Genomic DNA, 57,671 nt, shown 5'->3' on the forward strand with positions numbered 1-57,671 from the left:
TATGGTTATGGACGCCAAGGTGGTCGTCTTGGTATAGAAGGCAAAAAGCAGCTTTCAACCAACGACTTAAAAACCCTGCAAGAAAACACCTTCTACGCCAAAGAGAAAAAATCTTTAGCTTACGTTATCGCCATTATGAACATGATTCTGCATGGCATTGAAGCGCCTAACGTTATTCACACCAATACGCTGGCTGAGAACCTACAAGACATTACCCCAAGTCAGCAACATGACATTGTATTGGCCAACCCACCCTTTGGCGGCAAAGAGCGCCCAGAGGTACAGCAAAACTTCCCAATCAAAACCGGTGAAACTGCCTTCTTGTTTTTGCAGCACTTTATCAAAATGCTCAAGCCAGGTGGCCGTGCGGCCATTGTGATTAAAAACACCTTCTTATCCAATACCGATAATGCCGCCATTGCCTTGCGTAAAGAGCTATTAGCAAACTGCAACTTACACACCGTACTCGATTGCCCAGCAAAAACCTTCTTAGGCGCTGGGGTAAAAACCGTAGTGTTGTTTTTCACTAAAGGCGAACCGACACAAAAAACATGGTTCTATCAGCTTGACCCTGGCCGCAGCTTGGGTAAAACCAATCCACTAAACGACAACGACTTAAATGAATTTATCGAGCTACAAAAAGGCTTTAAGGAAAGTGCTAAGTCTTGGTCATTGGCGACTACCGAATTAGATGAGGCAACATGGGATTTATCGGTTAAAAACCCCAACGCGCGCGAGGCAGCGCCACTGCGTGAACCGCAAGCCATTATCGAAGAGATTATTGCGCTGGATAAAGAGAGCGAAGCGATTCTGAGTAAGATTCAGGAGTTGTTGTGATGCATACTGAAATGAAGATGCTAGTTGAGGTAGCTAATATATTTAGCGGTAATAGTATTCCAGTTAAAAAGAAGCAACTGTTATTTACTGATCTATCGGCTGGCACTCCCTATGTTGCTACCAAGGACATCAGCACTGATCATTTGATTAATTATGACAATGGTATCCTTATACCTGACGCTCATAGCGATAATTTTAAGTTGGCCCCAGCAGGCTCGGTATTAATTTGCGCAGAAGGTGGGAGTGCAGGTAAAAAGATTGCTCACAACAATAGGGATATACACTTTGTTAATAAGCTCTTCTGTATATCACCGAAAGAAGATATTCTGAGCAAATACATTTTCTATTGCTTACTCTCAAATGACTTTAAATCTGCTTTCGAAAGTCAACTAACAGGCCTTATTGGAGGTGTTTCTTTAAATAAGTTTAAAAATCTTCGGATCCCATATACTAATATAAACAATCAAAAACGCATCGTCGCCATTCTCGACCAAGCTTTTGCCGATATCGAACAAGCCCGCGCCAACACCGAGCAAAACCTTAAAAATGCCCGCGAGCTGTTTGAATCGACATGTTCAACATCTATTTTTTCATTGGATTCTATTCCAAGCTGCACAGTCTTTGATGTTGCGAAGCAAGATAAAGGGGCTATGCGAACAGGTCCATTTGGTAGTCAATTATTAAAGCAGGAGATAGTAGATGAAGGTATTGCTGTATTAGGGATTGATAATGCTGTTCAGAATTCATTTCAATGGGGCGCAAGACGATTTATAACTCCAGAAAAATTTGAAGAGCTCTCGCGGTTTGAAGTTAAGCCTGGAGATGTACTGATTACAATTATGGGCACGTGTGGGCGATGCGCAATTGTCCCTGAGGGAATACCAAAAGCCATTAATACGAAGCATATTTGCTGCATTACTTTAGATTCTAATAAATGCTTGCCTGAATATCTCCATGCATATTTTTTGTACCACCCAATAGCAAGAGCATACCTTTTTAAAAAAGCAAAAGGGGCCATTATGGCTGGTTTGAATATGGGGATTATCAAAGAATTACCTCTTGTTCTTCCAAGTATTAAAGTTCAAAAAGAATTGGTCACTAAAATTAACATGCTAAAAGAGAATATAGATACACTGGAAGCTGTATACACTTCAAAATTACTATCACTCGATGAGCTCAAAAAATCCATCCTACAAAAAGCCTTTTCAGGTGAGTTAACGAAAACGCCTGAGAGTCAAGCAAACAAAGGAGCGCTGGCCTAATGGCAAAGGCCATACGCAACGAAGCGCCCTACATTGATGCTCACCGAGCCGATTTAATCGACCCATAAGGATATGAAATATGAATAACAGCATTGAAATTTACCAAGCCGATGATCAAACAATTGAAGTACGGCTTGATAGTGAGCAAGAAACTATTTGGCTCACTCAAGCGCAAATTGGCAGCTTGTTAGATACCAGTACTGATAACATTAGTTTGCACCTTAAAAATATCTATCAAGAGGCTGAACTAGCAGAGAGTGCAACTACCGAGGATTTCTCGGTAGTTCGCCAAGAAGGCAAGCGCCAAGTAAAACGACAGCTACGCCACTATAACTTAGATGCCATTATTTCAGTCGGTTATCGGGTAAATTCTAGTCGTGCTACTCAGTTTCGCCAATGGGCAACTAGAACGCTAAATAACCACTTAACCCAAGGCTACACCCTCAACCAACAGCGTTTTGAACAAAATGCTCAGGCGTTAAAGCAAGCGCTAGAATTGATACAAAAAACCGCGCAATCGCCCGAGCTGACTGCCGAGGCGGGTAGCGGTTTGGTTGATATTGTCAGCCGCTATACGCAAACCTTTTTATGGTTGCAGCAATACGATGAAGGCCTATTAGGTGAGCCTTCAGGGCAAAGCGGTGGCGACTTGCCAGCAGCCGATATTGCCATGCTTCGTTTAAATCAATTAAAAGCCACCTTGATTGAGCGTGGTGAAGCCACTGATTTATTTGCGCGCCCCCGTGGTGATGGTTTGGCGTCATTACTGGGTAATTTAGACCAAAGTGTTTTTGGCGAGCCTGCCTACCCCACAATAGAAAGTAAAGCTGCGCATTTGTTGTACTTTATGATTAAAAATCACCCCTTTAGTGATGGTAACAAACGCAGTGGTGCATTTTTGTTTGTCGATTTTTTATATCATAATGACCGTTTACTCAACGCTAATGGCGATGCCATTATTAACGATACTGGCTTGGCGGCGTTAACGTTGTTAATTGCTGAGTCTGATCCGAAACAAAAAGATGTCATTATAAAACTGGTAATGACGATGCTAGCGGCTCATCAATAGAATAAGGAATAACACACTATGCGCAATGAAGCCGACACGCGAGCCGATTTAATCGACCCTAAGCTGGTGGCAGCAGGTTGGGGTGAAGTTGATAACAGCTATATTCGCCGTGAGCTTATTTGCCCAGGCCAAATTATGGCTGGCGGTAAACGCGTCAATAAAGTGCCTTGTGATTATGTGCTGGTATATAAAGGCCGCAAGCTGGCCGCTGTAGAAGCCAAAAAAGAAAGCCTGACCTATAGCGAAGGTGTGCGCCAAGCCAAAGACTACGCAGAGCGCCTGCAATGCCGTATTGCTTATGCCACCAACGGCCATGACATTTACCAAATTGATATGCGCACTGGTGTTGAGAAGTTGGTAGATGAATACCTGTCTCCGCAAGCGCTTTGGGAGTTAACCTTCGAGCAAACAGGTGATACGCCAGAAGCGGATTTCACAACCGCTTGGCGTGATGCGTTTTCTACCATTCCCTTTGAAGCCAAAGGCGATTGGGCACAGCGTTATTATCAAGAAAATGCCATCCATAATGCTCTTGAAGCCATTGCTCAGGGTAAAAATCGCATACTGCTTACATTGGCTACCGGTACGGGTAAAACCTGTATTGGCTTTCAAACCGCATGGAAGTTATTTCAAACTCGTTGGAGCTTAGCTGCCCAGAAAGATATAAGCCTTGCTAAAAAACGCCCGCGCATTCTGTTTTTGGCCGACCGTAATATTTTAGCTAACCAAGCTTTTAATGATTTTGGCTCTTTTGGTGAAGATGCCCTTGTGCGCATTACCCCTGACGATATTCGAAAAAGAGGTGGCGCACCAAAAAATGCTAGCGTATTTTTTACTATTTTCCATACGCTAATGTGTGGGCCTAAAACAGAATTAAATAATGAAGCTGCACCAGAAGATGATGAGAATGCAACCCTCCGTAAAGCTGAAAATCCATATTACGAACAGTACCCTAGCGACTTTTTTGATCTCATTATTATCGACGAGTGTCACCGTGGTGGTGCGAACGATGAAAGTGCTTGGCGCGATATTCTTAATTACTTTGCACCAGCTGTTCAACTGGGTTTAACCGCAACACCCAAACGCACCGATAATGCCGATACTTATGGTTATTTTGGCGAGCCGGTTTATAGCTATACCTTAAAAGAAGGTATTAACGATGGCTTTTTAACGCCATTCAAAGTACTGCCTATTGTTGGCACTATGGATGAATATGTTTATATAAAAGGTGATGGCGTTGTTGTAAAAGGCGAGCCTGAACTTGGTAAGCTTTATAAAGAAGGTGACTTCAACCGCATTATCACCATTGTACAGCGAGAAGAGCGCCGCGTTCATTACTGGATGGATCGTTTTAAGCCCAATGAAAAAACTATCGTATTCTGTGCGACTCAGGTTCATGCTGGCATGGTGCGCGACTTTATTAATCAGTATGCGGTAAAAAAAGGCTGGACTACTAACACTAACTATTGCGTGCGTGTAACTGCAAACGACGGCGCCGCCGGTGAAAACGATTTAAAAACCTTCTGCGACAACGAAAAAACCATTCCGACTATTCTGACTACATCACGCAAGCTGTCTACCGGTGTAGATGCGCGAAATGTTCGCAATATTGTATTGATGCGCCCCTGTAACAACATGATTGAATTTAAACAGATCATTGGCCGTGGCACCCGCACCTACGACGGTAAAGATTATTTTACCATCTACGACTTTGTAAAAGCGCATCATAACTTTGCCGATCCTGCTTGGGACGGTGAGCCTATTCCAAATGAAGTCTGCGCCGAGTGTGGCAGAATCCCTTGTGAGTGTGAAGCTACTGGTGGCGATGGGCCGGGTGAAGCAAAGCCGTGTCAGGTGTGTGAACAGAAGCCTTGTGTTTGCGAAAAGCCAGAGCCAGAAGGCTGTGAAAAGTGTGGTGAACGCCCCTGTGTATGCGAAAAACTTGAAATAACGCTATCCGATGGCCGAGCTAGGCAAATAAAACACATCTCATCTGCTATGTACTGGAGCGCAGAAGGTAAACCGATTACCGCTAAAGAGTTTGTTGAGCGTATGTTTGATGACTTGCCGAAGTTCTTTGCCGACGAAGATCAGCTACGAGAAATTTGGAGTGACCCAACAACCCGCGAAAAGCTGTTACAAGACTTAGCGGAAGCCGGTTACGACAATGATAAACTCGATAGCATGAAAGCAGTCATTGATGCAGAAGACAGCGATGTTTACGATATATTGTCTTATGTAGCTTATGCAACCGAAGCACAAAGCCGAACCGAGCGAGTACAACAAGCTAAGGTTAGAATTAACAGTGTATTTACTGATTATAAGCAACAAGAATTTATTAACTTTATACTAAGTAAATACATTGAAGATGGTGTGCAAGAATTAGCAACAAGTAAAATGCGTAGCTTGGTTGAGTTAAAATACAACACTATTAACGACGCTGCTATTGAGTTTGGCTCGCCCAAAGTAATTCGTGAAACTTTTGTGGGCTTTCAGAAGTATTTGTACACAAGGGAATGAGTTAGTTAGCCTAGATTGTAAACCTAATTACCTTTTATTTTTTATGTGTTTTAATGCCTGCTGTTGTGCACTTTATCGTTATTTTTAATAAGGATGTTTTAATGACTAAACGCTTTGCTGATTTTATTGCTGGCTTTTTTGCTGTGTTGTTTTGTGTTGTGTGGCTGGTGGGCTGCCAAACGGTGGTTTCGCCTAGTGCGGATGCGGTTGCTGTGTTGCCGGAATATACATTTGTGCCTGATGATAATTATTTGCTTAGTGTAGAACAAGCACAAGCTAGGGCGATTGAGAATAATAAGTTATTGCTTGTGGTGCTGGGCGCGCAGTGGTGTCATGACAGTACAGGCTTAGCTAAAAACTTTTCTCACCCCGCTATGCAGGAAATATTAAAACAACGCTTTGAAACTGTGTTTGTAGATGTTGGCTATTTTGAAGATAAGCATGATGTAGCGCAGCGATATGGTTATCCAGCGTATTTTGCTACGCCAACGGTGTTGGTGGTAGAGCCTAATAGCAGCACTTTATTAAATAGAGCTAGCATTCCTAAATGGCAGGCGGCTGATAATGTGCCCTTTAATGAGTTTATTACTTACTTTCAAACCATTGGCCAAACGCCACCGTTAACCTCGGCTAATTGGCAGTTACACCCTAAGTTGGCTAAATTTAGTCAGCAGCAAGTGCAGCGTTTAAAAAGTGCTTTTGATCATCTACGGCCTATTTGGCGCGATGTTAGAACCGGTGTCACCGAAGATAGCGCTGAACTAGAGGCAGTAGCCTTAGAAGTTTGGCAGTTTAGGCTGCAGTTGCAGCAAGATCTTGAGCAGTTATATCAAAGCTTAGAGTCTACTAATGGCCAGTCTTTAGTTTTTCCAAGCTATGATAAATTTAGCTGGCAAGACTAAACTGTATTGAATTTATATTAGGGAATGACCTAATGCGTTTTATTACTTTTAGTGTGTTGTTGGGCTTGTCGTTTTCTAGTGTGGCCAATAGCGTTTACTTAGTGCGCCATGCTGAAAAACAAGCTAGCGGTGCTGATCCGGCGTTAACGCTGTGTGGTCAGGGCAGGGCGGATGCCTTAGCTGCCTATTTTTCTGAACATAATTTAGCGGTGGTGTTTAGTACCGATTATCAGCGTACTAAGCAAACCGCTGCACCTGTTGCGGCGAGTAAGCAATTAGCGGTAACTGATTATGATCCACGCCAACCGGCTACGCTAGTGCAGCAATTAAAATTAGTGCAGCAATTAAAAAATAATAACCAAAGTGTTTTGGTGGTCGGTCATAGTAATACCGTGCCCGAGCTAGTTACGCTCTTGTCGGGTATTCAGGTATCGCCTTTAACCGAGCAAGATTACGCTATGTTGTATCAGGTTAAGTTAGCCGCTAACCCAAGCGTGACTATTAGTCGGCAAGCTTATCGCTGCCAAAATAAAGAGTAAAACCAATTTATAATTAATCATTATTTAGATAAAAAAACCGGAGCTTAGACTCCGGTTTTTATGTTGCCTAGTTATTTTAATGGCTGGGTTAAATAGGTGAGCCTGGTGGTAAGGGTTTAGGCTCAAAGCTTGGCTGCCACTGATTAGTATCTAAGTAGCGCTGCCATTGATGATGTAGCTGCTGATGGCTGGCATCTTTTTGTTTCGCTAACCAGCGATCAAGCCTATGCAGCTTACTGTGTAATATTGCTTGTGCTTCTGGCGCAAGCTCGGTTGCCGTTAGGCTTTGCATTAGCTGATAAAAGCTAACATGGGCAACGCGTTGCTGAACCAATAACTGCTGACCTTTAGCGCCTTTTTGTTCAATGGTGCTGGCTATTACTTTGTCTAATACTTTATCTAATAATTGCTGACCACTTAGCCGGTTTAAGCGTTGTGGGTGCAGTATGAGTTTTAAGGTAAAGTTAGCCGAGGCTTCCGCTGCTGAAAGCGGATCAAAGGCTAAGCCATAACGGCCGTTAAAGCTTTCGCGGTTATTGCTGTCGCCAAATGCCTTAGGGGGAATGAGCGCTAGCAATGTATTAGGCAGGGTTAAGTAATCAGCTTGTACTGTATCTAGCATAGCGTCTAATGCTTGCAATTGCTGTTTGCTATCAACCCATTTAACACCTTTAGGTTGGCTGTAGTCGCCTTTTACTTCGTATTCATAAAAAGCGCCACCGACTAACTTAGTAACAGCTTCTACTTGATAACGATGCAGTAAATACACTGGCACTAGGGCTTCTTGTAGTGAAGCAAGCGGCTGGCCTGTGGCGATGTTATTTAAACCAAAGTTAGCTAGGGCAACTTGGCGCACTTGGTTTAAGCGCTTAAGCTCTGCTACCGGATCGCTGCCGTTATCCCATAAATGGCCCAGTGCACTTACGCCACCTTGTGGACGTGCGTCTTGGTCAGAAATATAAGCTAAGCCTTGCTGTTTTGCTTGCTTAGCTAACTTAGCTAATTCTGCTTCAGAATAATCACCGTAGCCATAGGCAATAGTGTAGTTATCCCATTCGCCTAAGCCTTCGCGGTAGGCGTTTTCTACGCTGATGTTACCGTCTTTAATGCTAAATTTAGGGTGTGGGTAATCCATAACAGTGGATAGGCCATTGGCGCTACCGGCAAAGTTATGGGCAAGGCCAATAGTGTGGCCAATTTCATGGGCAGACAGCTGGCGAATACGGGCTAAGGCCATGGCTTTTTGGCTTGATACATCGGCATTGTCACTGCTGTAAGGGGCGGTAACACCCGTGGCGATTAAGTAATCTTGGCGAACGCGTAACGAGCCTAAAGTTACATGGCCTTTAATAATTTCGCCGGTGCGCGGATCGGTAACGCTAGCACCATAAGACCAGCCACGCGTTGCGCGGTGAACCCACTGAATGACGTTATAACGCACATCCATAGGATCGGCATCTTTGGGTAAGTCTTTTACTTGAAAGGCATCTTTATAACCTATTTTTTCAAAGGCACTGTTCCACCACATAGCGCCATCAATTAAGGCTGTACGAACAGGCTCTGGCACACCGGGATCAAGGTAGTAAATAATGGGTTCTACCGCTTCGCTAACCACGGCGTTGGGATTTTTTTTCGCTAAGCGATGTTTAGGTAATAAACGTTTAATAATGGGGGCATCAAAGGCGGTGCCGTAATCCATATATTCCACATTCCAGTAACCAGAGTAAGGATGGAAAGGTTTTGCTTCATAGCCATCTTCAGGCAAAGCGACTAAAGAGTGGTGTAAGTGTACGCTTATGGCATTGCTTGCAGGTGTAACTTGGCGGACAAAATTACCGGCTTTACCGGTGGTGCTGTATGTTACTAGGGCCTCAAGTTCGGTATTGCGCTCGAAGGCTTTAGTGCGCGGCATATAAACACCACTGCGGTTTTTATCTAAGCTATAGCTACCTTGTTTTTGCGCTGCAAGTGAATAGCTAATTTGATGAATATCGCTTTTTAAAAAGGCGGTGTAATCCACTAATAAAGTTGACTTTGAACTGGCTACTACAGGCAGGCCAGCAATAACAGAGCTAGCAAAGGCTTCATCTATACTTAAGCGCTCGGCTGGGTTGTCTGTTTCGGCCCGGTAATAGGTGTTAAGCTGTTTTAATAAAACTTTATTGCCGTATTGTTCAAATTGCACTAAACGGGTGGCGCCAAGTTGGCCGCGATCTAAGCCAATATCGTTAGATCCCATACCTCTGGGTAGTGAGCTTTGAAAAATAAAAGGCTGCTTTAGTTTGTCTACTTGTAGGTAAATTTTGTCTTGGTTGGCATCATAATAAATATCGAAATAACCGCTTCTATGTTCCATGCCTTGAGTAAAGCTTTTAATAGATACGCTGCTACTGCTGGTTTTAACGCTGGTATCATGTAACTTGGCTGTGTCGGCATATGCGGTTGTGTATAGCGCAGGCGCAAGTACGAGTAGGCCAAGAAGGCTAACAGTCTTCATGCACTTTCCTTTTATAATTCATTGTTTTGGCGGTTTACTGAGCATAAATTCAGTAAGTAAAGTCTTACTATATAACGTCTATACCCATAAAAACAGTATTGATAAAAGGCAGGTTAGCGGTTACCTATATAAAGCCTAGGTAACCGCTAACACATTAATTCTCACTGGCCATTAATGCCAAGAGAAGTTGTGCGGCTATTGGTAGCTCCAAGTTTGTGTAAGGCCACTAAAACTTTGATAAGCGCGAATACCTACATGCCAAGTACCCGCTTGCGGATTACTAATAGTACAGGTTTCTTCATTACCATAACGGTATGGTCGGCAGTTATATTGTGAGGTGCTAGGGGCGTTACCATAGCGTAAATATAAGTCTGCATCGCCATTACCGCCGCTAATAACTACTTTTAAACTTGCCGTGCCTGCTGGAACTACAATTTCATTACGGGTCCAGTTGCCGCTATAAGCCGACAAGTTGGTTAGGGTGCCAGAATCGCCACCTGGCGGGGTGGTGCCTCCACAAGCGGCATTAACGCCAACAACATTAAACGCTGCTGCAACATGGGCTTGGTTATAGCCCTTATCTGCGGTTGCTTTATAAACACCACAAGCGGCGCTAACAAAGGTGCTATTCGCATTCCAATATATTTGGTTGGCAAGGGTGAATACTTCAAAGGCTTTACGTACTCCCCAACCGTTAGTTGTGGCTAGCTCGTAAAAGGCTTTATTAAATACACCAGAGCTATGGTGCACATTCATACCAGAGCGGTAATCGCTGGCATGATCAATAGACTTTCCATCTTGCGTTGGGTTTGCCATATAACGCAAAGCGCCATTGCCTTTAAAAATTGCCGAGCCGACCATCCAGTCATTGCTGCCATGCATATAGAATTTAGCTGCTTCACCGGCCATATCGGAGAACGCTTCGTTAATACCGCCAGATTGGTTTCTATACACTAGGTTAGAGTTAAACTCGGTAAAACCATGACTAACTTCATGGGCAGACACATCTAAGCTCACCAGTGGGTGAAAAGTAGAAGCACCATCGCCAAAGGTCATTTGTTGGCCATCCCAGAATGCATTTTCATAATTGTTGCCATAATGCACACGCATGCGAAGTTTAGAATTTAATGGGTTAACGCCTATCCAGTCTTGGTACATATCAAATACCACACCACCAAAATAATGGGCGTCGTTAAGTGGTGAATAAGCGCCATTGATGGATTTAACGGTATTGGTTGGGCAAGCAAATTGATGAATGCTGCCGCTATAGGTTGAGCCGTTCATGTTGATGGTTTCAACATTGCTGTTGGTCATACGGCAGTTATTATCAACATTTAGATATCCGTAATCACTGCCATAATAATATTGGCCGGTTTTTTGGTTACCGCCTGGGCCTTGGGCGTCTCTGTGGGCAATGCCTTCCCATTGCTCAAGTAATTCACCGCTGTTGGCGTCGACAATATAAAATGGGCGGCTTGGCTCGCCTTGCTTAGTGGTAACGAAATTACTGATATAAACCAGCTTTGCTTGTTGGTTTTGATCTAAGTAAATCCATAATTTCGCTTTTTTTATTAGCTCTTTTTGTGCTTTATAAATCACTTGAGGCTGGGCTAGCTGTTGTGCCGCATGGCTTCTGGCTAAACTAGCAAAAGCATGAGTTGCTGATAATTGTGGCGTTGTGCTTGCTAAGTCTTGGCTAATGGCATTAACAATATAGCCACTGACATCGTTATAACCTTGGGCTGTCTCTATTGCTGCTACGCTGTGCCCCCAAACCGGCACATCTTGATAAAACTGTTGTAACCTTACTTTCTTTTTGCCGTCGGCGCGAATAATGCTTTGGCTAACATTAAAGGTAGATACTGGGTTAGTGCTGGTTTGTTGTTGTACTTGGCTTGTTAAAACAGTTAAATTTGCTGTTGTAGCCTGTGAGACTTCAGCGGCTAAAGCAGGTTGGCTAACCGCTATAATAACTGCTATAGCGGTTGTGCTAAGGATATATTTATACATTTTAGGTGTTCCTTGGATTAGGTTTTATTGTCATGCTGTTTTAATGTTCTTCTAAAGAGCATTGCGAGCATGCAAAGTAATTTACGCTAATCTTCCGGTAAAAAATGGGCGCGAATAGAAAAGTCAGTAAGATATCAGGCTAATATCAAAACTCTGTTTTCATGTTGGGGAATAAAGTAAACAAGGTAAAAAAACTAAGCTCTAGCTGATGCTTGCAGTCTGCTTGCAGGGGATTTACACGCTTCTGCATAGCAAAACAGCTAGAGCAAAGAGGACTGGGGAATTAGTTATGAATACCAGCAATCATACAACGCAATGAACCACCAGCTGCTTCAATTGTAGACACATCTATAGGCAACAATTTGCTGTATTCGCTTATGCTTACTTTTTGCTTATCGGTTAAGGCATTAAAAGCTGTTTGCGATAAGGCCAGTACAGAGCCGCTATCAGACTGTAATTCTATTGCATTGCCGCAGAATTGATGTATTTGCTGCTCGCTAAGTTCAATAACGGTTAAACCGGCTTGTTTAAACAAGTTATATAAGCGTGATTGGTCTTCTTTAGCTACCATCTCCATGCTTATCATCACGTAGTTTGCCGCCATGCACATTAATACATTGGTATGATACACCGCTATATTTTTAGCATCGTAGGCATTAAACACCACAGCCTCATAGCCTAGGAGCTTACAAACTATATTTAACAGCTCAGGATCTGTGCGTTTTGATTGTACGGCATAGGCTAACTTTTGTTTATGATCAAAAACAATAGATCCGGTGCCTTCTAGAAACTTATCTTGTTCAACATAATGGCGTAAGTCTACTAATTGCTCAAACTGATAGTTTTGTTGTAAAAAGTCGATAATATCTTGGCGATATTCTAACTGCCTATTTTTTGCATACATAGGGTAGGTAAAAACAATGCCATTATCATGACAAGAAAACCAATTATTCGGAAAAACTGAATCAGGCGTTGTGGTGCCTTTATCTTCGAACACATGCACAGTAATGCCATTATTTTGTAAAGTGGTAATAGCTTGAGTAACTTCATCGTAGGCGGCTTTAGCCGACTGCTTTGCATCTAACGGCTTTTGAAACGCATTATCGGCCATTGTTTGCGGGTTAGACACAAACTGATGCGGACGAACCATTACTATTTTATTTGGCGCTTGTACATTAATTTCGCTAGACATACTTAAGACTCACTTAACACTGAGAATAAATTACGAGGATCAGCCTGCTGGGTAATTAAATCTAAAATTTGATACTCAGAATGCTGTAATAGTAAATCGCGTAAGAATACTAAGGCAGAAAAATCTTCGCTAGCAAAACCTACACCATCAAAAACAATTAATTGCTGATCATTATCACGCGCTTTAACCTGCTGTTTAATTACGTTGTTAAATTCAGTTACAGCAAAGTCGGCAGATAATTGCTGAATTTCACCTTCTACTCGGGTTTGTGGTTCAAATTCAACAAATACCTTGTCGGCACGTTGTAATATACGGCTATCTAGCTCTGTTTTACCTGGACAATCGCCACCGATAGCATTAATAAATACGCCTTTTTCTATCATATCGTCATGTAAAATAGTGGCGTTTTTCTTATCAGCAGTACAGGTAGTAATGATATGAGCACCTTTTACAGCTTCGGCTGCAGAAGAGCATATAACCACTTCAATATCGAACTGTTGTAAATTGTTATAGGTTTTTTCACTTGCGGCAGAGTCAATATCGTAAAGCCTAAATTTACCAATACCTAAAACGGCTTTCATTGCTAAAGCCTGAAACTCTGATTGGGCACCATTACCAATTAACGCCACAGTGTCGGCATGGCTAGGGGCACAATACTTAGCAAGCATCGCTGAGGTCGCGGCTGTTCTAAGTGCGGTAAGTATACACATTTCAGATAAAAGCACAGGGTAACCTGTTGCTACGTCAGATAAAATACCAAAAGCAGCAACAGTTTGTAATTGTTGTTTAGTATTAATAGGGTGGCCATTAACATATTTACAAGCAAACATATTACCGTCGCTAACGGGCATTAGCTCGATAACCCCATTGGTTGAATGGGTAGCGTAGCGTGCTGATTTTTCGAATAAATCCCAACGTTTATAATCGTTTTCAACTCGTTCAGCTAATGCTTTAATGCAATTTTCAACACCTAAGCGGTTAACTAATTTAGCCATCATAGCGACGCTTACAAAAGGTACGCCTTTTTTGGGTGCAATAATAAAGTTTTCTAAGGTTGCTTGGTTGCTCGCTGTGCTTGTCATTATATCGCCCTGTTTTTAGTTATTAATTTTCAAACCATTTTAAAAGCTAAGGTTGTAAGTTAAAATGTAATAAATTAGCTAATTTTGTATTGTTATTTTGCAATTTGTAATGTTGAGGTTGGCGCTTTGCTATGTTGCTAGGGTTTAAGGGGCGAAAATGAAACCATATATATATGACTCTTTAGATAGCGCACTTATTGCTGAACTGCGTAAAGATGGCCGAGCCTCTATCTCTTTTTTAGCGCAACAATTAAAAGTGTCTAGAGCAACAGTGCAAAACCGGCTAGATAGATTAATTTCTTCTGGCGCTATTTTAGGTTTTACGGTGCGGGTGCATTCTGAAGTGGAATCGCAAGTAGTACGCGCCATTATGATGATAGAGGTTACCGGTAAATCTACCTTGCAGGTAGTGAATAAAATTCGCGGTATTCCTGAATTAACCAAGTTGTACACCACTAACGGCGCTTGGGATTTAGTCGCAGAAATACAAACATCTAGTTTAGCCGAGTTTGATAGGGTGCTAAGGCGAGTAAGAGAAGTAGACGGTATTCTAAACAGCGAAACTAGCATATTATTGTCTAGTATGTAGTGGAGCTGCCTAAGGTATAAGGCTACCATTTAGGTTGTAGATTGCGGGGCTGTTTAATTAAATGTAAATTACTATTTACATTTATGTGCTTAACGATTATTGTTCTGGCAAAATTGGCCTTAGGGCCTACTTGCAATATTTAACAAGGAACAATAATGAAACATGTTATCGCTATAACCCTTTTAGTTACGCCCTTACTGGCCATTGCTGATGCAACTACTACTGAAGAATCTTGTAAAGTGATGGATGTTACAAGCATTTCTTATATTGATAATGTTCAGCAAGTTGATGATGCTGATGTTGGGGCAATATATAAAGCCAAAACCGACAAGGTATTAGCCTTTGCTAAAGAGCATAAATTAGAAGATTTTAGCATTATTAGCCAAGATGCTACGGTTAGCGGTAACTGTTGTGGTAGTTATGGTATACAGGTTAGCACTAACTATACTATTACTTATAAGCCAAGTTATGCTGCATTTACTGCGCTACAAAAACATAGCGGTTCTGGCATGGTGTCAACCTACCGAGTAGGGATGGACTCTTGCCAAGAGAAGTAATATTAACAATGATGCAATAAAGTGGCTGAGCTTTAGCTGCTTTATTGCTAATAAGTGATTTGGTTTTATAAGACAGCCAATTAGTTTATAGCAAGGTTGGTGCTACTTGCTCAGGTTAGCCGGGAGAGGGATCTAAACTAACAGTTAGCCGCTTTTACAACTAACTGTTAGTTTAGATTTTAAGCTAAATATCTAACTTATTTACGCTCACTGGCAGATGCATCACGAATTGCTCTAAATTCGTTGCCTTTGTACCAGTTTGGCCATTGACGACTATTTGCAAGTTCATTACCTACTTGGAAAAATAGCTGCATGTCTTGCTTAGCACCGCTTAGGTCCCAGTTATCATCGTATTCATCTTGTACTTTATGGTAGCAGCACTTATTAAACTCGGCGCGTTGTGCTTTACCCCATTCTACACCATGCTCAACATGGTCATTACCGCTTTTAGCATACAAAATAGGTACGCCTTTTTTCGATAAACTAAAGTGATCTGAACGATAAGCGATGCCGGCTTCAGGGTTTGGCTCACGGACTTCGTAGCGGCCTTGTTGTTTAGTATATTTAATTAAAATATCTTCAACTTCATTGTTACCCAAACCAACGATGACCATATCTTTCATAGGCCCATAGACGTTCATTACATCCATATTGATAGCTGCAACGGTTTTCTCTAATGGGAATACAGGGTTAGCTGCATACCAAGCTGAGCCTAATAAACCACGCTCTTCAGCGGTTACTGCTACAAAAACAACTGAGCGTTCAGGTTGAGCTTGAGTAGTGAAGTATTCCGCTAAAGCCATTAGGCCACCAGTACCTGATGCGTTATCTTGGGCACCGTTAAATACTTTATTGGTTGGATTTGAAAAATCCATACCTAGGTGATCCCAATGCGCCATATAAAGCACATATTCATCAGGATATTTACTGCCTTCAATATAGCCAACAACGTTACTTGAGACTAATTCACGTAAATTGTTTTTAACGCTAATAGAGGCTGTTGCCTTTAAATCTACGGCTTTAAAATCTTTTTGTAGCGCCTTTTCATGCATAGTTGCTAAATCAGTACCGATATTAGCAAAAAGCGTTTCTGCAGATTCGGTTGTGATCCAACCTTCAACTTTTGCTAAGTCTGCATTTTTGTTTTCATTAATTAAATCAAATTTAATAGGCGAGCCATGAGCAACAACACCCCAGCCATAACTTGCAGCGTCTGTTTCATGAATAATTAATACCATAGCAGCGCCTTGGCGGGCGGCTTCTTCATATTTATAGGTCCAACGGCCATAATAGGTCATGGCGTTACCGTTAAATAAGTTTTCATCTTGAGTGGCAAAGCCTGGATCATTGACGAACATGACGACAGTTTTACCTTTAACATCGACGCCTTCGTAATCATTCCAGTTATATTCTGGAGCTACAATACCGTAACCAACAAAAACCATCTCACTGTCTTTAACTTCTACTTGATCAGTAACTTGCTTAGTCCAAGCGGTCATATCATCACGATAATTAAATTGTGCTGGTAGTTTTTCACCGTTTAGGCTCAATGCAGATACATTGACAGGATCAATTTGTACTAACGAAACAGGTTGTTTATAGCTATCGCCATCTATTGGTTTTAACCCCATACGGCGAAAGTTATCTTCAAGATAAGCGACAGTCAGCTCTTCACCCTTAGTTGCAGGTGCCCGGCCTTGGAACTTATCCGATGATAAGGTTTTAATATATTCAGCTAATTTAGGGAAATCAGGCTGTTCGCTGGCGACTGTTTTAGTTTGCTTGGTCATCGCTGTGCTTGGTTCGTTATCACTACAAGCGCTTAGTGCCACACAGGCTGCTAAAGCTGCGGCAATTGTTGAGAACCGGGAAAGGGTAGTCATAGTTGCTCCGTTATCATTGTTATTATCAGATGTCGCTAAAAGCGACATCACATCTAGAATTCTACTATAGTAATCTAAGCTGCTTATTTGAGCTAGTGACTAAATAACTGCCTATTAGTCTTTATAGCCCCAAGGGGTTGCAGGTAAGTCGATAGGTTTAGTTAAATCAAAATCGACCCTAAACTCGCGGCCTTCTCTGATTAATCGGTAAGTAAAGGTTTCAGGGTAGATATACATTTGCCAAATATTGCTATTTGATTGCGGGTTACCCAGCTTGGCAAATAGCTCTTTGGAATACTGATCTGCAGGGAAGCTTTGCATGGACTCAAAGCCGCCATCTACCGTATGGCCACCATACATTGTTGACTGATCATAATTACCATCTTTTAAGCGATGATCGTGTTTTAAGCTTAAGCCTGAACCTGTTTTGGTAATAATCCAAGTGCGAGAGTGATCATCGCCAACATGAAATGGGATTTGTAATTGCTGATCGGTACATTTACGAACGTGCATGATTAGCTGGCCTTCAAAGCCACCACTAGCAGGATTATCTACGGTTACTTTACCTGCATAAGCTTTACCGCAATGCTGGCGTAAGTTATCAAAGTAGCTATCATGACTGCTAATAGAAACTAAGGGAGCTTCTTTTACTGTATTAGCCATAACCGACAAACTAGATACACTAAAGAGTAATGATGTACTTAAAACTAATAAATGCTTTTTCATGTTCGCTTCCTAGTGAAAAAGAAAGACTATACCCAGAACCACTAAAGGCTGCAAACTGAAGCCGGTTTTAGCCAATTTAAGATTGCTATTAGACAGGAGATAAAATGAAAAATGAAATTGATGGAAAATTTTTACTCAGTGTTTTCGCTAAAGTTGAAAAACATGGTGAGGCAATAACCAATGATTTAGGTCCAGGATTTTATCTCGATGGTGTAACAGTAAACTCCGGCTTTGATGGTTACGAAGTGTATTTTGATAATAATAAAGTTCAGCTAACATTAGGCTTTCATAACCAATGGCATGCAAATGCCGAAAATGAAAGTGACTTAGATGAATTCGTTAAAATGTTGAGCAAAATAAATACTAAATATTAGTGTTTTTTTGGCTCGCTAAGGTGTTGTTCAGTTAGAAACGATATTATACTGCGCACACTATGTATAAGTAGTACATGCAAATAAAGGCGTTTAGGCTTAATCCTAGCGACTGTCACCATATTTTGGTGAAGAGCTTCTGGCCTTTGTTAACTGGAGCAACGATTTTTATTTCGTTTTGCTTTTAGCAATTGCTAGGCTCTGCTTATTGTATTTTATAAGGAGAGAACCTTGCCTAATTTAATCGTAGCCAAATTTGGTGGCAGCAGTGTTGCTGACTATGCTGCTATGTCACGCTGCGCTAATATCGTTATAAATCAACCTGCTATTCGTGTTGTTGTTGTTAGTGCTTGCTCAGGGGTAACTAACCTATTAGTTGATATTACCCAGTTTTCTAGTGTAGAAGCACGCTTGTCTGCTTTTAGAGGGATAGAGGATATTACCTTTGCTATTATTGCTAAATTACAGCAAATAGAGCTTATTTCTCAGCAGGTAAATACGTTACTTGCGCAATTAAAAGCCATCATTACCCAACCTGAACATAAATTTACTGCCGCAGAAAAAGACGAAATTCTTTCGTTTGGTGAGCGTTTAAGCTCTTGTTTATTTAGCCAAGTATTACTTGAAAAAGCGATTTCAGCTTGTTGTTTTGATGTTAGACAAGTTATGCACACAGATAGCCATTTTGGTAAAGCTGAGCCTAATATTAGCCAAATAAAACTAGCCTGTTCTGAAAAATTAACCCCCTTATTAAGTCAATCTATAGTGGTAACCCAAGGCTTTGTTGGTGCTAATGCTTTAAATCAAACCACCACTTTAGGCCGAGGCGGATCTGACTATAGCGCTGCCTTATTAGCCGAAGCGTTAAATGCTGATATAGTACAAATTTGGACTGATGTTATTGGCATTTATACAACTGATCCTCGTTTAACCGAGCAAGCGCGCTGTATAAAAGAAATTAGTTTTGATGAAGCGGCTGAAATGGCGACGTTTGGCGCTAGAGTCATTCATCCGGCTACTTTATTGCCGGCAATTCGTCAGAATATTGCCGTTTTTGTTGGTTCTAGTCGCGAGCCTGAATCAGGTGGGACTTGGATAGCTAAAGATGTGGCTGATAGACCGGCTTACCGAGCGATTGCGCTTAGAAGATCACAAACATTAATTACCTTAAAAAGCCCTGAAATGTTACATGCTGCCGGCTTTTTAACGCGTATTTTTGATATTTTAAGTCGGCATGATATTTCTGTCGATTTAGTCACTACCTCTGAAATTAGCGTTGCTTTAACCTTAGATCAAGGTGGCATGACAACAGCTTTTAGCTCTGACATTGACGCTGCACTGACAGAGCTTAGCCGATTCTGCGATGTTAGCGTTGAGCGTGGTTTAAGCTTGATAGCAGTGATTGGTAATCATCTGCATAGTAGTCAAGGCGTTACTGGGGAGCTATTTAGTACCCTAGAGAAGATTAATATGCGTTTAATTTGTCATGGCGCTTCAAAACATAATTTATGTTTTTTAGTTCAAGATGCAGAAGCTGTTACGGTTATAAAACAATTACACCAAAGTTTATTTGCTGCTTAAATAACGAAGCCTAACTTAAATTGCTAGGCTTTATCGTTAAACTTCAATTTCAGGCGTACGTAAATCGAGCAGTTTATATTTATCAATTAGTGCGTATAAAGTAGGACGGGTTATTCCTAAGTGATCAGCAGTTTTAGATAAGTTGCCGTTGGCTAAGGAGTAAGCATGCCGAATTGCTTGGGTTTCAGCTTGTTCCCTAACCATGCGTAAAGTGATTGTTTTACTGCTTTGCACACTTAAACCAAGGTCATCAGCCGTTATCTGCTTACTGTCAGCCAAGATAACCGCTGACTTTAGTTTATTTTGTAATTCGCGAATGTTGCCAGGCCAACTATGTTGTAACATTGCCTGCATGGCGCAATCCGTAAAGCCTTGAATTTTTGTTTTAAATTCGTCATTAAAGCGGTGTAATAAGGCTTTAGCAATAATAATAACATCATGGCCACGATCCCTAAGAGGGGGAATAGCAAGGGTAATTTCACTAATACGATAATATAAATCTTCGCGAAAGCTTTGCTGGGCAACCATGTCTGATAAGTTGCGATGAGTAGCACAAATAACGCGAACATCAACTTCAATTTCTTGGCGGCCACCAACGCGTTCAATAACACGCTCTTGTAAAAAACGTAGCATTTTTGCTTGTAAGCTAAGTGGCATATCACCAATTTCATCTAGTAATAATGTGCCGCCATTAGCACATTCAATTTTACCAAGGGTTGTTTTATTTGCCCCAGTAAAAGCGCCTTTTTCATAGCCAAATAATTCACTTTCTAGTAAGTTTTCAGGAATGGATGCGCAGTTTATAGCGACAAAAGGTTTATTGATCCTTGGGCTTTGCTTATGGATAGCGCGGGCGAAAACCTCTTTACCTGTGCCACTTTCACCTAACAGTAAGGTGGTTATTTCAGTAGGCGCAATTTTTTCGACAGTACGGCAGGCTTTAAGCATAGCATCACTATTGCCAATAATATCTTGCGCTAACACACTGCTACTTCGTAAAGCACGGTTCTCTGCTTCTAACTGAGCTAATTTAACCGCACGATTTAAAATAATATTTAATACATCAGCATCGATGGGTTTTTGATAATAGTCATAAGCACCTAAAGCTATGGCTTTTAGCGCGTGGTTATTATCTGTGTTACCGGTAATTACAATGACTTTGCAGTCAGGGTTAAAACTTAATATATCGTTTAAGCAAGCTAAGCCTTCACTGGCATTCGCTTCATCTGGTGGTAAGCCTAGATCTAATGTAATTACATCAGGTTCATATCGCCTTAGCTGAGTTAGGGCCGAGGCTCTATCTTGAGCAAAGACTAGCTCAAATTCGGATAGGCTCCACTTTAATTGCTTTTGAATACCAATATCGTCTTCTATGACTAGTATTGTGTTCATCTAACGATCCTTGTAATTACGACTAAATACTCGCTAAGGTAGTGGCAGTTTTAAGGAAAAAATTGTGCCTTTTGCTAGGGAGCTATTAACAGTTAATTCGCCTTGATGCTGCGCAGCGAACTGTTGGGCATCATAAACACCAACCCCCATGCCTGAGTTTCCTTTTGTGGTGTCAAAAGGTTTAAACAAGCGCAAGCGGATAAATTCTTCTGACATGCCACAGCCAGTATCAATTATACTTATTATGGCATGATTTTTTTCAACTGCCAAAGTGACAGACACTTTCCCATCTGCTTCTGTTGCATGCTGAGCGTTATCTATTAAATGATAGATTACACTAGCAAAACGCTCTTTGTTTAAAGACAGTTGTATATCAACATCGGTTGCGAAAGTAGGCCTTGGCGATTTTGTGGCACAGCGGTGGGTTATTACTTCATCAATAACCTTTGCCACATTAAAGGTGCTATCTTCACTTGGTTGTGCGCTTTTAGCGCTTAATTGTTGCAGCATTTTGCTTAATCGAAGCTGCATAGCCGCTAAAGTATCAAAACAATCATCTATAAAGTCTGGATTATGACGATGTTTTTCACTGTTTTTAAGTAGTAAGTCTAGCTGTGATTTAACGTTTTTTAGATCATGAACAACAAAAGCTGACATTCGGCTAAAAGCAGCGAACTGAGCATTTTCACTTAACTTTTCACTGGCTTGCATCAATAATAAGTAACTGGCGACCTGCTCTGAAACTAACATTAAAAAATCCCGTAACTCCCAATTTAATTTCAGTTGATCAACATCAGGCGCATTAAGTATACACAGTCCCCATAACTCACCTTCAGCTTGAATTGGTACAAGAAGTTGAGCATCTATTTGGCTAGTTTCGCTTATCTGTTGGACAAAAGGATCGGTTTTATCATCTAAATCGACCAGCCAAAATTTATCAGAGTATGTGGCAGCATAATATTGGATTAATTGCTCTTCAGCGCTATTGAGTTTGGGTCTGTTTACTAAGGACAAGAGGCTAAAAAAAGTGCCTTGGGTATAGCGAATAATGCAACCTCGGCTATAACCAATTGTGTGTAACCATGCGGTTAAAATAGTTTCATATTGATCCGGTTTACTGATATCTATTTGACGTAGATCTTGTGTTAGCTCTAACCATTTTTGCCTGTAATCAAATTTATTAGCAAAAAAATGCTTTTCAATATAGACCCTAAGTTTGCGCCTTACTGCTCCAGAGAGAAGTAATACAGCCAGCATAGCAAAGCCCAGAACCAAAAAAGTAGCTTGGATTAAATGTGACCATTCACCGCCTATGTAACGAATGTAGAAACCGGCTATGGCAATTAAGAGTAAATAGACACCAGCTGCAAAGACTAAAGAGCTTTGAAGCACGATATCGCGTGAGATATAAACATTAATTCCCCAAGCTTGTATCCGCCGAATTGAGACAATGAGTAATGGCACCATAGCGGCATACACAAAGCCACGCGCAGACCAAAGCTGGTGATTCACTTGGGCAAAAAGTGCCGATTCGGCAAATAAAATAAAATCAAACAACACACAAATTGTAAGACTTAACACTAGGGGTTTATATTGCCACTTATTGCTTTGTGCCCGCCGGTAAATGGTTTCAAGTAAAGCTAATTGTATTACGCAAAGTACTAGGCTGCCGGTGAAAATAAGATAAGCAGAGACCCATTGTCCGCTACAAATAACTATCGAGCCAACCATTACTAGTGTTAATACTTGTACATGACGCTTTTGCCAAAACTGCTTAAGTTGCAGCTCATTTTGCGCCAAACTAGACAACAAAAATAGAATAAGAAAGTAGTTTCGAAATAATTCTAAACTTGCTGAAAATGGATTGGAATAAGGTGCGGCCCCGGTAAATAAATAATAACTGGCCCAAAGCGTACTAATAAATGACCAGAGTAAAATTAGACTGCGTGGAAGATTATTGCTTTTTGTTACCAGCGTAAGTAAAAAGAAAAATAGCGTTGCGATAGCGGCAAAAGCAAAGCCAATTCGATCTAGTGCCAGCTGGGTTATCAGTTCCATTTGTTACCTTAAATACAGCTTACTTTTTATTTATTGTAAAAGCGCATGGAGAAATTTTACCGGAATAGCATAGCTGATATTACTAGGATCAGCTAAGACAGATTCTTTACTTGATTTCACAAATACCTTATTCACAATCCCGATTACTTTGCCAGTTTTAATATCGAACAGCGGGCTGCCGCTATTGCCAGGGTAGGCTGTAGCATCAAGTTGATAAAGTAAAAAAGGCGTTTTTAATTGCCGTAATGCGCGACTGTTAAGTGCTTTAGAGTTATCGGCCGGTATAGCAATAGGGGTAATAGCTGCAATAATGCCGGCATGGGTTGCGGGGTATAGACCTAAGACGGCTGTTATTGGGTAACCAATTAACGCGACTGAGCTGCCCTCAGGACTATAAGAGTTGTCGGCAAGATTAACGGTTGGTAAGGTTTCGCTAATTGATAGTACAGCGAGGTCATGTTTAATATCTGTTTTAGTGTCTAAGATAGAATGAACTTTAATTTCATTGCCATGCCCTGAAAGAACGACATAGTTTTCATTACGTGTTGTGCTTAGGCTGGCAGAGATAACATGATAATTAGTGACTATCTTTTTGCCATCAGCAATGACGAAACCGGTGCCTATCAAGCGGATCCTAGGTGAAGCAAGAGGATTGTAGATACCAATTGCCACAATAGCTGCTTTGTTATTGTTAACGAGCTGCACTAGATCTGCTTTTATTGTGGCACTATAAAAGAAACTTATAAGCAATAAGCTATAGAAAAGTTTTAACATAAATTAGACACTCCTTATCTAGATTATGATGTTGTTGTTTTATATTAGCGTAACTTAAACCAAATAGCTGTAATAAATATAATTTCAGCAAGACGTGAACGAGTGGTTAGGAAATAACTTAGACAGTAGAAAAAGAGAAAAAAACACCAGCATAATAACTAGCTGGTGTTTTAGTTAGCTATTTTATAAATTAAAGGTTACGGCCGCGGCTAATAATTTCTTGAGCCATCAAGTCGGCAACGGTACTTGTAGGTAACTCTTGTTCATCAGCTCGTTGGAAAAGGCTTAACAAGGTATCGTAAATTTCATTTACTTTAGCCGTTGATTCTTCAGCATTATAGCCTTCTGCCCGCATTTCAAAAGCTACATTAATAATACCACCGGCATTAATAACGTAATCAGGGGTATATAAAATGCCATTTTTTCTTAATACTTCACCATGACGCGCTTCTTTTAATTGGTTGTTAGCACAACCAGCAATAACTTTCGCTTTTAATTGCGGAATAGTCTCATCGTTAAGCGTTGCGCCTAAAGCGCAAGGTGAATAAATATCTGCATCAACAGCATAAATTTCATCTAAACCTACAGCGGTAGCACCAAATTGATCAACGGCGCGTTGTACGGCTTCTTGATTGATATCTGTAACAATAAGCTTAGCGCCTTCTTTATGAAGATGTTCACATAAGAAGAAACCTACGCTGCCTAAGCCTTGTACGGCAATAGTTTTGCCATTTAAATCGTCACTACCAAAAGCATGCTTAGCGGCAGCTTTAACACCACGGTAAGTACCTAAAGCAGTAAAAGGCGCTGGGTTACCACTTTTGCCTTCTAAACCAGCTACATAAGGCGTTTCTTTATGCACTTGCATAATGTCGCTAGTGGTAATGTTCACGTCTTCTGCACTGTAATAAGTGCCAGATAAGCGGTGTACCATACGACCAAAAGCACGGAATAACTCTTCTGACTTTATTTTTTTAGCATCACCTAAAATAACAGATTTGCCACCACCTAAAGGTAAACCGGCCATGGCATTTTTATATGTCATGCCACGAGATAAGCGTAATACATCGTTTAATGCCGCTTCATCTGACGCATAGTCCCATAAACGACAACCACCTACTGCTGGTCCTAAAGCTGTGCTATGTACTGCAATAATAGCTTTAAGACCGGTTTTAGCATCACTACAAAAAACAACTTGTTCATGATTATCGAACTCAGAATGATTAAATAATGCCACGACTGATTTCTCCGTTAATAATATAAGCGCATCGTTTAAGTAAACGATAAATAAACTGTCTGCCATCTAGGCAGAGTATTTTCTGCGGCGCAATGTAGCATTTCGTGGTCAATTTCACCACATTAGTTAGCAAAAATCTGTTGGACATCCTAGTTAATGAGATACAGGGATGATCAGGGCTTGATTGTGATTAAACTCTGCCCTAAAGTAACTGCAATTTAAATTTAGGAAGTTTTAAAATGAGCGAGCAGTTAACCCAAGAACAACAAGCAGAGATGGAGCAAGCCCGTGTTGAATGGGTGCGTACACATTATCAAAAAGCAAATGAATATTTAGCATCTAAAGGGATAGTGCCTGAGAATGTTTTTGTAAACGATAGTCGCTATTTACCCCCGTATTTCGCTGTGTGGAAAATTAATAATAAACAAAAACAGGTATTTTGGGTAATTAGTGGTGACTTACCAACGGATCATATGCCTTTTTCTACGGCAGAAAATGCGAAAGAAGCTGTACGCGCATTTTCTTTAAATTGGCAATTAAAAGCACAGCAAATTATAAATGCAGGCATTAATGATAAAACAAAGCACGACTTTGCTCAGTTATTAATTAGTCGAGCTGAAAGCTTATATCAGATGTACCAAGATGAGAAGCTTTGGCAAGCTGAGCCTGTTTAACGTGTAATTTTGTAATAAAAAAGCCAGTATTTAGTGGCTCTAAATACTGGCTTTTTAACGTTAAGGTGTTTGATATATCTATTTTCGCTAAATTTAGCTATTCGCTAAAATACCAATAGCCTTGGTTAATAAGCTGAGTCAGTAATTGTAGCCGTGAATCAGATTGTGAAAATAGCAGATTATCTTCAACACTTAAATGATCTTGATCAGTTAACAGTTTAACGGTGCTTAATTCGTTGGCAGGAATTACCACTTTATCACCATTAATAAATAATAAAATATCACTATTAGGTGTGGCTTGATAATAGCAACAGCGTAAGCCGCCTACACGGGTTAATACAGAGCCTTCTTCAATATATTCAGCAATTTCTTCTGGCGAATAGTGAGGGTCGGGTTGGTTAATATCTAGCTCATGCTTAGCTTGGCTTATCATTTCACCAAACCAGTGTGGTAATAGGTTGTCATCGTTAGCCATGGCTGTAACCAATTGTTTTACTTGCTTTATATCCGCAACAGTAATTTCACCTATAGAGTTAGCTACAGCGCGGTTTTTATCAGTAAAACGTTCACCGCTTAAGTTTTGATCAAGCAAGTGATCAGCAAAACCATTAATTAAATCTTTTTGCGATGGAGCCCTAAAACCCACAGAGTAATTTAGGCTGTTTTCAACACTGATGCCTTCATGCGGACAACCTGGTGGAATATAGAGTATATCGCCAGGCTCGGTAATAACATTGATACAGTCTGTAAAGGGCGTCACTTGTAATAAGCGCGGGTGAGGGCAGTGCTGCTCTAGGCTAGAGTCTGGCATACCGACACGCCAGTGGCGCTTACCTTCCCCTTGGATAATAAAAACATCGTATTGATCTAAGTGAGGACCAACACCGCCACCTGGGGTGGAAAAGCTTACCATTAAATCATCAATTCGCCAGTTAGGAATAAAGCGAAACGGATCTAATAACTTAGCAGCTTCAGGATGCCAATGATCGACAGCTTGAACCAGTAAAGTCCAATTGTCTTCACCAAAGCTGTCATATTCCGTAAAAGGGCCGCTATGTAATTGCCAGTCATTGTTTTTATTGCTAACAATTCGTGACTCTATTTCTTCTTCTAATGCTAAGCCTGCTAATTCATCAGCGGTTAGTGGATCAGCAAATTGGTTAAAGCCGGCTTTAATTAAAACGGGCTTTTGTTGCCAGTAATGTTGCAAAAACTCGCTAATGCTAAGCTCGCCCCAGTTCAGTGTGTACATGGTTACTCCTGAAATATGCTCTGATAAAAAAGGCGCTAATATTTTAGCGCCTAGTCTATCTTATAAAGATAATGCGATTATAAACGACTTATAACGTTTCAGTTATACTAACCGCAGCGCCAATATAATTAGCTGGTGTTAGTTGTTTTAATTGCTGCTTTGCTGTGTCAGGTAAGTCTAAGTTATCAATAAACTTATGCAAGTCAGCTGAGGTAATACGTTTGCCTCGGGTTAACTCTTTTAATTTTTCGTAAGGTTTTTCTATCCCATATTTACGCATAACGGTTTGCACAGGCTCGGCAAGCAATTCCCAGTTTTGATCTAATTCAGCAAGTAAGTTCGCTGCATTCACTTCTAGTTTGCTAATGCCTTTTAAAGTAGCTTGATAGGCAATAAGTGTATAACCAAAACCCATGCCTAAATTACGCAATACCGTTGAGTCGGTTAAATCACGCTGCCAGCGTGAAACCGGTAACTTTGCCGATAAATGATTAAATAACGCATTTGCGATACCTAAGTTACCTTCTGAGTTTTCAAAATCAATTGGATTAACTTTATGCGGCATAGTCGATGAACCTATTTCGCCAGCAATAGTCCGTTGCTTAAAGTGACCTAATGCAATGTAACCCCAAATATCGCGATCAAAATCAATTAAAATGGTGTTAAAACGGGCAACGGCATCAAAAAGTTCAGCAATATAATCGTGCGGTTCAATTTGGGTAGTAAACGGATTCCAAGTTAAGCCTAAGCTAGTAACAAACTGCTCAGATAACTGATGCCAGTTTAGGTTAGGATAAGCTGAGATATGGGCATTATAGTTACCTACTGCACCATTAATTTTACCTAGAACCTCAACGGCAGCTATTTGATCACGCTGACGCTTTAAGCGCATATAAACGTTAGCCATCTCTTTACCCATAGTGGTAGGTGAGGCTGGTTGACCATGCGTTCTTGCCATCATGGGCACATTTTTATGCTCATTGGCTAGCTGTTTAATGGCCTCTAGTAAAGCATCACATTGGGGTAATAACACACTGCGACGGGCTTCGTTAAGCATTAAACCATGAGATAAATTATTAATATCTTCTGAAGTACAAGCAAAGTGGATAAATTCATTTAGAGCGGCTAACTCTGCATTATCGGCAACTTTTTCTTTTAATAAATATTCAACCGCTTTTACGTCATGATTGGTTGTCGCTTCAATATCTTTAACGCGCTGAGCATCTTCTAGGCTAAAGTTAGCAACAATGTTGTCTAATAACTCATTGGCACTTGCTGATAAACTAGGTACTTCATCGATACCGTTAGTGGCGGCTAAAAACTGTAACCAGCGAACCTCTACAGTGACACGGTATTTGATTAGACCAAATTCGCTAAAATACTGACGTAAATCAGCTGTTTTGCTGCCATAACGCCCATCTACTGGGGATATGGCGGTAAGTGCGTTAAGTTGCATGACGGCTCCTATATGCTCAAAGGGGACAGCTGGGCTAAAGCCTGTTTAGCTTCTGCAACCAGCTTGCGGCGTTTAAATATAAAGTGTAAGCGACTGCCTCCGGCTTGACGCCATAAAACAGCTGCACGAATAGCGGCTAACAACAAAGCGCGAACTTTATGTTGTACATTATTTTGCTTTAATAGTTCGGGTTGACCATAAATTTGGATCCTAGCACCCATACTGCTGATACAGTTACTATAAATATCCGCTAAGTTAGCGATGACATTATCATCGGTGACAGCGAAATGTTGTAACTGGCGCTCTAGATGTTGCAGCTTATTGGCTAATAAACTCATTTGCTTTGGCTTATTATGTAATTTGCGCTCTAGTGCTAACACACCGACTAAATATCGAGTTAGTTCAACATCTTTTTTCGGTTCATCACCTAATTGATCAATAACTAGCTTTAGGCCTATTTTTAAATTTTCTAAATCACCACCGTAAATATCTAGTGGGGTTGCGGCATCTAATTTGGCGATGCTACTAAGGCAGACCTCAAGCTCATGCTGCTTATTGGTATTGCTACGCGCGCTATGCTGCACCAACTTAGCGGCCTGACATAAAGCAGCAAGAGCTATAACTTGATTCTGAAGAGACTTTTCCATTAGTTTATTGCTACATCAATAATGCCGCCACCGAGACAAACTTCATCAAGATAAAATACTGCAGATTGTCCGGGAGTAACGGCTTTCTGTGGAGTGTCGAACATAACGGTGACATCACCATTTTCTTGCGGAATTAACGTGCAGCCAATATCTTGTTGTCTGTAACGTGTTTTAACACTGCACTTTAACTCTGTTTTTGGGCCTTGGCGATCGGTCCAATGTAATTGTTTGGCAGTTAAGCCGCGTGAAAACATACGAGGGTGGTCATGACCTTGGGCAACAATTAACTGATTTTTCACTAGATCTTTATTTATGACATACCAAGGATCTTCACCGCCGTCGCGTAAGCCGCCAATGCGTAAACCTTTACGTTGGCCTAGCGTGTGGTACATCAATCCATCATGTTGGCCAATGACAGCGCCATCAACGCTGACTATTTCACCCGGTTGTGCTGGTAAGTATTGTTGTAAAAAATCTTTAAATTTGCGCTCCCCAATAAAGCAGATACCGGTACTGTCTTTTTTATCATGTGTGATGAGCCCTTGCTGCTCGGCAATGGCTCTTACTTCTGGTTTATCTAATTCACCGACAGGAAATAGAGTTTGGCTTATATGTTGCTCGCCAAGGGTATATAAAAAATAACTCTGATCTTTATTGTTGTCTAAGCCGCGCAATAGCTGCCAGTGACCATCAACAAAACGACGACGTACATAGTGGCCTGTGGCAATAAAATCGGCTTGTAGAGCCTCAGCTGCAAACTCTAAAAAAGCTTTAAATTTAATTTCTTTGTTGCACATTATATCTGGGTTTGGCGTGCGGCCAGCTTTGTATTCGTCTAGGAAATACTCAAAAACATTGTCCCAGTATTCTGCAGCAAAGTTCACTTTATGCAGTACAATACCCAACTTATCGCAGACCTCTTGGGCATCCGCCATATCTTCAGCGGCAGCACAATACTCATCATTATCATCTTCTTCCCAGTTTTTCATAAACAGGCCTTCTACTTTATAGCCTTGCTGGATAAGTAAATAAGCTGATACTGATGAATCAACCCCGCCGGACATGCCGACAATGACTTTCTTACTGCTGTTTTCTGCCATTACACCGTACTTTTAGCTAGTTAAAATCTCGGCGCGCATTATAGCACTCTTTTTGCTTGCAAAACACGTTATCTCGTCGGCTGAATTAGATTTAACGGCAGACGTACGCCTTGTTGAAATAAATGGATAGCATCGAGGACTAATTGGCTGCGCACGGTTAAGCCTGAATCTAAGAGTTCTTGCTCTGTAAACCAGTGCAATGCAAGAATGTCTGGATCTTGGGGCTGGTAATGCATTGGTAAGCGTTTAGGTTCAAAAATAAAGTTAACTCTAACATAGCGGTGATTATTTTGGGCGTGCAGCTGTGAGATGCCTAACCAATAGCTTGGGCTAAGTGCTAGTCCTGTTTCTTCTAACAGTTCACGGCAAACTGCACTGATTAAATCTTCATTTTCTTCAACATGGCCAGCTGGTTGATTGGCTACCCTTAATTGACTTTGTTTATCAATTTCCTCTACGAAGAGAAATTGATTCTTATAATGAACAATGGCGGCAACGGTAAGATGTAACTGACTTCTACTCATAATAACATCATCTTAATTTATTAAATAAATACAACTATATAAGCGTAAATTAGCGAGGTAAGCTTAGCCCAGTCGCATTGCTTAAGCTACTGTAAACTATTTTATTAAATGCCATGCTGCTATACTACGGCCGCTTTGCAACAAATGCGTTTAAAACATCAACATCGCTCACGGATTAGCGCAAGCTACTAGACCCAGCACTTGTTGCCACTAGCACTTGTTACTAATAGTAGAGCAGATGATCGCGAACACATTACAGGAATAAACATGTCAAACAAAATTGCAAAAATTATTTATACTGAGACAGATGAAGCGCCAGCGTTGGCGACTTATTCTTTTTTACCTATAGTTCAAGCTTTTGCTTCTGCAGCAAGCATTGAAGTTGAAACCCGTGATATTTCACTTTCTGGACGTATTATTGCTGTTTTTCCAGATTATTTAACGCCTGAACAACAAATATCTGATGCCTTAGCCGAATTAGGTGAATTAGCTAAACAACCTGAAGCTAATATTATTAAGTTGCCTAATATCAGTGCGTCTACGCCACAGTTAAATGCTGCAATTAAAGAATTACAGCAAAAGGGCTATGCGTTACCGAATTACCCTGTTGAGCCGAAAAATGACGAAGAGCGTGATATTAAAGCGCGTTACGATAAAGTTAAAGGCAGTGCAGTAAACCCTGTTTTACGTGAAGGTAACTCTGATCGTCGTGCGCCAGCCTCTGTTAAGCAATATGCGCGTAAGAACCCACATAGTATGGGTGCATGGTCTAGCGACTCTCTTTCTCATGTAGCTCATATGACCGACGGTGACTTTTATAGTAGCGAGCAGTCAGCAACTTTAGATAAAGATGATACTTTAAAAATTCAGCTAGTTGCTAAAGATGGTAGCGTTACGGTATTAAAACCAGAATTAAAAGTATTAGCAGGTGAAATTGTCGATGCGGCTACAATGAGCAAAGCGGCATTATGTGCGTTCTACGACAAGCAAATTGCCGAAGCTAAACAACAAGACGTTTTATTATCATTGCACTTAAAAGCGACAATGATGAAAGTGTCAGATCCTATTATGTTTGGCCATGCGGTTATTACTTTCTTTAAACCTGTTTTTGATAAGCATGCGTCTTTATTCGCCGAGCTAGGTGTTGACGTTAAAAATGGTGCTGGTGATATTTACAGCAAAATTGCTACTTTACCGCAAGCTAAGCAAGATGAAATTATTGCTGATTTAAAAGCTTGTTATGCTAATCAACCTGAATTAGCGATGGTTAATTCAGATAAAGGTATTACTAATTTACATGTACCTAGTGATGTAATTATTGATGCCTCTATGCCAGCGATGATCCGTAGCTCAGGTAAAATGTGGGATACAACCGGTAATTTAAAAGATACTAAGGCAATGATCCCTGATCGTTGTTACGCCGGTGTGTACCAAGAAACCATTAACTTCTGTAAAAAGCACGGTGCTTTTGATCCTAAAACCATGGGCTCAGTGCCTAATGTGGGCTTAATGGCGCAAAAAGCAGAAGAATATGGTTCGCATGACAAAACCTTTGAAATTGCCACAGCCGGTGTTGTTCAAGTACTAAATAGCCAAGGCGAAACTGTTTTTGAACATCCAGTAGAGCAGGGCGATATTTGGCGTATGTGCCAAGCTAAAGATGCACCAATCCGTGATTGGGTAAAATTAGCGGTTAATCGTGCTCGTTTAAGCAATACTCCTGCGGTATTCTGGTTAGATGAAAATCGTGCACACGATCGTCAGTTAATGGCTAAAGTAAATACTTATTTAAAAGAGCATGATACTAGCGGCTTAGACATTCAAATTATGTCACCTGTTGAGGCGACACGTTTCTCGTTAGCACGTATTAAAGATGGCTTAGATACAATTTCTGTAACAGGTAACGTACTACGTGATTACTTAACCGATTTATTCCCAATTTTAGAGCTAGGCACTAGTGCTAAAATGTTATCGGTGGTACCACTGATGAATGGCGGTGGTTTATTTGAAACCGGTGCAGGCGGCTCTGCTCCTAAACACGTTGAACAGTTCTTAAAAGAAAACTATTTACGTTGGGATTCATTAGGTGAGTTTTTAGCTTTAGCGGCATCGTTAGAACACTTAAGCTTAGCCACAGATAATAGCAAAGCAAAAGTATTAGCCGATGCATTAGATCAAGCTACTGCGAAATTCTTAGATAATGACAAATCACCACGTCGTAAGTTAGGTGAATTAGATAACCGTGGCAGCCACTTCTATTTAGCCATGTACTGGGCTGAAGCCTTAGCGGCCCAAACAGCGGATGCGGAGTTACAAACTCGCTTTACTAAATTAGCACAAACTTTAAGTCAGCAAGAAGCAACAATTGTTGCTGAGTTAAATGGTGTTCAAGGTAAGCAAGTTGATATTAACGGTTACTACCGCCCAGAAAGTCGTTTAATCTCTACGGCTATGCGCCCAAGCGAAACCTTAAACACAGCTTTAGCAGCGTTATAAGTTAAGCTTAACCTTATAGAGTTAGATAAAAAGCAGGCCTTTAGCCTGCTTTTTTATTTTGTTGTTCGCTATTTACACTTAGCTATTATGCTTTACTCAACCAGATCGTCAGGAAGTTTAATATTTACAGCGTGCAACCCTTTGGGGCCATCTGATAAATCAAACTCAACGTCTTGGCCCGCCTTTAGTGTACGATAGCCATCCATACTTATGGTAGAATAATGGGCGAAAATATCTTCGTCACGTCCATCTTCACGAATAAACCCAAACCCTTTGGCATTATTGAACCATTTCACTTTTCCGGTAGCCATACAACTTACTTCCTTCTCTAAGTTAGCTAATTTCTGTATTCTATATAAATATTCTGTATTCTAGTTAACTGGTGGAGGGAAATGCGTCACCTCCACTAACTACTGTAGATAATTTACGCAAACAGTCAAGTTGTTTGCAAAAATAAACTTAAAATTAACCAAGTATTAACTTTAACTCTTTGCTGGATGACGCAGGTATGGCTATAGTTTATGAATAGTAATAAAGATTTTGATGAACAAGATGTTGGTTTAGAGGAATTAACTCGGCAACAACTTGAACCACCACCAATGTATCGGGTTGTATTGCATAATGATGATTACACCCCAATGGATTTTGTAATAGATGTATTAAGCCGTTTCTTTAACTTGCAATACGAGCAAGCGACTGAAATTATGCTTAAGGTGCATCATGAAGGGAAAGGCATTTGCGGCACTTTTACCGCAGAAATAGCTGAGACCAAAGTTCAGCAGGTGATGCAGTATGCTAAAGAGCATCAGCATCCTTTACTTTGTACGATGGAGCGCGCTTAAGTTCAGACTTAGCATGATCTAATATTGTTACTCAGGTAGTTGAGGAGTTGTCTATGTTGAATAAAGATCTTGAGTTGACGCTGAACCTGGCTTTTAGGTTTGCCCGTGAGCGTCGGCACGAGTATATGACAGTAGAGCATCTATTGTTAGCATTGCTGGATAACCCAGCAGCAGGAGAAGCGCTTAACTCTTGTGGTGTAAATATTGAAAAATTGCGCGCAGAATTAGCTAGTTTTATAGATTCAACCACACCCGTTCTACCCGAGGGCGAGTTAGAACGTGATACACAACCTACATTAGGTTTTCAGCGAGTATTACAACGGGCGGTATTTCATGTTCAGTCTTCAGGAAAAGTAGAAGTTACCGGAGCAAATGTTTTAGTAGCAATTTTTAGTGAGCAAGAATCACAAGCAGTCTATTTATTGAAAAAAATTGATATTAGTCGCTTAGATGTAGTTAATTTCATTTCACATGGTGTCGCTAAAATAGAGAAGTTAGATCAACATGATAACCTTGATCAAGACGATGCAACTGAAACCACAGCAGATGACAGCAAGCATTTAGAGAATTTCACAGCTAACTTAAATGTTTTGGCGACAAATGGAGAAATAGATCCATTAATTGGTCGCGATAAAGAAGTAGAGCGCGCAGTGCAAGTGCTGTGTCGTCGTAAGAAAAATAACCCGCTGTTAGTGGGTGAGGCCGGAGTGGGTAAGACAGCTATTGCTGAAGGCCTAGCTTATCGAATTGTAAAAAATGAGGTGCCAGAGGTTATTGCAAATGCCACTATTTATTCATTAGATATGGGCGCCTTATTAGCAGGGACTAAATATAGAGGTGATTTTGAGAAGCGGCTTAAAGCGTTATTAAAAGAAGTACAACGCGAAAAAGATGCCATTTTGTTTATAGATGAAATTCATACCATTATTGGGGCGGGAGCAGCCTCTGGCGGCGTAATGGATGCGTCTAATTTAATTAAACCACTGCTTTCTAGTGGTAAGTTACGTTGTATCGGCTCTACTACCTATCAAGAATTTAAATCTGTTTTTGAAAAAGACACTGCGTTAGTACGTCGTTTTCAAAAAATTGACATTCCTGAGCCTACAGTAGAAGAAACAACGCAAATATTGTTAGGTTTAAAAGATCGCTATGAGCAACATCATGGCATTAGCTATACAACAAAAGCCATACGCGCAGCTGCTGAGTTATCTGCTAAATATATTAATGACAGACATTTGCCTGATAAGGCTATTGATGTAATTGATGAGGCCGGTGCAAGTCAGCGCTTATTACCTGAAGAGCAACGAAGTAAGGTAATTGATGTTGCTGAAATAGAACATGTGATTGCCAAAATGGCCCGTATACCTGAGAAGTCAGTTTCGGCATCTGATACTGATGTTTTAGCTAATTTAGATCGTAATTTAAAAATGGTTGTGTTTGGTCAGGATGAGCCTATTGAAGTATTAACTTCGGCTATTCGCTTATCTCGCTCAGGCCTTGGCAATGAAGAAAAACCTATAGGTAACTTCTTATTTGCCGGCCCAACAGGCGTAGGTAAAACAGAGGTTACCAAGCAATTAGCCAAAGTGTTAGGTGTAGAGCTTTTACGCTTTGACATGTCTGAATACATGGAGCGTCATGCAATAAGCCGGTTAATTGGTGCGCCACCAGGCTATGTCGGTTTTGATCAAGGAGGCTTGTTAACTGATGCTGTTTCTAAACATCCTTATTCAGTCGTGTTATTGGATGAAATAGAAAAAGCCCATAGCGATATTTATAATATTCTATTGCAAGTGATGGACCACGGTACTTTAACCGATAATAATGGCCGAAAAATTGATTTTAGAAATGTAGTGTTAGTTATGACGACAAATGCGGGCGTACAAGAGACTGTACGTAAGTCTATTGGCTTTAAACAGCAAGATAATAGTCATGATGCGCTTAGTGAAATTAATCGCACTTTCAGCCCTGAGTTTAGAAACCGGTTAGATGGTATTATTTGGTTTCAGCATTTATCTGAAGATATTATATTGCAGATTGTTGATAAGTTTATCTGTGACTTACAAGTTCAGTTAGATAAGAAACAAGTAACACTTGAGATTGGCGCTAAAGCAAGAAAATGGTTAGCAGATAAAGGTTACGACAAAGCGATGGGGGCAAGACCGATGTCGCGCGTAATCCAAGAGCACTTGAAGAAACCGCTAGCGAATGAAATTTTATTTGGTCAATTAGTTCAAGGCGGTGAGGTTACGGTCGAGTTAGTTGATGATATTTTACATTTTGATTATCAAGTGACTAATGAGCCGGCATTAACCGACTAAATATTTACACTATACAAAACTAAAACCCGGTTTAGGCCGGGTTTATTTTATTATTCCATGTAGCTAAAACAGAACTAAAACAAATTAACGTTGGCGGAAAACAATTCGGCCTTTTGTTAAGTCGTATGGAGTAAGTTCTACTGTCACTTTATCGCCTGTTAAAATCCGAATATAGTTTTTACGCATTTTTCCAGAAATATGTGCGGTAACAACATGGCCGTTTTCCAGTTCAACTTTGAACATGGTATTTGGCAGGGTATCCAAAATGGTACCTTGCATTTCAATAACGTCTTCTTTCGCCATTCAGCGCATTTGCCTCTTTAAATTGGTTGGATCATAAAAAAATCTGCGCAGATTGTGCCGAAATTGACGGCATAAGTAAAGTCTGAAGCGCTTTTTTAGGCAAATGAATGCCATTGTCCCTGAATAAACCGCTGTTGTGGCTTAAAATTCGCTTTATAGTCCATTTTTTCGCAACCATCTACATTGTAGCCAAGGTACAGCCAAAGCTTATTTTCTAGCCTAGTTATTTCTGCTAAATTTATGATAGCTAATTTACCCGGCGAAAATAGACTAACTTGCGGATCATAAAAGGTGTAAACAGCAGAAAGCCCTTTGGGTAAAACATCCACTATAGTGACACTGGCTAATTTATTATTATAGTACTGTTCTAAAAAACAGACCGCTAGCCAGTTGCACTCTAACATGCTGTTTAAGTCGTCCATTGATGCTGGGTACATAGTACTTTGCTGGTGTTTAAAGCCGATATAAGCTTGATAAAGCGCAAAGTAGGGCGCACTTGGTGCGGTAACAAATTTATAGTGCCAGCCAGCTTTTTGAGCTTTGTTTCTAACTCTGCGTTGACTCGCGCTAAGCGCTAGCTGGCGCGGATCGATGCGAACTGATTGACACCCATCACAAGCTGCACACCAAGGACGATATAACTGTTGATGGCTGCGGCGAAAATTTGTATCAATTAGCTGTTGATAGACTTCTGGTGAGAGAGGGCTGTCAGCTAGAGTAAAAGCGAGCCTTTGTTGTTGCTCTGTTAAATAACTACAAGGGCTTTGCTGGGTTAAACCTAACTGTAACGGTTCCATTAAAGATCCAAAGTGAGCATTTGAGTCAGCCAACAGTTTGAGCTTATTCTTTGTTCAGTATGTTGCTTAAGTAGTTCTATATAATTAGGCCTAGCAATAGTGCTAGCACCCATTTGGGTTAGAAATGGATTTGGAATTTGACAGTCTATCCAGCCAGAGCTGTATTGTTGCAGGTGTTTCTGCAAAGCAATTAAAGCGAATTTTGCCATATTAGGTGCTAAATTAAACATAGACTCACCACAAAATAAGCCGCCAACCATAACGCCATATAAACCACCTGCTAGGTTATTCTCTTGCCATACCTCTAAGCTATGGGCATGGCCTAATTGATGTAAGCGGTAATAGGCTTGTTGAATATCAGACAAGATCCAAGTTTCAGCTTGCTTAGCTCTGGGTGCAGCACAATGTTGGATCACTTGTTTAAAGCATTGATTAACGCTGAACTGTAAAGGGTATTTGTTGAGTTGCTTTTTTAAACTACGATTTAAGGTTAAAGTATTAGGAGCAAAGATGGCACGTATCGATGGGCTCCACCAAAGGATGGGCTCGCCTTCACTAAACCAAGGGAATATGCCTTGAGAATAGGCGCTAATTAGCCGTTGTGCAGATAAGTCTCCGCCCATGGCTAATAGGCCATCAGGCGCCTCAAGCGCCTGCTCTAAAGGCGGAAACTGAATATCCGCTTCCGCCAAAACGGGTAAATAGAGGGTCAATCTAGATACTTACTTAGCAAGGCCATCTAAGTAGCGCTCTGCATCTAGTGCAGCCATACAACCTGTGCCTGCTGAAGTAATAGCCTGACGATAGATATGATCAGAAACATCACCAGCGGCAAAAACACCTGGTACACTGGTCTGCGTCGCATTACCATCAGAGCCACTTTGAACTTGTAAATAGCCGCCATTCATGTCTAACTGGCCTGCAAAGATATCGGTATTTGGTTTATGGCCAATTGCAATAAAGACACCTTGCAATGCAAGCTCTTCATCAGCTTCGCCTTGAGTAGATTTAAGACGGACACCGGTTACGCCACTGTCATCACCTAATACTTCGTCTAATTGACGGTGGGTATGTAAAATAATGTTGCCGTTTTTTACTTTTTCCATTAAACGGTCAACTAAGATTTTTTCAGCCTTAAAGCTATCACGGCGGTGAACAAGGTGAACTTCCGCTGCAATATTAGATAAATATAAAGCTTCTTCAACAGCAGTATTACCGCCACCTACGACAGCAACTTTTTGATTACGATAGAAAAAACCATCACAAGTTGCACAAGCTGAGACACCGCGGCCACTAAATTCTTCTTCGGAAGGTAAACCAAGATATTTGGCTGATGCACCAGTACAAATAATTAAAGCATCACAGCTATAAACGCTATTATCACCAGTCAGTATAAAAGGGCGCTGTTTTAAATCTACAGTGTGAATATGATCAAAAACAATTTCAGTATCAAAGGCTTCAGCATGTTTTAACATTCTGTCCATTAAGGCTGGGCCCGTTAAACCATGAGCATCACCTGGCCAATTTTCAACATCAGTGGTTGTTGTTAACTGGCCACCTTGCTGCATACCCGTAATAAGTACAGGTTTAAGGTTAGCACGTGCCGCATAGACAGCTGCGGTATAACCGGCTGGGCCTGAGCCTAAAATAAGTAGCCGATTGTGTTTGATATCTGACATTTATTACTCCAAAAACTGCATTAACAATATTAATGGAGCCGATTCTAAAAGAATGCAAGCAAGAGTGAAAGACTTAGGCTAGATTTAACCTAATACAGGCTGTAAAGAGTATTATTAATGGTTTTTAGGTTGAATATTAACTAGCGTATCGTTAGTGCAGCAATAATGTTTGTTAAGGAGGGAGCTTGCACATAGCACAGAATATATTCTCAGCAAGTAAGACCGGATGTTTAGTATGACTGTTTCTTGGTGGCAACAAATTAACTTTTTCTATTTTATAACGACCAGCTTGCTGGTTGTAATTATCTTGTTGAGTGTGTTGTTATACTTTAAATATAAACAAGTTCAATGGGTTAAATCTCAGCTGACAGAGGCTATTGATGCTAAGGCTAAATCTCAATTAGTGCTAGAAACCCGTGTTGCAGAGCGAACGCATTCTTTACAAGAAAGTTCAATGACCTTGTCTTTACGCAGTAAACAACTTGAAAAAAGCTTAACAGCACTAGCGATAAAGAATGAAGAGTTAAAGCGTTTAGATAAATTAAAGGATGAGTTTATTGCAACGGTTAGTCATGAATTAAGAACACCATTAACCGCTATTAGAGGCTCTATTGGCTTAATAGCGCAAGAGGTGATTAAGCCAAACTCTGTAGCTTATAAAAATTTAGTTAATACCGCGCAAGATAGTAGTGAGCGCCTAGCTAAATTAATTAACGACTTACTAGATTTACAAAAATTTGCCGCAGGTACCTTTAGCCTAGATTGTACTAAATTTGATTTATATGAATTGGCTAAACAATCTATCTATACACTGCAACCTTATGCTGCTCGATATGCAGTTAAATTAATTTTTAATACGCTAAACGATAAACCAATATTTGTTTATGCTGATAATTTCCGGATCCAACAGGTGATGGATAACTTAGTCTCTAATGCTATAAAGTTTTCACCAGAGCAAAGTGAGGTGAGAGTCGATTTACTAATTACCGCGGATAAAGTTACTTTTAAAGTAACAGACTTTGGCATCGGCATTCCTAATAAATTTAAAGCAAATTTATTCCAAAATTTCTATCAAGTAGATAGTTCTAATAGTCGAGCTAAAGAGGGAACAGGGTTAGGTTTAGCAATTTGTAAAAAAATAATTGAAAACCATCAAGGTGAAATCGGTTTTGAATCTGAATCTGATCAAGGTAGTCAGTTCTGGTTTAAATTGCCATTAGCAACATAAATACCTGATTTAGAAAATATCCGTTCCTATTATCACTATTAATTTTCTTATATCGGGAAAGTCATATGTTTGTAATGAATTTATAAGGTAAATGTAATTGAATGTTACCCAAGATAGCGGCTATGTTGATTCGGCGCAGGATGCTTAGAATTACAAATGGACGATAATAACAAATCAAGGGTACTATAATGAAAAAATCAACAGCCTTTATTGCTGCAGCTTCTTCTGTATTTGCATTAAGCTTAACCGCAAGTGCAGTCGCAGATAGTTTAACTGTATTAACACCAACGCCAATAGCATCAGATGACTTAATTGTTGCAAAAGGTGAGCAACGTTACATTGTTAAGTTTAAAACTAATGAGCAAGTTGCAAGCCTCAATGTAAATGAAGCTGCTTCTGATGAGGTTTCAGCCGCTGCATTTACTCAACGCGCGCAGCAAGTTTTAGGGCAGCATAATATCCAAGCATTAAAGCAACTGCCATCAGTACAAGCGAGCGTTGTAAAATTATCGCCACGTCAATATAAAAAGTTAGCTTTAGATGCGAACGTTGAATATGTTGAGCTAGATCAAAAGCGTTATTTGATGGATGTACCATCACCGATGGCACAAAGCACGCCTTACGGTATTTCTATGGTGCAAGCTAATTTAGTTAGCGATAGCAGCGCGGGTAACACGGGTGTTTGTATTATCGACACTGGTTATCAGTCAAACCATACTGATTTACAAAGCTCAGGCACTAGCGGTTACGCGTTTTCTGGCCATGGCAATTGGTATTCAGATGGCAATGGTCATGGTACGCATGTTGCCGGAACTATGGTTGCCTTAGATAATAATACTGGTGTTGTTGGTGTTATTGGCTCAGGTCAAGCAAATGTCCATATAGTTAAAATATTCAATGATCAAGGTAACTGGACTTATGCTTCAGACTTAGTAGACGCTATTCAGTCGTGTAAGAATGCTGATTCTAAAGTTGTTAATATGAGTTTAGGTGGCGGTTCGGCTACTCAAACTGAAAGAAACGCGATGGACAGTTTCTATAATAGCGGTATGTTATTAGTTGCTGCTGCAGGTAATGGCGGTAATACTTCGTTATCTTACCCAGCTTCATATGATGCCGTTATTTCAGTTGCTGCGGTTAACTCTAGTGGTAATTTAGCAAGTTTCTCACAACGTAACTCACAAGTTGAAATTTCAGGACCTGGTGTCAGTGTTAGTTCAACATGGAACAATGGTGGCTATAACAGCATCAGTGGCACTTCTATGGCCTCACCTCATGTAGCGGGTGTTGCTGCGTTAGTGTGGAGTAACCACCCTCAATGTACAGCTCCACAAATACGTAGCGCACTTAATGCAACTGCGCAAGACCGTGGTACTAGCGGTCGTGATAACTCCTATGGTTGGGGTATTGTAAAAGCGAAAGACGCACATGATTATTTAACTAATAATGGTTGTAGTGGTGATGACGGTGGCAGTAATCCGCCTCCAACAAATGGCGCCACTTTCCCTAACTTATCAGCAAGTACTGGTCAGTGGCTGCGTGGCAGTTATCAAATACCATCAGGTGTCTCTTCTATTACTTTCAAAACAACAGGTGGTACAGGTGATGCTGATTTATATGTTCGTTATGGCTCAGCGCCAACAACCACCTCTTACACATGTCGCCCGTATCGTTACGGTAATGAAGAAGTTTGTACTATTTCAAACCCACAAGCGGGAACATGGCACGTTGGTGTTCGTGCATACCAAAGCTTTAGCGGTGTAACCTTTAGCTACCAGTATTAATTGATTAGTAAATACTAAAGTAATAAAGCAGGCTGAATTTCAGCCTGCTTTAGTTTAAAACGTAAAAATAAACTGCCGCAAAATGAAAAGCACTGCCAGCTAGTACAAAAAGATGCCAAATAAAATGATGCATATACATTTTCTTTGCCGCATAAAAAATAACCCCGAAGGTGTAACTTAAGCCACCTGCAAGTAAAAGCCATAAGCCAGCAACCGGGATACTTTCAAGCATAGGTTTAACGGCAAAGATAACTAACCATCCCATACCTAGGTATAAAGCCAGTGATAATTTCTTATATTTCAATCCAGATGCTAGTTCAATAATGACGCCAACTAGAGCAATTGCCCAAATCACAATAAACAATAATAGGCCAACATCGTCGTGCAGGCTAATAAGGGTAAAAGGGGTATAAGTACCGGCAATAAGAATAAAAATTGCAGCATGGTCAAGTTGGCGCAGCCGAGTTTTACGCTGGATGTTTTTACTGCCATGGTATAATGCTGAACTACTATACATTAACACTAGGCTTGAGCCATAAATAACACTGCTAATTATATAAAGGCTATCTGGGTTAACACTGGTTACCTTTAGCATTAAAAACAAAGCTGCAAGGCTTAAAATTGCCCCTATTGCATGGCTTAGGGTATGAAACAGCTCTTCAGTGCTGCTATAAGGTGTTGGCATCGACATAATTTACATTTTTGTGTTGAGATACTGTAGCTTATCATGCCATGACTACACTTGGCTGTCATGTTTAGCTTAGTTATCTTAGCTATTATTTAGCTCTAAGAATCGTTAACATAGATCCATTTTGTTAGGAATGATGTTGTGCCTCTATTAGTTATCATCGGTTATGTCTGGCCTGAGCCTAAATCATCTGCGGCAGGCTATCGCATGCTTAGTATTATTGAGTTATTTCTAGGCCAAGGCTGGCAGGTTGTTTTTGCCAGCGCTGCAGAAAAGTCTTTGCATCGAGCAGACTTACCAGCGTTAGGTGTAGCAGAAAAACAGATTTTATTAAATGATGATAGTTTTGATAACTGGCTAAGTTCACTTAATGTTAATGCCGTCATGTTTGACCGCTTTATGCTTGAAGAGCAATTTGGTTGGCGAGTTGAACAAGCATGTCCAGAAGCATTGCGTATTTTAGATATGGAGGATATGCACTCTCTTAGAGATGCCCGGCATAAGGCTTATAAAGCTGAACGTAAGTTAACGAAAACCGATTTAAATTCAGATATTGCTGTACGAGAAATCGCCGCTATTTATCGCTGTGATATCACATTGGTTATTTCAGAGTATGAAATGCAGCTATTGCAACATCATTTCTTAGTGCCTAAAGCGTTGTTATGTTATTGCCCCTTCTTTGTAGACACCGAACAAATACAAGCGTTTAGTCGCTTTGAGCAAAGACAACACTTTGTGGCAATAGGCAACTTCCGCCATGCACCTAATTGGCAAGCTGTTCTATGGCTAAAACAGAGCATTTGGCCATTGATCCGCAAACAGTTACCTCTTAGTCATTTATATATATATGGCGCTTATCCTCCGCCTAAAGCAACAGCCTTGCATAATCCCCAACAAGGCTTTTATGTTAAAGGCTGGGCCGATGACGTAGGCCAAGTAATGCAGCAAGCCAAAGTGTGTTTAGCACCATTAGCTTTTGGTGCCGGTTTAAAGGGCAAGCTACTCGATGCCATGCAGTATGGTACGCCTAGTGTTACTACAGATATTGGTGCTGAGGGGATGACTATCGCACAGGAGACATGGGCTGGCTTAATTGCAAATACCAGTGAGCAAATAGCTAATGGGGCTGTTAAATTATATCAAGATGAAAAACTATGGCAGCAAGCTCAGCAGCAGGGAATGCGGATATTACAGCAGAAGTTTTCAGCCATTAAGCATCATAGTGATATATGGCAGCAACTCGATAGTATTAGAAATAACTTAGCTGGGCATAGAGCAAAAAACTTTACCGGGATCATGCTGCAACATCATGCCTATCGCAGCACAAAGTTTATGGGCCAGTGGATTGAGGCTAAAAATAAGCTTAATACTTAGCTATTTAAGCTATTTTAAATAGGTTTATTAGATCCGCAACTATAAAGAAGCCTACAACAGCTTTATAGTTAAAACTACATGCTGTTGTAGGCTAGTATTTAAATTTGAGTTTGAAAGTTAACACTAAAGGTTACAGGAACCATTTTGCTAATAGAATTTAATTTCGCTAATTCTTGAAGCTTATCAACACCCGCGGTTAACTTAGCGGCATCAACATTAAGCATTACTGGCGATTCAGTTGTTGCTTGAATAGAGGTCGCATTTATTTTAAGTACGCGAATATTAGCCATTACAGTTAAGGTTTCACCAGCAATATTTAGTGCTAAAGGAACCGTTATTTTTGTTGATTTACCGATGGTCAATGAGTCAATTATTGCTGGCTTAATATCAGCGGTTGCCGTAACTTGACTATATTCTTTAGCTTTTAAAACAAAGTCTAAAACGCGTTGGTTACGAATAGGGATATGAGTTTCTAAACTGGTTACTGGAATAGTAACATTTACTGTGCCTTGTTCAGACCAAGTACCCGAGAGGTTGTTAAATTGATGCGCTTCAGCAACCGTTGAATTTTTAACTGAAATAAAATTGAGGCTAGATTGCTCAGGGTTTAGTTGCCAGCTAGTTGCAGATGCAAAAAAGCTCGTTGCGGCCAAAAAGATAAGTAGGCTTTTCATTCGGTTCTCCAAGAAAATTGATCATTAAGCTTATAAAGAATAAGCCATAAATACTAGTGTAAACTTTGCTACAACAAATAGAAAATAAACTCAATAATTAAGTTATGATACGATTATATCGTATTAAGCTAGTAATGAGTTTTATAGTTAAAAGTCAGTTGTAGGAGCATTTAAGTGACTATCCCAACCAAGATGCAAGCCATTATAGTGAAAGAGCCAGGTAAAAATAGCCAGCTTACAGTTGATATTTTAGCTATGCCAATAGCGAATAGGGAGCAATTACTTATTAAGGTGGCAGCAGCTGGGATAAATAGAGCTGATTTAGTGCAACGACAAGGGTTTTATCCGCCGCCAAAAGGTGAGAGTGACATTCTAGGTTTAGAGGTAGCAGGTGTTGTTGTAGCGGCGCCAGATAACTTGCAGCATTGGCTAGGTAAAAAGGTTTTTGGTATTGTGCCAGGTGGCGGCTATGCAGAGTATGCACTGTTGCATCATCAACACGCGATGTTAGTACCTGAAGGCTTTTCTATGAGCCAAGCTGCGGCTGTGGCTGAGGTGTTTTTAACGGCTTACCAATTATTATTTTTACATGGCCAACTTCAAGCCGAGCAAAAAGTACTTATTCATGCAGGCGCCAGTGGTGTTGGCACTGCTGCTATTCAGCTGGCTAAATATGTTGGAGCTAAGGTTGCGGTTACGGCAAGTAATGAAGAGAAACTAACTTTATGTAAGCAGTTAGGTGCAGATGTTACGATTAATTATAAGCAAGAGCCGTTTGAGCTGGCGCTAACTAAACACTGGCCGGATGGTGCGGATTTAATTTTAGATCCAGTAGCCGGAGATTATATCCAACGAGATGTTTCTGTTTTAGCTTTAGATGGAAAAATTGTTATTTATGCCATGATGGGAGGTCGAAAACTACCTGAGCTAGACTTAGCTCCCTTACTTAAACAGCGAGGCCATATTATTTGCTCAACATTACGTAACCGCTCTGATGAATATAAAGCAGACTTAACAGCAAGGTTCATTTCGCAGTGTGGTGATGCTTTAAAAGAAGGGATCTTAAAACCAATTGTTTTTGAGCAATTTCATTGGCATGACGCAGCTAAAGCGCATCAATTAATGGTTTCAAATCAAACACAAGGCAAATTGATTTTAAACTTTGATTAATGTAGACATCTTAAAATAATTCTGTAGTTTTATTAAAAGTTATTGCATAGGAATAAAGACTAATATGGCATTAGAGGTTATTGGAAAATCTAACTACAGTAAGCAAGTTTCAATATTAATTGCTAAAATTTACGATAATACTGTTGTAGCTGACTCAGTTTATGAAAATGCAGTATTGGCTTTTAGCCAAGCTGAGCTTAAACAAAAACAGCTTGTCGAGCTTGAGCAGCAAGTTACTTTATTTGAAAGCAGGTTAGGCCAAGTTTCTGCTAGAGATAAGGTCTCTTTTGAACGAAAATTAGAACATGCTAGGGTTGAGTTGTTACAATTTAAGCAGCAGCTTTCTGATGAAGCTTTTCAACGGTTTTGTCAATTACAGCACATCTGTCAGTCTATCTTACAGTTAGTGCAGGGGGGCTCTAAAGAAGAGACCCTGCAATTAACAGCAAAGCTATTAGGCACTATCCAGCTATCATCGCCAACCCAAGGTAATCAAGTAGCTATTTCTAATCAGAAAAGTAAACATTTATATAAAGCAGTATTAAGTTTACGCTTACTTGACGAATTATTAGCCGGTAAAAATATAACCAATAAGTATATTTTGCAGCGAAGCAAAGTAACAGACGGTGATTATAACGATTTTAACACTTATCATCCTTTTCGAGATGACATTCAAATGCCTTTATTAATGGCAGCCTTATTACAAGATATTGGTAGTTGTCACCCTACAGCACAACAGATTATTTATGGTGAAGATGGTAAGGCCGATCCATTTAGAGTGATGGAAACTCAAGAGCGTGTAAGCATGCTAAAGGTGAGTTACAGCCAAACGATTAAGTATGTAACCGATTTAATAGAAGAGCGTTATCAGGGGAATAGTAAAGCCGAGCGAGAGCAGTTTAAAGAAAATAGCCAACAAAGAAAATTATTTATGCAGCAACTGCTTATAGGTGCAACTAAGGCTGAGCATGGTATTGGTAATTTACTGAAAATCCCACAAGTCTATACTTCTGTTGTGCTATCGACTAAGCCAAACTTTGTTTATGAAACCTTACCTAGAGTTGCTTTAGTATTAGAAAAAGGCGTTGAAAAAGGTGTATACAGCAGTACAGCAGTGAATAGTTTATTAGCAATAACAGGCATTTTTCCACAAGGTTTTGGCGTTACTTATATTCCGAAAGACTCTGATGATCAAGACTTAGACCGTTATGAGTACGCTATTGTTACAGGCTTATATCCAAAAGATCTCAAAGAGCCTATTTGCCGTATGGCTACCAGAAACTTAACGTATAATGTATCAGCTCAAGGCTGTGTTGTTAGCGTAAATAACAACTTATATTTCCCCGTTGCACGAAAAAAACTGGCAGTTGTAAGCCAAGAGCGGCTAATCGAAATTCTTACACTCTTAGTGTCTAATGTTGAAGAACGCAAGAAACAGTCTTTATTGCCTAAATGTTGGCATCCAGATGAATATTTTTCCTTTGTTAAAAACCAAAACTTATGGAATAAAGTGGTAATGCACAGCAATTAAGGCTGTGCTTTATACTCTGTATCCTCAATGGTTGTATTAGGCTCTGGATAGACCATATTCTCTGGAGTGTAGTCCCATAAATGATCATCGGCTTCAAGCTCAACTTCTATATCTTCATCATAATGACTGCTAACATAGCCTTGAGCTTTAGCGGCATCTTCATCATGCATTTGGGCTAATACCGTTTCTTCGTCAACCCTAGGATCTAACGCTGCCGCAAGCGGTGAAGACACTAAATCACCTGAGCCCATTTTAAATTGTGCTAGCTGTTGCTCTTCAATTAATCGCTTGCTAACTTTTTGCGTGTAGTTAACATGAATTAAGCGTAAAAACAGCACTAAAGCACAGGCACTAATAAAGGCATATAGCATATCTGGCCCTAAAATATGCATTAATCCAGACGCTACCAAGGGGCCAAAACAAGCTCCCATACCAAAGGTTAATAATATAGTAGCCGATAAGGCGACACGTTCCTCTTGCTCTATATGCTGATTAGCAAATGCGCTAGCAATAGGATAAAGGGTAAAAGATAAAAAACCATAGCAAAAGGTCGTCAGCATAAAGAAGGTAGAATTTAACGGTAAAATTGCCATTAGTAAGGTCAAAATTGCCAGTAAAGCAGCATTAAAGCGTAATATTCTGCCCCTAGGGATCCGGTCTGATAACTTACCCATAGGCCATTGCGCAAGTAAGCCAGCTAGAATGGTGGCAGACATAAAGGTTGTTATTTGTTCGGTAGGGAAGTCTTTGCTTGCCATATAGGCAGGCGCTAAACCATAGAAAGCGCCAGCCATTAATCCGGCAATTGTTATTGCAGTTAATGACTGTGGCACTTTACGCCAAAAGGTCATTATTTTTAACGGCGCAGGAAGAAGTGGTGCAGGATGAATTCGGCTTGTAAGTGCAATGGGCACAATACAAAGCGAAGAGAACATACTGATAATAAGTAAAGGTGCTATGCCTAAATCAGGGAATTGCATCAGCATTAATTGGCCGCCAATCATACCCAAATAGGAAATCAGCATATAAAAAGCAAATACTGCACCGCGTTGAGAGTTTTCGGCCTGTTCATTAAGCCAGCTTTCGAGCACCATGTATTGGCACATCATAGCCATACCTACAAGTACACGTAGAAGTAACCAGACTTCTAAAGTAGAAATCAGTACATGCGACATAACGCAAGCACTAACAATAGCAGCACAGGCGACAAACGCGCGAATGTGGCCAACACGAGATATTAATTTATGGCCCAGTTTGGAGCCTAAAACTAAGCCTAAATAATAACAAGACATCATGGCGCCAATCCAAATTGAATCAACTTGGTTTTGGGCTAAAGATAAGCCTAGGTAGGTAGACAAGGAACCTTGAGCAATTAACATGATCAAGGTAGTTAAAAACAAAGCACTAAAACTGCGATATGGACTAGACATTCGGCTCCATCTAACCAGTAAAATAGTAGCAGCCGAAGCTGCTACAGTTTAAGTTCTATTTTACACGCATACCCGCTTGAGCACCGGCATCGGGTGATAAAATAAATAAATCACTGCCACCAGGCCCAGCAGCAAGCACCATACCTTCTGATAAACCAAAGCGCATCTTACGCGAAGCAAGGTTGGCAACCATTACAGTATAGCGACCTTCGAGTAGCTCGGGTTGGTAAGCGGCTTTAATGCCAGCAAACACTTGACGCGTTTCACCTTCGCCAATATCTAATTGCAAGCGAATCAGTTTATCGGCACCTTCAACGGCTTCGGCTTTAACTATTTTAGCTACCCGTAAATCCACTTTGGCAAAGTCTTCAATGCTAATTGTTTCTGCAATTGGCTCACGCCCTGAGCTTTGTGGTTTGGCCTTAACTTTAGCCTTGTTGGCTGGCTCAGATTGTAAGTTTTCTTTTGAGCTTTCCAACATTGCCGCTACTTTAGCTGGATCAACACGTTGCATTAAAGCTTTAAATGGCTCAATGGCGTGATCTAATAATGGCTGTTGGTAATTGTCCCAACGTAATTCTGTTTGTAGAAAACGTTCAACCTCTGCTGCCATTAACGGTAGCACAGGTTTTAAATAATGCATTAAAACGCGGAACAAATTAATCCCCATTGAGCAAACCTCATGAGCTAACTGTTGTTTGCTTTCATCTTTAACTAACACCCATGGTGCCTTAGCATCGATATATTGGTTAGCTTTATCTGCTAAGGTCATGATGTCGCGAATAGCCCGAGCAAACTCACGCTTCTCAAAGCTATCGGCAATACTGGTTCCAGCATCGGTAAATTCTTTAAATAATTCAGGCTCAGCTAATGTTGTTGATAATTTACCTTGATAACGCTTAGTGATAAACCCAGCACAGCGACTGGCTATATTCACTACCTTACCTACAAGATCAGAATTCACTTTTTGGGTAAAGTCGTCTAAGTTTAAGTCTAGATCAGTAATGCTAGAGCTAAGCTTAGAGGCAAAGTAATAACGTAAATATTCAGGATTTAAATGTTCTAAATAGGTGCGAGCTTTAATAAAGGTGCCTCGTGACTTAGACATTTTAGCGCCATTAACAGTAACAAAACCATGAGCCCAAACAGCGTTAGGTTTACGTAAGTTAGCCCCTTCTAAAATGGCAGGCCAGAATAAGCTATGGAAATAAATAATATCTTTGCCTATAAAGTGGTACACCTCAGCGGTAGAGTCTGGCTGCCAAAAGCTATCAAAGTCGATGCCTTGTTTTTGACAAAGGTGCTTAAAACTTGCTAAATAACCAATAGGTGCATCTAGCCAAACATAAAAGAACTTGCCTGGCGCTCTTGGAATTTCAAAACCAAAATAAGGCGCGTCACGGCTGATGTCCCACATTTGTAAGCCATCTTTAAACCATTCTTGCAGTTTATTTGCCATTTCGTCTTGTAGGCTACCGCTGCGGATCCAGTCTTGTAGCATCTGGCTAAAAGCCGGCAGATCAAAAAAGTAATGTTCGCTGTCTTTTAACACTGGGGTTGCACCAGAGACAACTGAACGAGCATTTTTAACTTCGGTTGGGCTATAGGTAGCACCACAAACATCACAGCTATCGCCGTTTTGATCTAAGGCGCCGCATTTTGGGCAGTCACCTTTAACAAAGCGGTCGGGTAAAAACATTTGCTTTTCAGGATCGTATAATTGGCTAATCGTTTTACGCTTAATGTAACCCTTTTCATCTAAGCGGTTATAGATCATGCTAGCTAACTCACGGTTTTCTTCGCTGTGAGTGGAATGATAATGATCAAAACCAATAGCAAAATCTGCAAAATCAGTTTGATGTTTAATTTTGGTTTGCTCAATCATTTGCTCAGGGCTGATGCCTTGCTGTTGAGCTTTAAGCATAATGGGTGTGCCATGAGCATCATCTGCACAAACGTAATAACATTCATGGCCACGCGCTTTTTGAAAACGAGCCCAAATATCAGTTTGAATATACTCAAGTAAATGGCCTAAATGGATAGGGCCGTTAGCATAAGGTAGTGCGCTGGTAACCAAAATTTTGCGTGTTGACATTAAAAGCTGCTCTTTACATAAATAACTGAAAAAATTTGGTTAAATGATACACTAAGCCGGCTTGCTTCGCATCTGCCATCGGGTAGAACGAGCAAAAAATTCTGATTAAAATTACTTACAGGAAATCGCTGATGTTTAACTGGTTTAAATCGAGTAAATCCACACCGATTCCCGCTGCTTTGCAGCAGTTCTTGCAAGCATGGTTAATACCTAATTCAACTAGTACTTTATCGAGTGTTATTGTTGAGATAGTAGTTAATAAAAAACAACTCACTGTTACCTTATCACTGCCGTTAGCGACCCTAGAGCCACTATTACAGCAAGCCTTAACTGAGGCAGGCTTTGATTACACTTTAACTTTAAATGCAAACTATCAAGCGCAGCCTGTCTATAAACAGATTAAACAAATTATTTTAGTTGCATCCGGTAAGGGTGGGGTAGGTAAATCAACTACGGCGGTAAATCTTGCCTGCGCTTTGGTCAATGATGGCGCTAAAGTAGGTTTATTGGATGCGGATATTTATGGGCCTTCTATTCCGACTATGTTGGGATTAGCAGGAGAAAAAGTTACCTCGCCTGATAACAAGCTAATGCAGCCGATGTTTGCCCATGGTGTTTATTTACAGTCAATCGGCTTTTTAGTGGATGCCGAACAAGCGTCAGTGTGGCGCGGGCCTATGGCGAGTAAAGCCCTAGAGCAACTGGTTAATGAAACACTCTGGCCTGAGCTTGATTATTTAATTGTGGATATGCCACCAGGCACGGGGGATATTCAACTTACCATGGCCCAAAAACTGACTGTTACCGGCGCTGTAGTGGTAACAACACCACAAGATATTGCTTTAGCCGATGCGAAAAAAGCAATTAGTATGTTTCGTCAGGTGAAAATTCCCTTGTTGGGTTTAATTGAAAATATGAGTTTTTATCAGTGTAGTCACTGTGGTGAAAAAGATGATATTTTTGGTACTGAGGGAGGGGTTGCCCTTGCACAGCGTTATAACGTTAATGTCCTGGGTCAATTACCATTACAGCGAGATATTCGTCAGCAAGCAGATTTAGGTGAGCCTATTGCATTAAAACAACAGCCGGTAGCTGAAATTTATCGTACAATCAGTCAGCAACTGCAATTTACACTGCATCAACAACTTGAGCAGCTTCAAACTAGCCAAATAGAAATAATGATAACGGACGACTAAAATGAGACTGTGTGATACCGATATTGAACAACATTTAGCACAAGGCAAAATTATTATTGAGCCAGCACCGGATGCCGATATGATAAGTGGTGTTAGTGTTGATATTCGTTTAGGCAATAAGTTTCGTGTTTTCCAAGCCCATACTGCGCCCTATATCGACTTAAGTGGCCCAAGAGCTGAGGTAGATAAAGCATTAAACAGTGTAATGAGTGATGAAATTTATATTGCCGATGGCGAAAAGTTTATTCTTCACCCAGGTGAGTTAGCGTTAGCAATGACATTAGAAGCGGTCACCCTGCCAGATAATATTGTCGGTTGGTTAGATGGTCGCTCATCATTAGCGCGTTTAGGTTTAATGGTGCATGTGACCGCACACCGGATAGATCCTGGCTGGTCGGGGAATATTGTTTTAGAGTTTATCAATAGTGGCAAGTTGCCATTAGCACTACGACCAAAAATGAAAATAGGCGCACTTAACTTTGAATTAATGACAGGTTCAGCTGCGCGGCCTTATAACAAAAGACCTGATGCTAAATATCAAAAACAAACAGGCGCTGTAGCAAGCCGCATTGGCCACGATGATAAAACGCAAGGTTAAAGCGCAGAGAAACTAGTGCTAGGAATTTAGCATAATAAACCTAGCATTAGTTTAACTAAACTATGACTGCTTTAAGGATGCAATATGAAACTTTTTGGTTCTCAAACATCACCTTATGTTAGACGGATCCGCTTAGCGTTAGCCGATATACCCTTTGAACTTATTAAGTTAAATATATTTGATGGCCCAGATCGCGCTACCTTAATTAAATATAATCCTGCGCGTAAAGTGCCAATGCTATTAGATGGCGAACAACTTGTTTATGATTCAGGTGTTATTTATCGCTACCTAGCTGAAAAATATCACTGGGCCAAATTAAGTTGGCAGCAAGAAAATCAATTAACGATTATTAATGCTGCTAATGATTCTATGATAGAGCTACTGCTATGTAAGCGTTCAGGCTTTACTATTGATCCAAATAAGCTTTTTTATAGTTTACAGCATGAGCGGATCGAAGGGGCTTTAAGGTTTTTGAACAACAAGTCGCAGCAGGGCAGTATAAGCAATGGCATTATCCAGCTATGGCATTATTTTGCTTACTCGATTGGGCTTTATACCGTGAGTTAATCTCTTTAGATGCATTTGAACATTTAAAACAGTTTCATCAGCAACATAGACAACGGCCAGGTGTTGCCGAGAGTGATCCAAGAATTAACTAGTTAGAAAAGCCATATTCAAGCTGTGCCTTCTTGTACTTAGAGTGCTTACACCGCGAACACTGTTTAGTGGTGTGGCGCACCTTGTAATATTACAGGCTCTATTAGTACACTTTTTTCGTCATTCGAAAGCCAAATTTGTCCTTCACTAATATTACACTGTAATGCCATATTGCGGCTAACTAGCTGAGCCATTTCTACAACTGCGGTTTCAGGAATATTAAATACAGTTAAGTTTTGGTAGCGAGACAAAGCCTGCTCATTATTTTTCCACCAAATTGGTACGCTTTTGCCGCCATAACAAAATAGTTGCACCTGCTTGGCTCTACCACTGGCTTTTCTTAGCCATTTTTCTTCACTTTGACCAAACTCAACCCAGAGCTTAATTTCACCATTTAAATCTTTATGCCATAGTTCAGGCTCGTCGTCTTCGGCACTTAACCCTTTGGTAAAACTAAGCTGCTCATTGGCATTTATCGCAAAGGCTAGCAGTCGAACCATCATGCGTTGGTCATTTTCAGACGGGTGCTGCGCTAACGTTAGTTGATGATCTTGATAATAATGCCGATCCATATCAGCAATTTGCAGCTGAATTTTGAAAATGGTTGCTTTTAAAGCCATAGCGTAAACCTTAGAAATCTAACGGGTGGCAGAGTGTAACGCGAAGCCTATTACCGCTCAAACAGTAGTTAGTATTTGTTTACTAAGATAGGTAGGCTTTTTAGTGAATAAAGATAACAAAACTGTCTGGTTTTAGCTCCCATGCTAGAATAGTGTCATTATTTGAAGTGACCTTGAAATTAACGTTTGTTTAAATTCAAGCTAGCGCTATTAACGTAAATAAAGGAATGCAATGAAAAGGTTATTTATACCTGTTGTAATAGGACTCGTATTTCAAGCGCCTACTATGGCAGACACGGTGATTACAGAGGCTAACTTAGCTAGAATTAAAACGGTCTTGCCTAAATTGTCGGCATTAAAGTCAGCTTATGCAGATGTAGATGAGCAAGAGATGCTGCTAGAGCAACACTGCAACTGGCAAAAGCAGTATGAGTCTCTTAAGGCTCAACAAGACAATACTCGCTATACTACAGAAGTAGAGCAGCTGTTGGCCGAAAATGGTTTAAGTCCAGCAGATTTTTTAGAGTTAACTTTAAAAATGTCATGGCCAATGCTTAAAATGACCCAGCAATCATTGGCGATGTTGGCACAAAAGCATCCGCAAGGCATGGAAGATGCGTTACAAAAAAGTTCGGATTTACTTAATGTCATAACTAATTGTATTACTAATGAAGATAAGCAGGCTTTAGACAAGCTGCAGCAACGCATAAATCAGCCTATATCAGGTATGTCTGATGCTGTTGACTAATGAGTCATCTTTTAACAAAGGATTGATTAATAGCATAGTATTAACCTTGTAGCTGGCTTTTGATGTAATAAAGCTTTAGTGCTATTTAAAGATAACTTTACATAGCTAGGATAAGGTCTTATAACTGAGGTTACAGCAAGCCTTGCTCATGGAGAAAGTATGTTAACTAAGAATGATAATCGCAGTTATTTTCGGATGATGGTCAATGCCAATGTGCAATTAATGATAAGTCATCCAGAAGTAGGTCGAGTTTTAGAAGGAATTTGTCGTGACTTAAGTGCTTCGGGGATGTCTGTTGATGTTGAAGAGCCTTTAGAAATGGGCACTTTAATTAACATTAAACTTGAATCTGCTAATGCCAGTGTTCCACCTTTAGATGCTACAGCAAAAGTAGTGCGTTGTAGTCAGGAGCAAGAAGATACTTACCAACTTGGTTTGGCTTTTATTGAAGTTAACTAATACGCTATTAAAAAAAATAAAAAACCATCTATTACAAGTGCAAGGCTAGATGGTTTTCATTAAATACTTAATGATTAGCGAGTGCTTAACGAAAGCCTCTTGGCATACGCTGTTTTTTACCCACGACATGCTGTTGCCAAACATTATCTGGTGTTTCACCATTACCTGATGCGGTAGTTTTTGGCTTTTGCGCTTTGCTTTTAGTCGTTTTAGCGGCCGGTGATTTTTTAGCCGATTGACTAGCCGCTTTCTTCGGCGCCTTGGCTTGCGATTTAGTAGTCGAGGAACCCGCTTTACTATAGCTTTGCCCAAGTTCTTGTAAGTCAGCTAAGCGCATATTTTTACTGCCATCAACGCTATACCACCCCGGCTTTTGCTCGATATTAGGCTCTTTACCAAATGCCGCTTTATAAGCAGTTGTAAACTCAGCCAGTACTTTCGTTTTATCTAATGTTGTCATAAAAATCCTTAGATGGTGACGATTCAAACAGGTTGTAAGTTATTTATACAACATTTAACCTAATTAGTACAAATCCGCCTGTTTTTTTCTACCATTACAGTACAATATCAATATTGAATTGTTGAGAAGAAATACCGATATGCTTGATCGAAATCAATTAGTTAACTTTTTACAGTCAGAATTACAAACAGAAACTATAAACGATTATTGTCCTAATGGCCTACAAGTTGAAGGTAAAGAACAGATACAGCGAATAGTCACTGGTGTAACAGCAAGCCAAGCGTTAATAGATGCAGCTATAAAAGCCAAAGTTGACGCTATTTTGGTTCACCATGGCTACTTTTGGAAGGGTGAACCTGCAGTGGTAACCGGGATGAAAAAGCGTCGTTTACAAAGCTTACTACAACATGACATTAATTTACTGGCGTATCATCTGCCTTTAGATGTCCATGCTAGCTTAGGTAATAATGCGCAGTTAGGCCAACTATTAACGCTGAATAATATCAGGCCAGTTAGCGGCTTAAAGCCTACGGGCATTGTGATGCAAGGTGAATTCGAGACTGAGCATTCGGCTATACAGATACAGCAAAAGCTAGAGCAGCTGCTAGATCGCTCAGTATTGTTGCATGAAGGTTCGGACGCTAAAGTAACTAAGGTTGCTTGGTGTACTGGTGGCGGACAAGGCTATATTGAACAAGCGGCTGCCGCAGGGGCGCAATTATTTATTACCGGTGAAGTGTCAGAGCAAACTATTCATGTGTCACGCGAACTAGGCATACACTTTATTGCTGCAGGGCATCATGCAACTGAGCGTTATGGTATTAAAGCGCTAGGTGAGTATGTGGCAAAACATTTTGCCGTTGAGGTTGACTTTATTGATATAGATAACCCAGCTTAATGACTCAGACGAATAACAAGCAGGATCGTAATTTTGATAATATTGCGGCTAAATTTGGCCGTAATATTTATGACACGACTAAAGGTAAGATCCGCCAGCATGTTTTAATGCGCGATCTTCAGCAATTAGAGTTATTACAACAGCCTTGCCATATTCTCGATGTTGGTGCAGGACAAGGCCAAATTGCTTTGCAACTCGCGGCTTTGGGCCATTCGGTTTTATTAACTGATATTTCCAGTGAAATGTTGGCTATTGCTAAACAACATGCCCAAAGTTTACAGATTAGCAATGTTCAGTTTGAGCAGGTATCGTTAGCACACTTAGTGCAAAAGGAGCAGTCAGGTTATAAACTGGTTTTGTGTCACGCTATGCTCGAATGGTTATCTGAACCTCAGGCAGCGATTGCTCAGTTAAGTCAGCTTTTAAGCCCTGGTGGTATTTTATCGCTGATGTTTTATAACAAAGATGCCAAGCGGTTAAGTAATATTATCTATGGTAACTTTGATTATGTTGTAGCCGATATGCAAGTGAAGAAAAAAGTGCCATTAAGCCCACAGCATCCGTTACAACCAGAAGAGGTGTTATCTTGGTGTAAACAAGCCGGCTTAAATTTAATTGCAAAAACCGGAGTGCGCTGTTTTCATGATTACTTGCGCAATTTATCGCAGCAACAAAGCCATTTCGAGCAGTTGTTGGCATTAGAGCTGCAATACAATAGACAAGAGCCTTATGCATCATTAGGGCGATATCAGCATTTAATCTTACAAAAAACAACTTAGTCACAGGCTATAAGCTATTTATAGCCTAAAACTATAGTGCTCTGTGATTAATCAAACTCAAATTTATAGAGTAAATCGACAGTATTGTCTAAACCTGAAACCGACTCTAAGTA

Annotated in this window: 53 protein-coding genes (2 of these 53 cut by a window edge); 26 read left to right on the top strand and 27 right to left on the bottom strand. The window is 40.4% G+C overall.

Annotated features, from left to right (window positions below; genetic code table 11):
• The 6 genes from ACRCA4_RS05165 to ACRCA4_RS05190 all read left to right on the top strand — a co-directional run.
• Positions 1 to 837, top strand: the 3' portion of a protein-coding gene (locus ACRCA4_RS05165) for an N-6 DNA methylase (protein WP_433185125.1). The gene continues 657 nt to the left of window position 1, outside the view; the window shows 837 of its 1,494 coding nt (coding positions 658–1,494); its start codon lies off the left edge, out of view; its stop codon occupies positions 835 to 837.
• A complete protein-coding gene (locus ACRCA4_RS05170; protein WP_433185282.1) occupies positions 837 to 2,099 on the top strand; it encodes a restriction endonuclease subunit S in 1,263 nt (420 codons plus the stop codon). The genes ACRCA4_RS05165 and ACRCA4_RS05170 overlap by 1 nt, the downstream gene beginning before the upstream one ends.
• A 79-nt stretch (positions 2,100 to 2,178) precedes the next feature.
• Positions 2,179 to 3,168 (top strand): RhuM family protein, encoded by a 990-nt coding sequence (gene rhuM, locus ACRCA4_RS05175; RefSeq protein WP_433185127.1) that lies wholly within the window; start codon positions 2,179 to 2,181, stop codon positions 3,166 to 3,168.
• Positions 3,169 to 3,186: 18 nt separating this feature from the next.
• Positions 3,187 to 5,688, top strand: a complete 2,502-nt coding sequence (hsdR, locus tag ACRCA4_RS05180) for an EcoAI/FtnUII family type I restriction enzme subunit R (RefSeq protein WP_433185130.1) — start codon at positions 3,187 to 3,189, stop codon at positions 5,686 to 5,688.
• A 101-nt stretch (positions 5,689 to 5,789) separates the two neighbouring features.
• Positions 5,790 to 6,590 (top strand): thioredoxin family protein, encoded by an 801-nt coding sequence (locus ACRCA4_RS05185; protein ID WP_433185133.1) that lies wholly within the window; start codon positions 5,790 to 5,792, stop codon positions 6,588 to 6,590.
• 32 nt (positions 6,591 to 6,622) lie between these two features.
• Positions 6,623 to 7,129 (top strand): SixA phosphatase family protein, encoded by a 507-nt coding sequence (locus tag ACRCA4_RS05190; protein ID WP_433185136.1) that lies wholly within the window; start codon positions 6,623 to 6,625, stop codon positions 7,127 to 7,129.
• Positions 7,130 to 7,217: 88 nt separating this feature from the next.
• On the opposite strand, the gene ACRCA4_RS05195 is transcribed toward ACRCA4_RS05190, so the two are convergent.
• The 4 genes from ACRCA4_RS05195 to ACRCA4_RS05210 form a co-directional block, all read right to left on the bottom strand.
• On the bottom strand, positions 7,218 to 9,626 hold the full coding sequence (locus ACRCA4_RS05195) for a zinc-dependent metalloprotease (RefSeq protein ID WP_433185139.1): 2,409 nt from the start codon (positions 9,624 to 9,626) through the stop codon (positions 7,218 to 7,220).
• Positions 9,627 to 9,821: 195 nt separating this feature from the next.
• On the bottom strand, positions 9,822 to 11,636 hold the full coding sequence (locus ACRCA4_RS05200) for a M4 family metallopeptidase (protein WP_433185142.1): 1,815 nt from the start codon (positions 11,634 to 11,636) through the stop codon (positions 9,822 to 9,824).
• A gap of 283 nt (positions 11,637 to 11,919) precedes the next feature.
• Entirely contained in the window at positions 11,920 to 12,828 is a 909-nt protein-coding gene (ctlX, locus tag ACRCA4_RS05205; protein WP_433185144.1) for a citrulline utilization hydrolase CtlX, read from the bottom strand.
• Between the two features lie 2 nt (positions 12,829 to 12,830).
• Positions 12,831 to 13,910, bottom strand: a complete 1,080-nt coding sequence (locus ACRCA4_RS05210) for an ornithine cyclodeaminase (protein ID WP_433185147.1) — start codon at positions 13,908 to 13,910, stop codon at positions 12,831 to 12,833.
• A gap of 157 nt (positions 13,911 to 14,067) precedes the next feature.
• Between ACRCA4_RS05210 and ACRCA4_RS05215 the strand changes: the two genes are divergently transcribed.
• Positions 14,068 to 14,499: an Lrp/AsnC family transcriptional regulator gene (locus tag ACRCA4_RS05215; RefSeq protein WP_433185149.1), complete on the top strand. Its 432-nt coding sequence runs from the start codon at positions 14,068 to 14,070 to the stop codon at positions 14,497 to 14,499.
• A gap of 155 nt (positions 14,500 to 14,654) precedes the next feature.
• Positions 14,655 to 15,056: a hypothetical protein gene (locus ACRCA4_RS05220; protein WP_433185152.1), complete on the top strand. Its 402-nt coding sequence runs from the start codon at positions 14,655 to 14,657 to the stop codon at positions 15,054 to 15,056.
• Between the two features lie 197 nt (positions 15,057 to 15,253).
• On the opposite strand, the gene ACRCA4_RS05225 is transcribed toward ACRCA4_RS05220, so the two are convergent.
• Positions 15,254 to 16,939, bottom strand: coding sequence for a M28 family metallopeptidase (locus ACRCA4_RS05225; protein WP_433185154.1), 1,686 nt, complete (start codon positions 16,937 to 16,939; stop codon positions 15,254 to 15,256).
• 114 nt (positions 16,940 to 17,053) lie between these two features.
• The gene (locus ACRCA4_RS05230; RefSeq protein WP_433185157.1) at positions 17,054 to 17,665 is read right to left on the bottom strand and encodes a hypothetical protein; all 612 of its coding nucleotides are present in this window, start codon (positions 17,663 to 17,665) and stop codon (positions 17,054 to 17,056) included.
• A 104-nt stretch (positions 17,666 to 17,769) separates the two neighbouring features.
• On the opposite strand from ACRCA4_RS05230, the gene ACRCA4_RS05235 reads away from it, so the two are divergent.
• Positions 17,770 to 18,039: a DUF3081 family protein gene (locus ACRCA4_RS05235; protein ID WP_433185159.1), complete on the top strand. Its 270-nt coding sequence runs from the start codon at positions 17,770 to 17,772 to the stop codon at positions 18,037 to 18,039.
• 228 nt (positions 18,040 to 18,267) lie between these two features.
• The gene (lysC, locus tag ACRCA4_RS05240) at positions 18,268 to 19,617 is read left to right on the top strand and encodes a lysine-sensitive aspartokinase 3 (RefSeq protein ID WP_433185162.1); all 1,350 of its coding nucleotides are present in this window, start codon (positions 18,268 to 18,270) and stop codon (positions 19,615 to 19,617) included.
• A 36-nt stretch (positions 19,618 to 19,653) separates the two neighbouring features.
• On the opposite strand, the gene prsR is transcribed toward lysC, so the two are convergent.
• The 4 genes from prsR to ACRCA4_RS05260 all read right to left on the bottom strand — a co-directional run bounded on the left by prsR (position 19,654) and on the right by ACRCA4_RS05260 (position 25,078).
• Positions 19,654 to 21,009, bottom strand: a complete 1,356-nt coding sequence (gene prsR, locus ACRCA4_RS05245; RefSeq protein ID WP_433185165.1) for a PEP-CTERM-box response regulator transcription factor — start codon at positions 21,007 to 21,009, stop codon at positions 19,654 to 19,656.
• Positions 21,010 to 21,042: 33 nt separating this feature from the next.
• Positions 21,043 to 23,067 carry an XrtA/PEP-CTERM system histidine kinase PrsK gene (prsK, locus tag ACRCA4_RS05250; protein ID WP_433185168.1) on the bottom strand — a complete coding sequence of 675 codons (2,025 nt, stop codon included), beginning with the start codon at positions 23,065 to 23,067 and terminating at the stop codon, positions 21,043 to 21,045.
• 30 nt (positions 23,068 to 23,097) lie between these two features.
• Positions 23,098 to 23,841: a S1 family peptidase gene (locus ACRCA4_RS05255; RefSeq protein ID WP_433185171.1), complete on the bottom strand. Its 744-nt coding sequence runs from the start codon at positions 23,839 to 23,841 to the stop codon at positions 23,098 to 23,100.
• A gap of 190 nt (positions 23,842 to 24,031) precedes the next feature.
• On the bottom strand, positions 24,032 to 25,078 hold the full coding sequence (locus ACRCA4_RS05260; RefSeq protein ID WP_433185173.1) for a Leu/Phe/Val dehydrogenase: 1,047 nt from the start codon (positions 25,076 to 25,078) through the stop codon (positions 24,032 to 24,034).
• 239 nt (positions 25,079 to 25,317) lie between these two features.
• On the opposite strand from ACRCA4_RS05260, the gene ACRCA4_RS05265 reads away from it, so the two are divergent.
• Entirely contained in the window at positions 25,318 to 25,752 is a 435-nt protein-coding gene (locus ACRCA4_RS05265) for a DUF4826 family protein (RefSeq protein ID WP_433185176.1), read from the top strand.
• Between the two features lie 97 nt (positions 25,753 to 25,849).
• On the opposite strand, the gene ACRCA4_RS05270 is transcribed toward ACRCA4_RS05265, so the two are convergent.
• The 5 genes from ACRCA4_RS05270 to ACRCA4_RS05290 all read right to left on the bottom strand — a co-directional run bounded on the left by ACRCA4_RS05270 (position 25,850) and on the right by ACRCA4_RS05290 (position 30,731).
• Positions 25,850 to 27,004 carry a JmjC domain-containing protein gene (locus tag ACRCA4_RS05270; RefSeq protein WP_433185179.1) on the bottom strand — a complete coding sequence of 385 codons (1,155 nt, stop codon included), beginning with the start codon at positions 27,002 to 27,004 and terminating at the stop codon, positions 25,850 to 25,852.
• 88 nt (positions 27,005 to 27,092) lie between these two features.
• Positions 27,093 to 28,460 carry an adenylosuccinate lyase gene (purB, locus tag ACRCA4_RS05275; RefSeq protein WP_433185181.1) on the bottom strand — a complete coding sequence of 456 codons (1,368 nt, stop codon included), beginning with the start codon at positions 28,458 to 28,460 and terminating at the stop codon, positions 27,093 to 27,095.
• An 8-nt stretch (positions 28,461 to 28,468) separates the two neighbouring features.
• The gene (gene hflD, locus ACRCA4_RS05280) at positions 28,469 to 29,107 is read right to left on the bottom strand and encodes a high frequency lysogenization protein HflD (protein ID WP_433185184.1); all 639 of its coding nucleotides are present in this window, start codon (positions 29,105 to 29,107) and stop codon (positions 28,469 to 28,471) included.
• Positions 29,107 to 30,207, bottom strand: a complete 1,101-nt coding sequence (gene mnmA / locus ACRCA4_RS05285; protein ID WP_433185187.1) for a tRNA 2-thiouridine(34) synthase MnmA — start codon at positions 30,205 to 30,207, stop codon at positions 29,107 to 29,109. The genes hflD and mnmA overlap by 1 nt, the downstream gene beginning before the upstream one ends.
• A gap of 68 nt (positions 30,208 to 30,275) precedes the next feature.
• Complete coding sequence (locus tag ACRCA4_RS05290) at positions 30,276 to 30,731, bottom strand: NUDIX domain-containing protein (protein WP_433185190.1); 456 nt, start codon at positions 30,729 to 30,731, stop codon at positions 30,276 to 30,278.
• A gap of 267 nt (positions 30,732 to 30,998) precedes the next feature.
• Between ACRCA4_RS05290 and ACRCA4_RS05295 the strand changes: the two genes are divergently transcribed.
• Positions 30,999 to 33,227, top strand: a complete 2,229-nt coding sequence (locus ACRCA4_RS05295; protein WP_433185193.1) for an NADP-dependent isocitrate dehydrogenase — start codon at positions 30,999 to 31,001, stop codon at positions 33,225 to 33,227.
• 92 nt (positions 33,228 to 33,319) lie between these two features.
• Here the strand turns inward: ACRCA4_RS05295 and cspD are convergent, their stop codons facing one another.
• Positions 33,320 to 33,538, bottom strand: coding sequence for a cold shock domain-containing protein CspD (gene cspD / locus ACRCA4_RS05300; RefSeq protein ID WP_433185196.1), 219 nt, complete (start codon positions 33,536 to 33,538; stop codon positions 33,320 to 33,322).
• 210 nt (positions 33,539 to 33,748) lie between these two features.
• Between cspD and clpS the strand changes: the two genes are divergently transcribed.
• Both clpS and clpA read left to right on the top strand, forming a co-directional pair.
• Positions 33,749 to 34,069, top strand: a complete 321-nt coding sequence (gene clpS / locus ACRCA4_RS05305; RefSeq protein ID WP_433185198.1) for an ATP-dependent Clp protease adapter ClpS — start codon at positions 33,749 to 33,751, stop codon at positions 34,067 to 34,069.
• 53 nt (positions 34,070 to 34,122) lie between these two features.
• Positions 34,123 to 36,390 (top strand): ATP-dependent Clp protease ATP-binding subunit ClpA, encoded by a 2,268-nt coding sequence (gene clpA / locus ACRCA4_RS05310; RefSeq protein WP_433185200.1) that lies wholly within the window; start codon positions 34,123 to 34,125, stop codon positions 36,388 to 36,390.
• 84 nt (positions 36,391 to 36,474) lie between these two features.
• On the opposite strand, the gene infA is transcribed toward clpA, so the two are convergent.
• The 4 genes from infA to trxB form a co-directional block, all read right to left on the bottom strand.
• Positions 36,475 to 36,693 (bottom strand): translation initiation factor IF-1, encoded by a 219-nt coding sequence (gene infA, locus ACRCA4_RS05315; protein WP_313909338.1) that lies wholly within the window; start codon positions 36,691 to 36,693, stop codon positions 36,475 to 36,477.
• Positions 36,694 to 36,788: 95 nt separating this feature from the next.
• Positions 36,789 to 37,490: an arginyltransferase gene (locus tag ACRCA4_RS05320; protein ID WP_433185203.1), complete on the bottom strand. Its 702-nt coding sequence runs from the start codon at positions 37,488 to 37,490 to the stop codon at positions 36,789 to 36,791.
• Positions 37,490 to 38,203 (bottom strand): leucyl/phenylalanyl-tRNA--protein transferase, encoded by a 714-nt coding sequence (gene aat / locus ACRCA4_RS05325; RefSeq protein ID WP_433185206.1) that lies wholly within the window; start codon positions 38,201 to 38,203, stop codon positions 37,490 to 37,492. Before aat ends, ACRCA4_RS05320 begins: the two co-directional genes overlap by 1 nt.
• Positions 38,204 to 38,212: 9 nt before the next feature.
• On the bottom strand, positions 38,213 to 39,169 hold the full coding sequence (trxB, locus tag ACRCA4_RS05330) for a thioredoxin-disulfide reductase (RefSeq protein WP_433185208.1): 957 nt from the start codon (positions 39,167 to 39,169) through the stop codon (positions 38,213 to 38,215).
• Between the two features lie 235 nt (positions 39,170 to 39,404).
• Here trxB and ACRCA4_RS05335 point away from each other — a divergent pair, with 235 nt between their 5' ends.
• Both ACRCA4_RS05335 and ACRCA4_RS05340 read left to right on the top strand, forming a co-directional pair.
• Positions 39,405 to 40,397 carry a sensor histidine kinase gene (locus tag ACRCA4_RS05335; RefSeq protein ID WP_433185211.1) on the top strand — a complete coding sequence of 331 codons (993 nt, stop codon included), beginning with the start codon at positions 39,405 to 39,407 and terminating at the stop codon, positions 40,395 to 40,397.
• Between the two features lie 188 nt (positions 40,398 to 40,585).
• Positions 40,586 to 42,181 (top strand): S8 family serine peptidase, encoded by a 1,596-nt coding sequence (locus ACRCA4_RS05340; RefSeq protein WP_433185214.1) that lies wholly within the window; start codon positions 40,586 to 40,588, stop codon positions 42,179 to 42,181.
• Positions 42,182 to 42,230: 49 nt separating this feature from the next.
• On the opposite strand, the gene trhA is transcribed toward ACRCA4_RS05340, so the two are convergent.
• Positions 42,231 to 42,872 (bottom strand): PAQR family membrane homeostasis protein TrhA, encoded by a 642-nt coding sequence (gene trhA, locus ACRCA4_RS05345; protein WP_433185217.1) that lies wholly within the window; start codon positions 42,870 to 42,872, stop codon positions 42,231 to 42,233.
• Positions 42,873 to 43,010: 138 nt separating this feature from the next.
• On the opposite strand from trhA, the gene ACRCA4_RS05350 reads away from it, so the two are divergent.
• A complete protein-coding gene (locus tag ACRCA4_RS05350; protein ID WP_433185220.1) occupies positions 43,011 to 44,243 on the top strand; it encodes a glycosyltransferase in 1,233 nt (410 codons plus the stop codon).
• A gap of 98 nt (positions 44,244 to 44,341) precedes the next feature.
• On the opposite strand, the gene ACRCA4_RS05355 is transcribed toward ACRCA4_RS05350, so the two are convergent.
• On the bottom strand, positions 44,342 to 44,917 hold the full coding sequence (locus ACRCA4_RS05355) for a YceI family protein (RefSeq protein ID WP_433185223.1): 576 nt from the start codon (positions 44,915 to 44,917) through the stop codon (positions 44,342 to 44,344).
• A gap of 174 nt (positions 44,918 to 45,091) precedes the next feature.
• Between ACRCA4_RS05355 and ACRCA4_RS05360 the strand changes: the two genes are divergently transcribed.
• On the top strand, positions 45,092 to 46,087 hold the full coding sequence (locus ACRCA4_RS05360) for an NAD(P)H-quinone oxidoreductase (RefSeq protein WP_433185226.1): 996 nt from the start codon (positions 45,092 to 45,094) through the stop codon (positions 46,085 to 46,087).
• A gap of 64 nt (positions 46,088 to 46,151) precedes the next feature.
• On the top strand, positions 46,152 to 47,618 hold the full coding sequence (locus ACRCA4_RS05365) for a hypothetical protein (protein WP_433185228.1): 1,467 nt from the start codon (positions 46,152 to 46,154) through the stop codon (positions 47,616 to 47,618).
• Here the strand turns inward: ACRCA4_RS05365 and ACRCA4_RS05370 are convergent.
• On the bottom strand, positions 47,615 to 49,048 hold the full coding sequence (locus ACRCA4_RS05370) for an MFS transporter (protein ID WP_433185231.1): 1,434 nt from the start codon (positions 49,046 to 49,048) through the stop codon (positions 47,615 to 47,617). The two genes, ACRCA4_RS05365 and ACRCA4_RS05370, sit on opposite strands and share 4 nt — an antisense overlap.
• Before the next feature lie 55 nt (positions 49,049 to 49,103).
• A complete protein-coding gene (metG, locus tag ACRCA4_RS05375) occupies positions 49,104 to 51,143 on the bottom strand; it encodes a methionine--tRNA ligase (RefSeq protein ID WP_433185234.1) in 2,040 nt (679 codons plus the stop codon).
• Between the two features lie 131 nt (positions 51,144 to 51,274).
• Here metG and apbC point away from each other — a divergent pair, with 131 nt between their 5' ends.
• The 3 genes from apbC (at position 51,275) to ACRCA4_RS05390 (ending at position 53,504) form a co-directional block, all read left to right on the top strand.
• The gene (gene apbC / locus ACRCA4_RS05380) at positions 51,275 to 52,339 is read left to right on the top strand and encodes an iron-sulfur cluster carrier protein ApbC (protein ID WP_433185237.1); all 1,065 of its coding nucleotides are present in this window, start codon (positions 51,275 to 51,277) and stop codon (positions 52,337 to 52,339) included.
• 1 nt (position 52,340) lies between these two features.
• Complete coding sequence (dcd, locus tag ACRCA4_RS05385; protein ID WP_433185240.1) at positions 52,341 to 52,937, top strand: dCTP deaminase; 597 nt, start codon at positions 52,341 to 52,343, stop codon at positions 52,935 to 52,937.
• 84 nt (positions 52,938 to 53,021) lie between these two features.
• A complete protein-coding gene (locus tag ACRCA4_RS05390) occupies positions 53,022 to 53,504 on the top strand; it encodes a glutathione S-transferase family protein (protein ID WP_433185243.1) in 483 nt (160 codons plus the stop codon).
• Between the two features lie 155 nt (positions 53,505 to 53,659).
• Here the strand turns inward: ACRCA4_RS05390 and ACRCA4_RS05395 are convergent, their stop codons facing one another.
• Positions 53,660 to 54,214 (bottom strand): YaeQ family protein, encoded by a 555-nt coding sequence (locus tag ACRCA4_RS05395; protein WP_433185245.1) that lies wholly within the window; start codon positions 54,212 to 54,214, stop codon positions 53,660 to 53,662.
• 232 nt (positions 54,215 to 54,446) lie between these two features.
• Here ACRCA4_RS05395 and ACRCA4_RS05400 point away from each other — a divergent pair, with 232 nt between their 5' ends.
• Both ACRCA4_RS05400 and ACRCA4_RS05405 read left to right on the top strand, forming a co-directional pair.
• On the top strand, positions 54,447 to 54,962 hold the full coding sequence (locus ACRCA4_RS05400; protein WP_433185248.1) for a hypothetical protein: 516 nt from the start codon (positions 54,447 to 54,449) through the stop codon (positions 54,960 to 54,962).
• A gap of 159 nt (positions 54,963 to 55,121) precedes the next feature.
• Complete coding sequence (locus ACRCA4_RS05405) at positions 55,122 to 55,421, top strand: PilZ domain-containing protein (RefSeq protein ID WP_433185251.1); 300 nt, start codon at positions 55,122 to 55,124, stop codon at positions 55,419 to 55,421.
• An 85-nt stretch (positions 55,422 to 55,506) separates the two neighbouring features.
• On the opposite strand, the gene ACRCA4_RS05410 is transcribed toward ACRCA4_RS05405, so the two are convergent.
• Positions 55,507 to 55,881: a hypothetical protein gene (locus ACRCA4_RS05410; RefSeq protein WP_433185253.1), complete on the bottom strand. Its 375-nt coding sequence runs from the start codon at positions 55,879 to 55,881 to the stop codon at positions 55,507 to 55,509.
• Between the two features lie 139 nt (positions 55,882 to 56,020).
• Here ACRCA4_RS05410 and ACRCA4_RS05415 point away from each other — a divergent pair, with 139 nt between their 5' ends.
• Both ACRCA4_RS05415 and ACRCA4_RS05420 read left to right on the top strand, forming a co-directional pair.
• Positions 56,021 to 56,779 carry a Nif3-like dinuclear metal center hexameric protein gene (locus ACRCA4_RS05415; RefSeq protein WP_433185256.1) on the top strand — a complete coding sequence of 253 codons (759 nt, stop codon included), beginning with the start codon at positions 56,021 to 56,023 and terminating at the stop codon, positions 56,777 to 56,779.
• Positions 56,779 to 57,558, top strand: coding sequence for a methyltransferase domain-containing protein (locus ACRCA4_RS05420; protein WP_433185259.1), 780 nt, complete (start codon positions 56,779 to 56,781; stop codon positions 57,556 to 57,558). Before ACRCA4_RS05415 ends, ACRCA4_RS05420 begins: the two co-directional genes overlap by 1 nt.
• Before the next feature lie 47 nt (positions 57,559 to 57,605).
• Here the strand turns inward: ACRCA4_RS05420 and tamB are convergent, their stop codons facing one another.
• Positions 57,606 to 57,671, bottom strand: the 3' portion of a protein-coding gene (gene tamB / locus ACRCA4_RS05425; RefSeq protein WP_433185261.1) for an autotransporter assembly complex protein TamB. 3,702 nt of this gene lie beyond the right edge of the window; 66 of the gene's 3,768 nt are visible here — the last part of the coding sequence; its start codon lies beyond the right edge, outside the window; the stop codon is at positions 57,606 to 57,608.

The organism is Rheinheimera sp. WS51 (genome assembly GCF_050936095.1).
GTDB lineage: Bacteria > Pseudomonadota > Gammaproteobacteria > Enterobacterales > Alteromonadaceae > Alishewanella.

Excerpts from the sequence above, each read along its gene's own strand:
- ACRCA4_RS05390 (WP_433185243.1), top strand. The coding sequence starts at position 53,022 with ATGAAACTTTTTGGTTCTCAAACATCACCTTATGTTAGACGGATCCGC.
- ACRCA4_RS05355 (WP_433185223.1), bottom strand. The coding sequence starts at position 44,917 with ATGAAAAGCCTACTTATCTTTTTGGCCGCAACGAGCTTTTTTGCATCT.
- rhuM (WP_433185127.1), top strand. The coding sequence starts at position 2,179 with ATGAATAACAGCATTGAAATTTACCAAGCCGATGATCAAACAATTGAA.
- apbC (WP_433185237.1), top strand. The coding sequence starts at position 51,275 with ATGTTTAACTGGTTTAAATCGAGTAAATCCACACCGATTCCCGCTGCT.
- ACRCA4_RS05170 (WP_433185282.1), top strand. The coding sequence starts at position 837 with ATGCATACTGAAATGAAGATGCTAGTTGAGGTAGCTAATATATTTAGC.
- purB (WP_433185181.1), bottom strand. The coding sequence starts at position 28,460 with ATGCAACTTAACGCACTTACCGCCATATCCCCAGTAGATGGGCGTTAT.
- trhA (WP_433185217.1), bottom strand. The coding sequence starts at position 42,872 with ATGTCGATGCCAACACCTTATAGCAGCACTGAAGAGCTGTTTCATACC.
- ACRCA4_RS05200 (WP_433185142.1), bottom strand. The coding sequence starts at position 11,636 with ATGTATAAATATATCCTTAGCACAACCGCTATAGCAGTTATTATAGCG.
- ACRCA4_RS05185 (WP_433185133.1), top strand. The coding sequence starts at position 5,790 with ATGACTAAACGCTTTGCTGATTTTATTGCTGGCTTTTTTGCTGTGTTG.
- hflD (WP_433185184.1), bottom strand. The coding sequence starts at position 29,107 with ATGGAAAAGTCTCTTCAGAATCAAGTTATAGCTCTTGCTGCTTTATGT.
- ACRCA4_RS05405 (WP_433185251.1), top strand. The coding sequence starts at position 55,122 with ATGTTAACTAAGAATGATAATCGCAGTTATTTTCGGATGATGGTCAAT.
- metG (WP_433185234.1), bottom strand. The coding sequence starts at position 51,143 with ATGTCAACACGCAAAATTTTGGTTACCAGCGCACTACCTTATGCTAAC.
- ACRCA4_RS05415 (WP_433185256.1), top strand. The coding sequence starts at position 56,021 with ATGCTTGATCGAAATCAATTAGTTAACTTTTTACAGTCAGAATTACAA.
- prsK (WP_433185168.1), bottom strand. The coding sequence starts at position 23,067 with ATGGAACTGATAACCCAGCTGGCACTAGATCGAATTGGCTTTGCTTTT.
- ACRCA4_RS05210 (WP_433185147.1), bottom strand. The coding sequence starts at position 13,910 with ATGACAAGCACAGCGAGCAACCAAGCAACCTTAGAAAACTTTATTATT.
- trxB (WP_433185208.1), bottom strand. The coding sequence starts at position 39,169 with ATGTCAGATATCAAACACAATCGGCTACTTATTTTAGGCTCAGGCCCA.
- ctlX (WP_433185144.1), bottom strand. The coding sequence starts at position 12,828 with ATGTCTAGCGAAATTAATGTACAAGCGCCAAATAAAATAGTAATGGTT.
- ACRCA4_RS05265 (WP_433185176.1), top strand. The coding sequence starts at position 25,318 with ATGAGCGAGCAGTTAACCCAAGAACAACAAGCAGAGATGGAGCAAGCC.
- ACRCA4_RS05410 (WP_433185253.1), bottom strand. The coding sequence starts at position 55,881 with ATGACAACATTAGATAAAACGAAAGTACTGGCTGAGTTTACAACTGCT.
- ACRCA4_RS05255 (WP_433185171.1), bottom strand. The coding sequence starts at position 23,841 with ATGTTAAAACTTTTCTATAGCTTATTGCTTATAAGTTTCTTTTATAGT.
- ACRCA4_RS05370 (WP_433185231.1), bottom strand. The coding sequence starts at position 49,048 with ATGTCTAGTCCATATCGCAGTTTTAGTGCTTTGTTTTTAACTACCTTG.
- ACRCA4_RS05340 (WP_433185214.1), top strand. The coding sequence starts at position 40,586 with ATGAAAAAATCAACAGCCTTTATTGCTGCAGCTTCTTCTGTATTTGCA.
- clpS (WP_433185198.1), top strand. The coding sequence starts at position 33,749 with ATGAATAGTAATAAAGATTTTGATGAACAAGATGTTGGTTTAGAGGAA.
- ACRCA4_RS05320 (WP_433185203.1), bottom strand. The coding sequence starts at position 37,490 with ATGGAACCGTTACAGTTAGGTTTAACCCAGCAAAGCCCTTGTAGTTAT.
- dcd (WP_433185240.1), top strand. The coding sequence starts at position 52,341 with ATGAGACTGTGTGATACCGATATTGAACAACATTTAGCACAAGGCAAA.
- ACRCA4_RS05225 (WP_433185154.1), bottom strand. The coding sequence starts at position 16,939 with ATGACTACCCTTTCCCGGTTCTCAACAATTGCCGCAGCTTTAGCAGCC.
- ACRCA4_RS05295 (WP_433185193.1), top strand. The coding sequence starts at position 30,999 with ATGTCAAACAAAATTGCAAAAATTATTTATACTGAGACAGATGAAGCG.
- cspD (WP_433185196.1), bottom strand. The coding sequence starts at position 33,538 with ATGGCTACCGGAAAAGTGAAATGGTTCAATAATGCCAAAGGGTTTGGG.
- ACRCA4_RS05420 (WP_433185259.1), top strand. The coding sequence starts at position 56,779 with ATGACTCAGACGAATAACAAGCAGGATCGTAATTTTGATAATATTGCG.
- ACRCA4_RS05235 (WP_433185159.1), top strand. The coding sequence starts at position 17,770 with ATGAAAAATGAAATTGATGGAAAATTTTTACTCAGTGTTTTCGCTAAA.
- ACRCA4_RS05290 (WP_433185190.1), bottom strand. The coding sequence starts at position 30,731 with ATGAGTAGAAGTCAGTTACATCTTACCGTTGCCGCCATTGTTCATTAT.
- ACRCA4_RS05215 (WP_433185149.1), top strand. The coding sequence starts at position 14,068 with ATGAAACCATATATATATGACTCTTTAGATAGCGCACTTATTGCTGAA.
- mnmA (WP_433185187.1), bottom strand. The coding sequence starts at position 30,207 with ATGGCAGAAAACAGCAGTAAGAAAGTCATTGTCGGCATGTCCGGCGGG.
- ACRCA4_RS05230 (WP_433185157.1), bottom strand. The coding sequence starts at position 17,665 with ATGAAAAAGCATTTATTAGTTTTAAGTACATCATTACTCTTTAGTGTA.
- ACRCA4_RS05395 (WP_433185245.1), bottom strand. The coding sequence starts at position 54,214 with ATGGCTTTAAAAGCAACCATTTTCAAAATTCAGCTGCAAATTGCTGAT.
- hsdR (WP_433185130.1), top strand. The coding sequence starts at position 3,187 with ATGCGCAATGAAGCCGACACGCGAGCCGATTTAATCGACCCTAAGCTG.
- clpA (WP_433185200.1), top strand. The coding sequence starts at position 34,123 with ATGTTGAATAAAGATCTTGAGTTGACGCTGAACCTGGCTTTTAGGTTT.
- ACRCA4_RS05400 (WP_433185248.1), top strand. The coding sequence starts at position 54,447 with ATGAAAAGGTTATTTATACCTGTTGTAATAGGACTCGTATTTCAAGCG.
- prsR (WP_433185165.1), bottom strand. The coding sequence starts at position 21,009 with ATGAACACAATACTAGTCATAGAAGACGATATTGGTATTCAAAAGCAA.
- ACRCA4_RS05270 (WP_433185179.1), bottom strand. The coding sequence starts at position 27,004 with ATGTACACACTGAACTGGGGCGAGCTTAGCATTAGCGAGTTTTTGCAA.
- ACRCA4_RS05335 (WP_433185211.1), top strand. The coding sequence starts at position 39,405 with ATGACTGTTTCTTGGTGGCAACAAATTAACTTTTTCTATTTTATAACG.
- ACRCA4_RS05195 (WP_433185139.1), bottom strand. The coding sequence starts at position 9,626 with ATGAAGACTGTTAGCCTTCTTGGCCTACTCGTACTTGCGCCTGCGCTA.
- ACRCA4_RS05190 (WP_433185136.1), top strand. The coding sequence starts at position 6,623 with ATGCGTTTTATTACTTTTAGTGTGTTGTTGGGCTTGTCGTTTTCTAGT.
- ACRCA4_RS05220 (WP_433185152.1), top strand. The coding sequence starts at position 14,655 with ATGAAACATGTTATCGCTATAACCCTTTTAGTTACGCCCTTACTGGCC.
- ACRCA4_RS05365 (WP_433185228.1), top strand. The coding sequence starts at position 46,152 with ATGGCATTAGAGGTTATTGGAAAATCTAACTACAGTAAGCAAGTTTCA.
- infA (WP_313909338.1), bottom strand. The coding sequence starts at position 36,693 with ATGGCGAAAGAAGACGTTATTGAAATGCAAGGTACCATTTTGGATACC.